The organism is Herminiimonas sp. GW821-FHT09C12 (assembly GCF_059416385.1).
On sequence record NZ_JBWKPC010000002.1, the window covers coordinates 747,387 to 805,057 of the forward strand.

46 protein-coding genes and 1 pseudogene (2 of these 47 cut by a window edge) are annotated in these 57,671 nt (G+C 52.1%); 23 read left to right on the plus strand and 24 right to left on the minus strand.

Features of this window, described 5'->3' with window-relative positions; translation table 11 throughout:
- Window positions 1-368 carry the 3' portion of a TonB-dependent receptor domain-containing protein gene (locus AC07N2_RS13465; RefSeq protein ID WP_494778692.1) on the plus strand. Its footprint begins 1,666 nt before the window's first position, so 368 of the gene's 2,034 nt are visible here — the last part of the coding sequence; the start codon falls outside the window, past its left edge; its stop codon occupies window positions 366-368.
- 83 nt (window positions 369-451) lie between these two features.
- On the opposite strand, the gene AC07N2_RS13470 is transcribed toward AC07N2_RS13465, so the two are convergent.
- Window positions 452-1,117: a GntR family transcriptional regulator gene (locus AC07N2_RS13470; protein ID WP_494778693.1), complete on the minus strand. Its 666-nt coding sequence runs from the start codon at window positions 1,115-1,117 to the stop codon at window positions 452-454.
- Window positions 1,118-1,277: 160 nt separating this feature from the next.
- On the opposite strand from AC07N2_RS13470, the gene pcaC reads away from it, so the two are divergent.
- The 6 genes and pseudogenes from pcaC (at window position 1,278) to AC07N2_RS13500 (ending at window position 7,407) form a co-directional block, all read left to right on the plus strand.
- Window positions 1,278-1,676 carry a 4-carboxymuconolactone decarboxylase gene (pcaC, locus tag AC07N2_RS13475; protein ID WP_494778694.1) on the plus strand — a complete coding sequence of 133 codons (399 nt, stop codon included), beginning with the start codon at window positions 1,278-1,280 and terminating at the stop codon, window positions 1,674-1,676.
- A gap of 11 nt (window positions 1,677-1,687) precedes the next feature.
- Window positions 1,688-2,563, plus strand: a pseudogene (locus AC07N2_RS13480) (NAD(P)-dependent oxidoreductase); the annotation flags it as partial.
- Entirely contained in the window at window positions 2,554-4,020 is a 1,467-nt protein-coding gene (locus AC07N2_RS13485; protein ID WP_494778695.1) for an NAD-dependent succinate-semialdehyde dehydrogenase, read from the plus strand. The pseudogene AC07N2_RS13480 and the gene AC07N2_RS13485, both read left to right, overlap by 10 nt.
- Before the next feature lie 42 nt (window positions 4,021-4,062).
- Window positions 4,063-5,028 (plus strand): tripartite tricarboxylate transporter substrate-binding protein, encoded by a 966-nt coding sequence (locus tag AC07N2_RS13490; protein ID WP_494778696.1) that lies wholly within the window; start codon window positions 4,063-4,065, stop codon window positions 5,026-5,028.
- 200 nt (window positions 5,029-5,228) lie between these two features.
- Window positions 5,229-5,663, plus strand: coding sequence for a MarR family winged helix-turn-helix transcriptional regulator (locus tag AC07N2_RS13495; RefSeq protein ID WP_494778697.1), 435 nt, complete (start codon window positions 5,229-5,231; stop codon window positions 5,661-5,663).
- A 4-nt stretch (window positions 5,664-5,667) separates the two neighbouring features.
- Entirely contained in the window at window positions 5,668-7,407 is a 1,740-nt protein-coding gene (locus tag AC07N2_RS13500; protein WP_494778698.1) for a chloride channel protein, read from the plus strand.
- Window positions 7,408-7,485: 78 nt separating this feature from the next.
- Here AC07N2_RS13500 and AC07N2_RS13505 read toward each other — a convergent pair whose 3' ends face one another.
- Together AC07N2_RS13505 and AC07N2_RS13510 are read right to left on the minus strand one after the other, a co-directional pair.
- Complete coding sequence (locus AC07N2_RS13505; protein WP_494778699.1) at window positions 7,486-7,956, minus strand: PAS domain-containing protein; 471 nt, start codon at window positions 7,954-7,956, stop codon at window positions 7,486-7,488.
- A gap of 28 nt (window positions 7,957-7,984) precedes the next feature.
- Complete coding sequence (locus tag AC07N2_RS13510) at window positions 7,985-9,166, minus strand: HPP family protein (protein ID WP_494778700.1); 1,182 nt, start codon at window positions 9,164-9,166, stop codon at window positions 7,985-7,987.
- Between the two features lie 373 nt (window positions 9,167-9,539).
- On the opposite strand from AC07N2_RS13510, the gene AC07N2_RS13515 reads away from it, so the two are divergent.
- The gene (locus AC07N2_RS13515) at window positions 9,540-10,685 is read left to right on the plus strand and encodes an alpha-hydroxy acid oxidase (protein WP_494778701.1); all 1,146 of its coding nucleotides are present in this window, start codon (window positions 9,540-9,542) and stop codon (window positions 10,683-10,685) included.
- Between the two features lie 55 nt (window positions 10,686-10,740).
- Here the strand turns inward: AC07N2_RS13515 and AC07N2_RS13520 are convergent, their stop codons facing one another.
- Window positions 10,741-12,165, minus strand: coding sequence for an MFS transporter (locus tag AC07N2_RS13520; protein WP_494778702.1), 1,425 nt, complete (start codon window positions 12,163-12,165; stop codon window positions 10,741-10,743).
- Window positions 12,166-12,233: 68 nt separating this feature from the next.
- On the opposite strand from AC07N2_RS13520, the gene AC07N2_RS13525 reads away from it, so the two are divergent.
- Both AC07N2_RS13525 and AC07N2_RS13530 read left to right on the plus strand, forming a co-directional pair.
- Window positions 12,234-12,890 carry a helix-turn-helix transcriptional regulator gene (locus tag AC07N2_RS13525; RefSeq protein WP_494778703.1) on the plus strand — a complete coding sequence of 219 codons (657 nt, stop codon included), beginning with the start codon at window positions 12,234-12,236 and terminating at the stop codon, window positions 12,888-12,890.
- Between the two features lie 85 nt (window positions 12,891-12,975).
- Window positions 12,976-13,611 carry a 2OG-Fe(II) oxygenase gene (locus AC07N2_RS13530; RefSeq protein WP_494778704.1) on the plus strand — a complete coding sequence of 212 codons (636 nt, stop codon included), beginning with the start codon at window positions 12,976-12,978 and terminating at the stop codon, window positions 13,609-13,611.
- A 12-nt stretch (window positions 13,612-13,623) separates the two neighbouring features.
- Here AC07N2_RS13530 and AC07N2_RS13535 read toward each other — a convergent pair whose 3' ends face one another.
- The 10 genes from AC07N2_RS13535 to AC07N2_RS13580 all read right to left on the minus strand — a co-directional run bounded on the left by AC07N2_RS13535 (window position 13,624) and on the right by AC07N2_RS13580 (window position 22,683).
- A complete protein-coding gene (locus AC07N2_RS13535) occupies window positions 13,624-15,099 on the minus strand; it encodes an ArnT family glycosyltransferase (protein ID WP_494778705.1) in 1,476 nt (491 codons plus the stop codon).
- Complete coding sequence (locus tag AC07N2_RS13540) at window positions 15,077-16,474, minus strand: ATP-binding protein (protein WP_494778706.1); 1,398 nt, start codon at window positions 16,472-16,474, stop codon at window positions 15,077-15,079. Before AC07N2_RS13540 ends, AC07N2_RS13535 begins: the two co-directional genes overlap by 23 nt.
- A complete protein-coding gene (locus AC07N2_RS13545; RefSeq protein WP_494778707.1) occupies window positions 16,471-17,133 on the minus strand; it encodes a response regulator in 663 nt (220 codons plus the stop codon). Before AC07N2_RS13545 ends, AC07N2_RS13540 begins: the two co-directional genes overlap by 4 nt.
- Before the next feature lie 107 nt (window positions 17,134-17,240).
- Entirely contained in the window at window positions 17,241-17,951 is a 711-nt protein-coding gene (locus AC07N2_RS13550; protein WP_494778708.1) for a phosphatase PAP2 family protein, read from the minus strand.
- Window positions 17,952-18,075: 124 nt separating this feature from the next.
- A complete protein-coding gene (gene arsH / locus AC07N2_RS13555) occupies window positions 18,076-18,813 on the minus strand; it encodes an arsenical resistance protein ArsH (protein ID WP_494779254.1) in 738 nt (245 codons plus the stop codon).
- The gene (arsC, locus tag AC07N2_RS13560; RefSeq protein WP_494778709.1) at window positions 18,779-19,210 is read right to left on the minus strand and encodes an arsenate reductase (glutaredoxin); all 432 of its coding nucleotides are present in this window, start codon (window positions 19,208-19,210) and stop codon (window positions 18,779-18,781) included. The genes arsH and arsC overlap by 35 nt, the downstream gene beginning before the upstream one ends.
- Window positions 19,211-19,251: 41 nt before the next feature.
- Window positions 19,252-20,322 (minus strand): ACR3 family arsenite efflux transporter, encoded by a 1,071-nt coding sequence (gene arsB, locus AC07N2_RS13565; protein ID WP_494779255.1) that lies wholly within the window; start codon window positions 20,320-20,322, stop codon window positions 19,252-19,254.
- A gap of 62 nt (window positions 20,323-20,384) precedes the next feature.
- The gene (locus AC07N2_RS13570) at window positions 20,385-20,720 is read right to left on the minus strand and encodes an ArsR/SmtB family transcription factor (protein ID WP_494778710.1); all 336 of its coding nucleotides are present in this window, start codon (window positions 20,718-20,720) and stop codon (window positions 20,385-20,387) included.
- Window positions 20,721-20,864: 144 nt separating this feature from the next.
- Window positions 20,865-21,464 carry a glutathione S-transferase family protein gene (locus AC07N2_RS13575; protein WP_494778711.1) on the minus strand — a complete coding sequence of 200 codons (600 nt, stop codon included), beginning with the start codon at window positions 21,462-21,464 and terminating at the stop codon, window positions 20,865-20,867.
- Between the two features lies 1 nt (window position 21,465).
- Complete coding sequence (locus AC07N2_RS13580) at window positions 21,466-22,683, minus strand: YbfB/YjiJ family MFS transporter (RefSeq protein ID WP_494778712.1); 1,218 nt, start codon at window positions 22,681-22,683, stop codon at window positions 21,466-21,468.
- Between the two features lie 129 nt (window positions 22,684-22,812).
- Between AC07N2_RS13580 and AC07N2_RS13585 the strand changes: the two genes are divergently transcribed.
- A complete protein-coding gene (locus AC07N2_RS13585) occupies window positions 22,813-23,709 on the plus strand; it encodes a LysR substrate-binding domain-containing protein (protein WP_494778713.1) in 897 nt (298 codons plus the stop codon).
- 60 nt (window positions 23,710-23,769) lie between these two features.
- Window positions 23,770-24,981, plus strand: a complete 1,212-nt coding sequence (gene gltS, locus AC07N2_RS13590) for a sodium/glutamate symporter (RefSeq protein ID WP_494778714.1) — start codon at window positions 23,770-23,772, stop codon at window positions 24,979-24,981.
- Window positions 24,982-25,031: 50 nt separating this feature from the next.
- Here gltS and AC07N2_RS13595 read toward each other — a convergent pair whose 3' ends face one another.
- From AC07N2_RS13595 to dsdA, 5 genes are all read right to left on the minus strand, one after another.
- The gene (locus AC07N2_RS13595) at window positions 25,032-25,397 is read right to left on the minus strand and encodes a response regulator (RefSeq protein WP_494778715.1); all 366 of its coding nucleotides are present in this window, start codon (window positions 25,395-25,397) and stop codon (window positions 25,032-25,034) included.
- Between the two features lie 18 nt (window positions 25,398-25,415).
- Window positions 25,416-25,967 carry a hypothetical protein gene (locus AC07N2_RS13600; protein ID WP_494778716.1) on the minus strand — a complete coding sequence of 184 codons (552 nt, stop codon included), beginning with the start codon at window positions 25,965-25,967 and terminating at the stop codon, window positions 25,416-25,418.
- A 6-nt stretch (window positions 25,968-25,973) separates the two neighbouring features.
- Entirely contained in the window at window positions 25,974-26,696 is a 723-nt protein-coding gene (locus tag AC07N2_RS13605; protein WP_494778717.1) for a methyl-accepting chemotaxis protein, read from the minus strand.
- 78 nt (window positions 26,697-26,774) lie between these two features.
- The gene (locus AC07N2_RS13610) at window positions 26,775-29,201 is read right to left on the minus strand and encodes an ATP-binding protein (RefSeq protein WP_494778718.1); all 2,427 of its coding nucleotides are present in this window, start codon (window positions 29,199-29,201) and stop codon (window positions 26,775-26,777) included.
- Between the two features lie 354 nt (window positions 29,202-29,555).
- Entirely contained in the window at window positions 29,556-30,872 is a 1,317-nt protein-coding gene (gene dsdA / locus AC07N2_RS13615) for a D-serine ammonia-lyase (protein ID WP_494778719.1), read from the minus strand.
- A gap of 112 nt (window positions 30,873-30,984) precedes the next feature.
- Here dsdA and AC07N2_RS13620 point away from each other — a divergent pair, with 112 nt between their 5' ends.
- The 4 genes from AC07N2_RS13620 to AC07N2_RS13635 all read left to right on the plus strand — a co-directional run bounded on the left by AC07N2_RS13620 (window position 30,985) and on the right by AC07N2_RS13635 (window position 34,719).
- Complete coding sequence (locus tag AC07N2_RS13620) at window positions 30,985-31,920, plus strand: LysR substrate-binding domain-containing protein (protein ID WP_494778720.1); 936 nt, start codon at window positions 30,985-30,987, stop codon at window positions 31,918-31,920.
- Window positions 31,921-32,139: 219 nt separating this feature from the next.
- Window positions 32,140-32,436: an ArsR/SmtB family transcription factor gene (locus AC07N2_RS13625; protein ID WP_076591425.1), complete on the plus strand. Its 297-nt coding sequence runs from the start codon at window positions 32,140-32,142 to the stop codon at window positions 32,434-32,436.
- 24 nt (window positions 32,437-32,460) lie between these two features.
- Window positions 32,461-33,633, plus strand: coding sequence for an MFS transporter (locus AC07N2_RS13630; RefSeq protein WP_494778721.1), 1,173 nt, complete (start codon window positions 32,461-32,463; stop codon window positions 33,631-33,633).
- A 27-nt stretch (window positions 33,634-33,660) separates the two neighbouring features.
- The gene (locus AC07N2_RS13635) at window positions 33,661-34,719 is read left to right on the plus strand and encodes an alkene reductase (RefSeq protein WP_494778722.1); all 1,059 of its coding nucleotides are present in this window, start codon (window positions 33,661-33,663) and stop codon (window positions 34,717-34,719) included.
- Here AC07N2_RS13635 and AC07N2_RS13640 read toward each other — a convergent pair.
- The 3 genes from AC07N2_RS13640 to AC07N2_RS13650 form a co-directional block, all read right to left on the minus strand.
- Window positions 34,701-35,081 (minus strand): GNAT family N-acetyltransferase, encoded by a 381-nt coding sequence (locus AC07N2_RS13640; RefSeq protein ID WP_494778723.1) that lies wholly within the window; start codon window positions 35,079-35,081, stop codon window positions 34,701-34,703. The genes AC07N2_RS13635 and AC07N2_RS13640 overlap by 19 nt on opposite strands.
- Window positions 35,082-35,168: 87 nt before the next feature.
- Window positions 35,169-37,094 (minus strand): sensor histidine kinase, encoded by a 1,926-nt coding sequence (locus AC07N2_RS13645; RefSeq protein WP_494778724.1) that lies wholly within the window; start codon window positions 37,092-37,094, stop codon window positions 35,169-35,171.
- 64 nt (window positions 37,095-37,158) lie between these two features.
- Window positions 37,159-37,854: a response regulator transcription factor gene (locus AC07N2_RS13650; RefSeq protein WP_494778725.1), complete on the minus strand. Its 696-nt coding sequence runs from the start codon at window positions 37,852-37,854 to the stop codon at window positions 37,159-37,161.
- Between the two features lie 195 nt (window positions 37,855-38,049).
- Between AC07N2_RS13650 and AC07N2_RS13655 the strand changes: the two genes are divergently transcribed.
- From AC07N2_RS13655 to AC07N2_RS13685, 7 genes are all read left to right on the plus strand, one after another.
- Complete coding sequence (locus AC07N2_RS13655; protein ID WP_494778726.1) at window positions 38,050-44,892, plus strand: GLUG motif-containing protein; 6,843 nt, start codon at window positions 38,050-38,052, stop codon at window positions 44,890-44,892.
- Window positions 44,893-44,956: 64 nt separating this feature from the next.
- Complete coding sequence (locus tag AC07N2_RS13660) at window positions 44,957-46,648, plus strand: ShlB/FhaC/HecB family hemolysin secretion/activation protein (RefSeq protein WP_494778727.1); 1,692 nt, start codon at window positions 44,957-44,959, stop codon at window positions 46,646-46,648.
- 75 nt (window positions 46,649-46,723) lie between these two features.
- The gene (locus AC07N2_RS13665) at window positions 46,724-50,455 is read left to right on the plus strand and encodes an autotransporter domain-containing protein (protein ID WP_494778728.1); all 3,732 of its coding nucleotides are present in this window, start codon (window positions 46,724-46,726) and stop codon (window positions 50,453-50,455) included.
- Between the two features lie 24 nt (window positions 50,456-50,479).
- Window positions 50,480-53,290: an autotransporter family protein gene (locus AC07N2_RS13670; protein WP_494778729.1), complete on the plus strand. Its 2,811-nt coding sequence runs from the start codon at window positions 50,480-50,482 to the stop codon at window positions 53,288-53,290.
- Entirely contained in the window at window positions 53,290-55,398 is a 2,109-nt protein-coding gene (locus AC07N2_RS13675) for a tetratricopeptide repeat-containing sulfotransferase family protein (protein WP_494778730.1), read from the plus strand. The genes AC07N2_RS13670 and AC07N2_RS13675 overlap by 1 nt, the downstream gene beginning before the upstream one ends.
- Window positions 55,395-56,003: an adenylyl-sulfate kinase gene (gene cysC / locus AC07N2_RS13680; RefSeq protein WP_494778731.1), complete on the plus strand. Its 609-nt coding sequence runs from the start codon at window positions 55,395-55,397 to the stop codon at window positions 56,001-56,003. The genes AC07N2_RS13675 and cysC overlap by 4 nt, the downstream gene beginning before the upstream one ends.
- 80 nt (window positions 56,004-56,083) lie before the next feature.
- Entirely contained in the window at window positions 56,084-56,518 is a 435-nt protein-coding gene (locus tag AC07N2_RS13685; protein ID WP_494778732.1) for a YybH family protein, read from the plus strand.
- Window positions 56,519-56,546: 28 nt separating this feature from the next.
- Here AC07N2_RS13685 and AC07N2_RS13690 read toward each other — a convergent pair whose 3' ends face one another.
- Window positions 56,547-56,957: a lysozyme inhibitor LprI family protein gene (locus tag AC07N2_RS13690; RefSeq protein WP_494778733.1), complete on the minus strand. Its 411-nt coding sequence runs from the start codon at window positions 56,955-56,957 to the stop codon at window positions 56,547-56,549.
- A 114-nt stretch (window positions 56,958-57,071) separates the two neighbouring features.
- Window positions 57,072-57,671: the 3' portion of an ABC transporter permease gene (locus AC07N2_RS13695; RefSeq protein WP_494778734.1), read on the minus strand. 162 nt of this gene lie beyond the right edge of the window; only the last 600 of its 762 coding nucleotides appear in the window; its start codon lies beyond the right edge, outside the window; the stop codon is at window positions 57,072-57,074.

Consider the following 57,671-nt stretch of genomic DNA (forward strand, 5'->3'; position numbering starts at 1 on the left):
GAACAATCAGCGCAGGTTATACGTACTTGAGCGCGAAGAATTTAGTGAATGCAGAGTCGCGCACATTGCAGTATCTGCCGCGTCACCGCCTGACGCTGGATGCATGGCAGCCGCTGAGCGATAAACTTTCATGGTTCGGAAGTGTGCTCTACGTAAGTGATCAGACCTACTATTCACGTACTGGCACACTGCGCTCCGCCGAATTGCCATCGTATGTACTGGTCAATACAAAGCTGAGCTATGACCTCGACAAGAAGACGCAATTGTATGTAGGCATCGATAATCTGTTTGATCGTGACTACGCCACTGCCTACGGTTTTCCGCAACCGGGACGCTCGGCATACGCTGGCATGCGCGTGCGTTTCTGAGTCAACGATCTTGCATCGTGAATCTGCTTTTGGTCGAAAGCTGAACATCTACTTTCGGCCATAAGCAGGCGTCTTGTTGATAATTATGCCTGCATGCTACGCAGCACATTGTCCACGGCCTTTTGAACGTGTTCGGCGCACAGACGTGCTGCCGTATCGCCATCGCGATTTTCAATAGCAGTAACGATGGCGTCTAGCTCTTTAAGCGTGTTTGTGAAACGGCCAGGCTGCGACATGGAAATACGTCTTAGCACTGTCACACGATTATTGAGTTGCTGGAGCATTTGACCGGCTACGAGATTGCCGCAGCCTTCGATCAAAATATCGTAAAACTGGTTCTTCACAGTCAACATGGTTGACCTGTCTTCCGCAACATCCGGTTCCGCCAACTCCGTCAACTTTGCTCTTAATGCCTGGATCTGTTCAGGTGAAGCATTGTTTGCGAAGTTTCTGCCTGCAAGGCTTTCAAGATTGGCGCGGACCTCGTAAATATCGCGTACTTCCTCTGCGGAGATGGTGGTGACCTCTGGGCCACGGTGCGGGATGATGGTGATCAAGCCTTCGGCCTGAAGGTGTTGCAACGCCTCCCGTACGCACGAGCGACTGACATCCAAATCTTCACAAAGCTCCCGCTCGGAGAGCTTTTGCCCAGGCGCGAAGTGCCCATCAAGTATGGCCTTGCGTAGTGTTTGTGTGGCTCTTTCGCGCAGGGACGTCTCTTCACGCGGAACACGCAGCATCTGATTCATTAGGCAATCCCACTAGATTCTTACAGGGAAGCATTATCCCACAAACAGATTAACGTTTGATTAATTGTAGATAATATTATGTATTATTGTCAGACAATCTGATATATTCCAAAACGTAGCAGCGAACATTCATTCTCATATTTCAACCAAGGAGACATCCATGACACGTCCATACGCACCAAAGAACCAAGAGCTTTTCGATAAAGGTTTGGCTACCCGTCGCGAGGTTTTGGGTTCTGCGTACGTCGATACTTCGATCAAGAACGCCACCGATTTCAATATCGACATGCAAGAGCTGGTTACCCAGTACTGCTGGGGCGATGTGTGGAATCGTCCTGGTTTGGATCGCAAGACCCGTTCTTTCCTCAATCTCGCCATGATCACGGCGCTCAATCGTCCGCATGAACTCAAGCTGCATGTACGCGGTGCAATCAACAATGGTTTGACCAAGGACGAAGTGAAGGAAGTGTTCCTGCAAGCAGCCATCTATTGCGGTGTGCCAGCCGCCATCGATTCCTTCCGCGTCGCATCGGAAGTGTTTAAAGAGATGGACATTTAAGCGAGGAGCAGAAGATGAGTCGCATAGCAATTATTGGTCTGGGGATGATGGGCACGCCCATGGCCCATCTGCTGCACGTAGCAGGCCACCAACTCGTGGTGAAAGATGCAAACCACGATGTTGAAGTAAATTTCGCCGCTACACACACGGGCACTGCAGTCGCCACCAACGGCGCGTCGTTTGCGGATTGCGAGGTGGTCCTGACCATGCTGCCGAACTCCGACATTGTCGATGCAGTAGTGAGTGATCTGGCACCACATTTAAAAGCGGGCACCTGCATCATAGAGATGAGTTCTGCAGATCCGATCAAAACGAGGGTCTTGGCAGCTGCGTTGCAAGCGCGTGGTATTGCTCTGATCGACGCGCCCGTTTCCGGCGGCGTGAAGAAAGCGATCAATGGCACGCTCGCGATCATGGTTGGTGGCGATCCGGCCGTATTCGAACAGCAAAAACCGATACTCGAAGTGATGGGCAAAGCCATTACCTATGTTGGTCCAGTTGGTTCTGGTCATGCTCTGAAGGCACTTAACAATTACGTGTCTGCTGCAGCGTTGATTGCCACCGCTGAGGCGATCCACGTCGGCGCAGCATTCGGTATCGATGCGACCACGATTGTGGATGTGATCAATGCCTCGACCGGTAAGAACAACACGACCGAAAACAAGGCGCATCAGTTCATGCTGAATGACGCCTTCAACTCGGGGTTCTCGTTGGCCTTGCAATCCAAGGACGTCGGTATTGCTGCCGCACTAGGCAAGTCCATGCAACTGCCTATGGACTTGGCGCAGAAGGTCAATGCGATGACAGCTGATGCTTCGCAGACCTTGGGGCCGAAGGCAGATCACACCGAACTCTACAAGTTCGTTGGCAAGCCATCATGCGCTTGAATCTTGTTTCACTGTCCGAGAAATACGGGTGGGGTGTCATCAATGGTAGTCCCTTATCCCATAGCGACGGTCGGACCATAGCTGTGAACAATCCTGCCACGGGAGAGTTGGTGGCACGCGTACCTATGGCTTCCGCCACACACACTGTCGAAGCTATCGATGCTGCGCGTGTGGCATTGCCTTCCTGGAAAGCACGGACTGCAGCAGAACGCAGCAAGCTTCTGGAACGCTGGTTCGATCTGATCGAAACGCATGCGCAGGCCATCGCTCACACCATGGTGCTGGAACAGGGCAAACCTCTTGCCGAGGCATTGGGCGAGGTCGGCTACGCGGCCAGCTTCGTCAAGTTCTTCGCTGAAGAAGCCAAACGCATCTACGGCGAAACTATTCCTTCTACGTCGCAAGACAAGCGGAATATGGTGACGCGTGAGGCGGTAGGTGTGTGCGCTGCGATTACGCCGTGGAACTTCCCGGCGGCGATGGTCACGCGCAAGGCCGCACCTGCGCTGGCGGCAGGCTGCACGATGGTCATCAAGCCATCCGAACTGACGCCGCTAACCGCTCTCATGCTGGTGGAACTTGCTCACGAGGCAGGTATTCCAGCTGGTGTGCTGAATGTCGTAGTCGGGGACGCTGCCGAAATTGGTGGCGTGCTGACTGCGTCGCCGGTAGTACGCATGCTCAGCTTTACAGGCTCCACACGAGTCGGCCAATTGCTGATGGCTCAGTGTGCTCCGACGATCAAGAAGCTGGGACTCGAACTGGGTGGCAACGCTCCCTTCATCGTCTTTGATGACGCCGATCTCGATGCCGCCGTCGACGCTGCCATGACTTCCAAATTTCGCAATGCCGGGCAGACCTGCGTTTGTGCCAATCGCTTGTACGTACAAGCGGGCGTCTATGACGCGTTTGCCGCGAAGTTGGTTGAACGAGTGCAGGGCTTGAAGTCTGGCTACGGTCTCACGGAAGGCGTCACGCAAGGTCCGTTGATCAATGAGGCGGCTAGACACAAAGCCTTGTCGCACATCGTCGATGCGGTAGAGCAGGGAGCTCATGTGGCCATAGGCGGCAAGTCCATCGAAGGAGTTGGCTACTTCATGGAACCGACGGTGCTCCTGGACGTGACGCAGCAAATGTTGTGCATGCATGAGGAGACCTTTGGCCCCGTTGCACCGCTAGTCCGATTCGATACAGAGCAAGAAGTTATAGAACTTGCCAATTCGACGGAATTTGGACTGGCCAGTTACTTTTTCTCGCAAGACGTGACACGTTGCTTTCGCGTTGCAGAGGCGATCGAGTCGGGAATGGTAGGTGTGAATACCGGATTGATTTCCAGTGAAGTCGTGCCGTTTGGCGGCGTCAAGCAATCAGGTCTGGGGCGAGAGGGTTCGCATCATGGATTGGAGGAGTACACCGAACTGAAGTTTGTGTGCTTTGGCTCAATAAGGAGTGCATAGCAGAGCCTAAGCATTAGCGAATAAAACATATTGGAGACAACAATGCGCAATCTGAAAAAAATTATTCTTGCCGCGACGCTGGTGATCGCTTCGACGGCGATGGCATTTCCGACTAAACCTATCACCATCATAGTTCCCTACGCCGCAGGCGGATCCACCGATGCGCTGGCACGCATACTTGCAGCATCCATGGCGCATAGCCTCGGGCAGCCGGTGATCGTGGATAGTGCGGGAGGTGCGGGCGGCACCATCGGCACGGGCAAAGTGGTACGTGCGCCCAATGACGGTTATACCGTCCTGCTGCACAACATGGGGATCGCCACAGCTCCCGCCTTGTATAGCAAACTGCCTTTTGATGTGAACAAGGATCTTGAGCCGATTGCGCTGGTCGGTGATGTGCCCATGATTCTGGTGCGCAACAAGAGTTTTGCGCCTGCCACCGTGACTGATCTGATCAAGTACATGAAGAGCAAGCCGGGAGAGGTCAAGTTCTCACATGCGGGCATAGGTGCCACGTCTCATCTTTGCGCCATGCTGTTCAACCAAACCGCCAACACGACCGTAACGATGGTGCCTTATCGCGGCACTGGTCCCGCCTTGCAGGATTTGATCGCGGGTAACGTGGACCTGATCTGCGATCAGCCGATCGCCACGGGTTCCTATATCAAGTCGGGCATGTTGAAAGCCTACGCGATGGCGACGAAAGAGCGTATCTCGACCATGCCGGAAGTTCCTACATTTACAGAGTCAGGGTTGCCAGGTTTTGAGCTTGCGGTGTGGCATGGCGTCTATGCGCCCAAAGGTACACCGCCCGCCGTCGTTGAGCGTTTGAACAAGGCGATTCGCGACGCGCTCAGCGATCCCAATCTGGTTAAGCGCTTCACCGAAATGGGAATAGTCATTCCGCAGGGCGATAGACTAAAGCCTGAAGCTTTGCGTCTGCACACGGCAGCTGAAATCAAACGATGGGATCCAGTCATCAAGGCAGCAGGAGCGAAGGCAGAGTAAATTCAATGTTCATGCGAATATTTGCAAAGCAGCAAACAATAAAACCCGGCTCAACAGCCGGGTTTTTTACATTCCGATATCCATGCTGATGTTGGGTGGCTTTGTTGTGATGGGGATGAGAGCGTCTGGGGTCATTTTGGTAAATACATCATAATATGATATTATTTGTGTTTTCGATCTTTTGGTATTGGACGCATCTCATGTCAGATTCCGCATCTCTTGAGCAAGCTGATTACGAAGCTCTTTCTGAATTTCGTTATCAATTGCGCCGTTTTCTTAAATTCAGTGAAGATGCTGCGCAGAGCGCTGGCCTGACACCGCTGCATTACCTTGTGTTGCTGCACATTAAAGGTTTTCCCGGGCAAGACTGGGCGACGATAGGGCAGTTGGCAGAGCGCTTGCAGATTCAGCATCATGGTGCGGTGGCCTTGATATCGCGCTGCGAAAAAGCCGGGCTCGTGACACGTTCGCCGGGTGTGGAAGATAGGCGACAAGTGTGCGTGCGACTGACGGCCGTTGGTGAGAAGCAATTGCGTCATCTGGCTGAGTTGCATCGCAATGAATTGCGCTCCTTATCCAATGTGTTCAAGGTGGCGCGCATTTCTGCCTTTAACGACAGTGAAGGCGGGGCATAAGATCATGCGTGCTCATCAACGTGATTTTTCTCCGGATAAACGAGTTCTCCTGTTGTGCGCGATTGCGATCGTGATTGGTGCGATCAGTACGGTTGCCGCTTTTGTATTGCTTAACTCGATACACTTCTTCACCAATCTTTTCTTCTTCCAAACCTTCTCGTTCGAGGATCGTTCTCCTGCGACCAATACGCTGGGTTTGTGGGTGATTGCGCTGCCGGTGATCGGTGGTTTGATTGCAGGTTTGATCGCACGTTATGGCTCCGACAAAGTGCGTGGGCATGGCATCCCAGAGGCAATAGAAGCGATACTGTTTCGTAAAAGCCAGATGTCGCCCAAGGTGGCAGTGCTCAAACCTTTGACCTCAGGCATCGTGATCGGTAGTGGCGGTCCTTTCGGCGCGGAAGGTCCTATCATCATGACGGGCGGTGCTATCGGTTCGCTGATTGCACAAAACTTTTCCGTCAGTGCTGCTGAGCGCAAAACCTTGTTGGTAGCCGGTGCGACAGCTGGTATGACGGCTGTGTTCGGCACGCCGGTTGCAGCAGTTTTGCTGGCGGTGGAATTGCTTCTGTTCGAATGGCGACCACGTAGTTTGTTGCCGGTGATACTGGCCTGTGCCGTGGCTGCTTTCTGTCGTCCATTGTTACTGGATTCCGGACCTCTGTTCCCGATTCATACGGCACCTGTCGGCTTGGCTGCATTCGGGATTTGCATCGTGGCGGGTTTGTTGAGCGGCATGTTGTCCGCAACGATGTCGCTGGCTTTGTATCGCGTCGAAGACTTGTTCGGCAAGTTGCCGGTGCATTGGATGTGGTGGCCGGCGATAGGCGGATTAGTGGTCGGCATCGGCGGCTATTTTCAGCCACGTGCTCTGGGCGTTGGCTATGACGTGATCTCTGATCTGTTAAACAATCACATTGTGCTATCAGTCGCTTTGTCTCTGTTGCTGGTCAAGGCGATCATCTGGGTCGTGGCACTCGGTTCAGGTACTTCTGGTGGTGTGCTGGCACCTTTGCTGATGTTGGGCGCTGGCTTGGGCGCAGTGATTGCGAATCTGGTGCCGGGTAGCGATCCAACTTTGTGGCCGCTGGTGTGCATGGCGGCGGTGTTGGCCGGTGTATTGGGTGCACCGCTGACTGCGGCGATCTTTGCCTTGGGTTTGACTGGCGACTTCAATGCCTTGCTGCCCTTGTTGTTGGCAACTGGCGTGTCATACGGTTTTACGGTGTTGGTGATGCGGCGTTCGATCATGACGGAGAAAATCGCGCGCAGAGGTTTGCATATCTATCGCGAATACAGTGTTGATCCGCAAGAACGTGCTTTTGTCAGTGAAGTGATGTCTGCTGAAGTGATCAGCATTAGCGCGAACCTCACACTGCGTGAAGTCGCACAACAATACTTTGACCTGGATCAGAAGCATCGCAGCTTCCCGGTTGTGAATGCACAAGGCGCATTGCTGGGTATGCTCGACAGGGAATTACTACTGTCGCACGTTGCTGCGCACAGCAAGGAGTTATCACTAGCTGTCTTGTTTGAAAATGCATCGTTGAAATTTGCCTTGCCGACGGAAACTTGTCAGGTCGTAGGGCGGCGCATGGCGATTCAGCATGTCGAGAGATTGCCGGTGGTAGCAGACAAGGAGTCGAAACGTTTGGTAGGGATTATCAGCCGTAGCGATTTGCTCAAGCCGTCGCATACAGCCTTCCATGAAGAACATGTGAGGGAACGTTTGTTCAAAGCGTGAGGCATCTCGCTGAATAACAAAAAACGGCAACAAGGTTGATAGCCTGGTTGCCGTTTTTTTTTGTAGTGACGTTAAAACTTACTTGCTGTCTGTTCCTGATTTTTCCTGCAGTGCTTTTTCCAATTCAGCGATGCGCAGGCGTTGTGCTCTGTCATTCGCCTGACGTTCGGTGATATCTCGGGCGACAGCGAGTGCACCTAAAACTGTTCCTGCTTCATCGCGTACAAAACCGAAGCTCATGTCGACATAAATGCGGGTGCCGTCTTTGTGCATGGAGCGCGTAGTCAGTACCTTGTCCGCATACTTCATCAGGCCGGAAGACATCGCGTGGTTAAAGCCATTGTGATGACCTTGCTGCAGTTGTTCCGGGATGATGATATCTAGCGGGCCGCCCATGACGTCTGCTGCCTTGTGGCCAAAGATTCTTTCTGCACCGCTATTCCAGATCATGATCTTGCCGCTAGGATCGGCAAAGATGATGGCATCCGGGGCTTGATCTACGATGGCTTTGGATAAGGCCAGATTGATGGCGTCATTAGTGGTTTGCATTTTTGCTCCTGGTTACGGCTGAATCAAATCAGCGGTTTACGTATTCACTGGCAAGGCTGTGCTCGTACAGCGCAGCGATCATGTCGGTTTGCGAGATCATGCCGACCAGACGACCACGCTCATCGATCACCGGTAATTGATGTAATTCAGCATCGGACATTAGAGGTACCAAATCAAGAATGGATTGATCTGCATTGGCGGTATAGACCTCTGTGGTCATGATTTGGCCAACGACTTCATGCTTCTCGGTATGCGTCAGTTGCGAAGGACGAATCAGATGCGTCAATCTCTCGGCTAGACCTTCATGCGGTTCGATCTCTGCGTGTTTCAGGAAGTCGGCTTTGGTGACGATGCCGATGACATGTCTGCCTCTATCGACAACAGGGAGTGCGGTCAGATCATGTTCCTTGAGGCGCGTCCATGCTTCTCCAAGTTCAGTGCCGAATTCAACCGTCACCACATCTTTCGACATGACGCTGGAACACAGCGTTTCACCCAGTCGTCGACGGTACGCCTGCATTTCTGTTTGCAGCATGATGGCTTCAAGATCGTCACGACTGATATCAAGCACTTGGTTGTAACGCGTCAACACCGCATCCAGATCTTGCGGCGCGATGCCTATGCGTTCGGTTGGCGCGATATCCGATGTTTTGTGTTTATTACTATTGTCGGGCAAGGGTCGATGCGGATAGCGACGACCGGTTGCATTGTTGTAGAACAAGGCAGTCAACAGGAGTAGCAGGGAATTGAGCATGACCGGCATCAGGATAAAGTTGTATCCCATCGCATGCACAGCGGGCCCGCCCAATACAGCCGTCAGGGCAACCGCACCACTAGGCGGATGTATGCAGCGGAAGGCAAACATGGCGGCGATTGCAAGCGAAGCGGCGAGGCCGGCGGCCAATATTGGTTCGTCTATTAGTTTGGCGCAGGTGACACCAATCAACGCGGCGAAAAAATTGCCGCCCATGATGGACCATGGTTGCGCCAAAGGGCTGGCAGGAACGGCGAACAGCAATACCGATGATGCGCCCATGGGTGCGATCAGCCAGGCTGCGTGTATGTCCTTGCCCAATATGAGATAAGTGCAAAGACCGGTCAGAACGATGCCGAACAGTGCGCCAGCGCAGGCGCGCATTTTTTCAAAGCGATCGACTGCGCCGGGAGCAGGGAATAAACGAAGTAGCGACTTCCATGCCGATTGAACCATACTGCTCCTAGCGAAATACTTGATCCGGCATTACATCACAGGACGCTTGGCTGGCGCTGTTTTATAAAGCCGCGGTGAATTGATGCTGCATGCCTATTTAATACCAAACATGCTTTTCAAGGGGAGAAGTTTAAATATGCTGCATATTAAATGCAATATATATTTAACGACACTCTCAAGATTTCCATCGGTGTTCTCAAGGGTGAAAATCAGCATCGGAAGGCCGAATGAGCCAAATGTGGTCGCATAGATTAAAAACATTCAACTCAAAGCTGGCGTAGAGGAAATAGAATGCCATGTAGAAAAATCAAGAATCTGATGCATACATCCAGCGTATCAATCTGAATTGATCGTTTAAAAAGGAGACTTATTCATGGCGGTCATCACCAATATCGAAGATTTGCGCGTACTGGCGCAGAAGCGCGTTCCCCGGATGTTCTACGATTACGCCGATTCCGGTTCGTGGACGGAATCGACGTATCGCGCCAATAGCAGCGATTTTGCGAAGATGAAGTTCCGCCAGCGCGTCGCCGTGAATATGGAAAATCGCACGCTCAAAACCACGATGGTCGGACAAGAGGTCCGCATGCCGGTTGCGATTGCGCCTACAGGTTTGACCGGCATGCAGCATGCCGATGGTGAGATTCTTGCAGCCAAAGCCGCTGAAAAATTCGGTGTCCCATTTACTTTATCGACGATGAGTATTTGCTCTATCGAAGATATCGCTGCGCATACCAGCAAGCCGTTTTGGTTTCAGCTGTATGTGATGAAGGACCGTGCATTCATCGAGCGCTTGATCGATAGAGCGAAAGCAGCCAACTGCGCCGCGCTGGTTTTGACGCTGGATTTACAGATACTGGGCCAACGCCACAAGGATTTGAAAAACGGTTTGTCTGCACCACCGAAGCTGACCATTGCCAACATCTTGAACATGATGACCAAGCCGCGCTGGTGCATGGGTATGCTGGGTACCAAGCGTCGCAGCTTCGGCAATATCGTTGGTCATGCCAGTGATGTATCAGATATGTCGTCATTGTCTGCCTGGACATCGCAGCAATTCGATCTGGCGCTGTCATGGAAAGATGTGGAATGGATCAAGCAGCGCTGGGGTGGCAAGCTGATCATCAAAGGCATCATGGATGCAGAAGATGCGCGACTCGCGGTGGAAAGTGGTGCGGATGCGTTGATCGTTTCCAATCACGGTGGTCGTCAATTGGATGGTGCTTTGTCCAGCATTGCTGCACTGCCTAGTATTGTTGATGCTGTCGGTAATCAAATCGAAGTGCAGATGGATGGCGGCATACGTTCCGGCCAAGACGTGATCAAGGCGATTGCCTTGGGTGCGAAAGGCGTCTACATCGGTCGTTCGTTTTTGTACGGTCTGGGTGCGATGGGTGAAGAGGGCGTCACCAGATGCCTGGAAATCATAGAAAACGAACTGGATTTGACGATGGCGTTTTGTGGCCTGACAGACGTGAAGCGAGTCGACAAAAATATCCTGATCCCAGGCACTTACTGATCCTTGTTTGCAGCGTATTTGAAGCGGTGTTGCCTGCCAAGGCAACACCGCTTTATTAATTGTGCGTAGTGATACGGCGTGCCAGTAATGCCGCCAAAGCTGGTGCAAATGCAAAGCTGGCAAACAACCATACAGCCGCCGATTGTGCACCGACGACACCGCCCGGCGAACCTATGCCGGCAGCATTCACCACCAACCCGGCAATCGCCGCACCGACCGCCATACCGTAAAGCTGCACCGTGGTTACAGCCGCGGAAGCAGTGGACTCTTCGCCATGCGGCGCCAGCGTCAACACGCGTGTCACCAGATGCGGCCAACCTATGCCGACGCCGGCACCAACACCAGCCAGTGCGATTGCGCACAACGTTGTACGCAGATGCACATGCAAGCCCAGATCAAATGGAATCAGGATTGCCAGCGCTATCAGGCTGATCGTGCATAAGGTAGGTCCAGCCCGTAACATGCGTGCCGCGCCTGCATTGTTATGTCCTGAAGACAACAGCGAACCTACGCTCCAGCCGGCAGCCATCGCTGCCGTCAGGTAACCAGCGGTCAGTGGCGCATGACCATGCAAAGTTTGCAGGAAGTAGGGTACGAAAATTTCCGTCATGATCCCTATCAGCAGCAAGGCGATACTGGCATACACCGCGCCGAGCGGCGTGCTGAGTTCGGTGCCGCGCGTCGGCAACATGTGCACGCTGGCCCGGCGTTCGCAGAATATCGTCGCCGCACCAAGTAGCAAGCCAATACCTACTCCCACGGTTTGCCATAACAGCACAGGCGACAGACTGCCTGCAGCGATTGCCAATACTGATACGGTGAGTAAAGCAATTTGTTGTAGCGGTACGGGCGGTGCAGTTTTAGCTCGTGGCACCGTTGCCAGATTTTCTGGACGTAACTGTACTGCGACAAGCGAAGCCTGGGCGAGTGCAATCGGCAGCAAGGTCCAGAACGCCCAGCGCCAGTGGCCTGCTTCAGCGAACAAACCGCCGACTGCCGGTCCACATAAAGTGGAGATGCCCCACATGCCGGATACCAATGCAATCGCACGCGGCCACAGCGGTGGTTCAAACACGACACGTATCAAGCCATAACTGAGCGCTGCCAAAAAGCCGCCACCCAAACCTTGGATGCTGCGTCCAGCCAGCATCATGGGCATCGAGCTGGCCATGGCGCAGACGGCGGAGCCAACTGTAAATATCAGCAAGGCAGACAGATAAGACGAACGTGGTCCGAGCGCCGCCAGCAAGCGCACCGAAAAAGCAGCACCTATGATGGAAGCCACCATAAACAAAGTGGTGTTCCATGCATACCAATCCAGTCCACCGATTTCGCGGACGACGGAAGGTAAAACGGTCGTGACGATATGTACATTGATGGCATGCAGTGCAACACCGCCTGTCAGTGCCAGTGCGCGCAAGCCGTTTTTCCCGCGCAACAGAGCGCCCCAAGTGGCAGGCGGTATATGGTTGTTGCTCATTATTTCCTCGACACGATGGCCATGACAGCCTATTATCCAATCATTGTCTTGGATAATAGGCTGGTGCAATGAATTACGCAAGTAATTACTTGGAAAATATGGATTCCACACAAACTGCAGATCGCATCCTCTTCTTTATCAAAACGAAGGGGCCGACTTCGACTGCAGATCTGGCTCGCGCACTGGACATGACCGCTGAAGCTGCGCGGCAGCAGGTGCAGAAGCTGATGACAGCCGGTTTGATTGCCGGTCGTCAGGAGGCTGCGTCTGGAGTGGGGCGGCCGCGCCAGAGTTGGGTGTTGACCGATGCCGGCAATGCACGCTTCCCCGATGCGCATGCGCAGTTGACGGTGCAATTGATCGGCAGCGTCCGACAACTGTTTGGTGAAGAAGGATTGGAACGCTTGATTACCCAGCGTGAGTCAGAAACCCGCACGGTGTACACACAAAGCTGTACTGGCAAAACAGTGCAAGAGCGATTGAAGCGGTTAGCAGCCGTGCGCACGGAAGAAGGCTATATGGCGCGTGTTGAACGTGACGGCAAGGATTGGCTGCTGATCGAGGATCATTGTCCTATTTGCGCCGCGGCGCGGACTTGCCAGGGCTTTTGCCGCTCCGAGCTGAAATTGTTTCAAGAGGTCGTGGGAAAGGATGCTACCGTGACACGCGAACAGCATGTGCTGGCCGATGCAGGGCGATGCGTTTATCGGATCGTTGCCAGCTGAGAGTAATTCTTTGCGATTGCTGCGTCATGGGTATGACTAGCGGTGATGTAATTAAAAGCACGTTTTTTAGAAAAGACTCAAAACGATGCTTACAGCAATCCCCGCTCATCCCGAATATTTCAGCGATGCACAGCGACTGAATATTGGTGACGATTTAAGCGAACAAGGTTGGTCGCAGCAGAATCTCTTTTTATCGGAAGAGTTGACCTTGGCATTGGCTGCCGAATGTCAGGCATTGATGGGCAGCGGCGCGTTGAAACTGGCTGGCGTAGGCCGCGGTGACGTACAGGCCGTACGACCAGAGATACGTGGCGATCAAATTGTCTGGCTCAAAGCGGGGCAGTCGATTGCGTGTGATCGTTATTTGCAGATCATGGAAGAGTTGCGTATCGCCTTGAATCGCACGCTCTATCTGGGACTGGAAGAGTACGAAAGTCATTTCGCCTTTTACTCACCCGGCGCTTCTTACTTAAAGCATCTGGATCGTTTTCGCGATGATGACTGTCGCACAGTCTCAGTTGTGATTTATCTCAACCATGAGTGGCTGCTCGAAGAAGGCGGCGCACTGCGTCTGCATCCGGAAGGAAAATCTACCGAAGATATTTCACCTTCAGGCAGCCGCCTTGTATTGTTTCTATCGGCCGATATGCTGCATGAAGTATTGCCTGCAACGCGAGATCGCTTATCGCTTGCAGGATGGTTTCGACGCAGGCCTGGATAGAGCGTTACGTGTTTATTCGGGGCGTATCAACGCGTGAGACTTCCCGACATACAAAACATGATCGGCCTTGATGGTGTCTTTTTTGATGTCGGCGCTATCAATCACGACCAATTCTTTCTCTGGATTATTTGCCAGTGCGGCATTTGGATCGTATTCCAAATTGCCTTTTGAATAGTAGTCGGATGAATATGCCGGATGCATGCGATAGGCTAGTTCTGTGCCAGGTTCGGCGATGCGATTAAAGGCGGCTATGAGGTCGCGATCTGAATTGGCGCTGACTTTTTCTTGTATGTATGGTCCGCTTAAAATGTAAAGACAAGCAATGGCCATGACACCCATACTGGTGCGTCTCTGCATCGTGGCTGAAGCTTTTTCCAACCAGCGCGCAGCGAGTACGCTAAACGGCAATGCTGCAGTCAGCCCATACGTCCAGATGATATTGCGGCTGAATGTAAAGAAAATCAGCGGTGCCAAGGTAGCGCACCACAAGAAGCGCTCTATCGGTTTTGTTTGTTTTCGCTGCTTGGAAAAAAAGCGTAGCAGTTCCATGACAAACACGCCTATCCACGGCAACATCCCGAGCGCCCAAAATATCCAGATGGCACCGATAGGTTGATGTTGTGCGATGCCGTAGTGATCACCTTTCCAACCCGGGACCAAAAAGCGTGAGAAGTGCTCGCCGATAATGAAGTAATTCAAAAAGCCGGGATTGGTATATTCAGCCGCGATATACCAAGGCAAGAAAATGCATGCGGCAATCGCAACGCCGCCCCAATCGAAGACTTGCTTGAACATTTGCAGAGGGCGTCGTTCTGTGACGGCATAAGCAATCAAGGGCAGCCCGATCAAGGCCCATGTCGCGAGACCTTTGCACAGCGCACCCAGACCTATCATGACCCAGAATGCGATGCGCCAGCGGCGTTCAGGATGACCTTTGTCGGCAGCATCCAATGCACGCCATGCAAAATACAGCGCAGCGACAATCAAGACCATATCCAGCGCATCCGTCATGACAGCGCCAGCGCATAGAAAGAATAGCGGTGATGTCGCAAGTACCGGCGCGACCAGCCAGCGCTGACGTATTTCCAATTCTTTGGCGAATGACATCGCGACCCACAGCGCGATCAGCGATGCCAGCAATGCGGGCAAGCGCGCGGCAAATTCATTGACGCCGAAAAGTATCATCGAGACGGCACTGGCCCATGTCGATAGCGGTGGCTTGGCAAAGAAGGGCGTGTTCGGATCGATGTGTGGCATCAGCCAAAAACCGTTGGCAACAGCTTGTCTGGCAATTTCGCCATAGCGCGCTTCGGTAGTGTCGGCCAAAGGCAGCAGCGCCATGAGCCCTATGCGATAGACCAGTAACAGGATGGCTGCGCCGAGCAACCACCACAGATAACGATGCGGTGTACGAATGATGGCATGTCGCGTGGTGTTGCCGACGGATGCTGCAAACGGTTTTAATTCAGGAAATGCTAGGCGACTCATTGGTGTCTCGAAGAAGAGTGGAAGCAGAAGCGCTTGCACGAGATGGAGAATTGCTTGTTGGCGCAGGTTGGAAGCTGACAGTAACGAGCAGGCCACCTATGCTCTGTGCGGTGCTTAGTTTGATCGTGGCATGGTGTTGGGCGGCGATGGTTTTTACGATAAACAGGCCGAGTCCGCTACCTGATTCGCCGGTTCCTTCGCGACGATAGAAGCGATCAAATACGCGGCCGTGGTCTTCTACGGGAATGCCGGTGCCATTGTCTGCAACCCGCAGTAATGCGGTATCGCCAGTCATGGATGCACTAACATCAACGCGACCGTTGGCAGGTGTGTAGCGCACTGCATTGTCTACAAGATTGCCGAGCAGTATGCGCAAGTTGTCTTCATCGCCCATGATAGTGATGGGGCTTCCATTGTCGTCGTCCTGTGTGACTACGCCGAGATCAACGCCTTTGTGTTCAGCTTGCGGCATGTGATCAGATACAACGCGAGCAACCAATTCGCGCAAATCGATATGCTTGTAAGTGCGTTCTGGCATCTGACGTTCGTGTCTGGCCAGTGTCAATAACTGTTGTACCAAGTGCGTAGCCCGGTTGATGCGCTCATGTAATTTGGCGAAACCTGGTTCCAATTTACGATCGGTGTTTTCACGTTCGACCAATTGCAATTGCAGTTTCAATGCTGCCAAAGGTGTACGCAGCTCATGTGCAGCATCCGAGACAAACGCGCGTTGTGCCGAACGAGCCTGATCTACTCTTGTTAATAGACCGTTCAATGCGATGAACATCGGACGCAGTTCAGGTGGATAGAGTTCATCCGGTAATGGGTCGAGTGCATCTGGTGAACGCTGACTGATGGATTTTGCCAAGCGCTGCATAGGGGCAAGACCGCGTCCAACCACTACCCAGATAAGAAGTGCCAGTATAGGAATCAGAATCACGAATGGTATGAGCGAGCGCAATGCCATCGCTACCGCGATACGATTGCGGATGGCTACAGGTTGCGAAATCTGAATTGTGCGGCCTTGGTCAAGCTCGCTGTATATACGCCATTTTTTGTCCTTGAAGGACGTGTAGTTAAAGCCAAAACCATTGACCTTTTGTAGCTGTATCGTCGGTGCGGATGTGAATACGAGTTGACCATCACCATCCCATATCTGCATCACGATTTCATCTTCCAAATCGCTTTCAGCTGGTAATTCGTGACCGTTCGATAATTCAGCTGGCAGTGCAATCGCAATTTGCTTGATTTGGTAATCGAACATCTCGCCCATCTCGGATCGCACCTGAATGTAGGTAGCAAAACCTGCCAACAGCGTGGCTGAGATCATGCCGCCAAACAGATAGATGAGAAGCTGACGGCGTATCGTCATCATGCCGCTATACCGACCTTGTATCCTATGCCACGCACGTTTTGGATAAAGTCAGGTCCCAGTTTTTTGCGCAGTCCGTGCACATAGACTTCAACCGCATTACTACCGATTTCCTCGTTCCAGCCATACAGTCGTTCTTCCAACTGCGCTCTGGACATGATGCGGCCGGGTTGATCTAGTAAAGCGAGAAGCACGGTGAATTCGCGCGAAGACAAATGCAGTGGCAAACCCTTGAAAGTAATTTCACGCGTGGCAGGATTGACGGTTAATTCACCATAAGCCATTTCAGGATTACTGCGTCCGGAACGGCGACGCAGAAGGGCGCGCATACGGGCAAATAATTCATCCAGATCGAATGGCTTGATCAGATAGTCGTCGGCCCCGGCATCAAGTCCTTGTATGCGCGCAGCTGTTGCATCACGCGCGGAGATAATGAGTACTGCTGCATCACCTTTTCTGCGGCGATATTCATCCAGCACGGTAATGCCATCTTTTTTTGGCAAGCCAAGATCGAGCAAAATAATGTCATATTCATGACTGCGTAATGCAAGGTCGGCTGTATTGCCATCCCGCGCCCAATCCACTGCATAACGTTCTTTACGCAAGCCTTCTTCCAGGCTCTCACCGATCATTGAATCATCTTCAATCAGCAATACGCGCATACCGCACTCCCTTTCGTCCACACCTGATCCTGCACATGACGTGCCTTCATTTGTGGAGGGTACTAACGGCCCCGTTAAGAGCGGGTTAAGTTTCATGGCGGCAAGGTTTAGCGCTTGGGTAAACCTGGAGATGAACTGTAATAATTCTCACTCAAAAACATGGCAAGAGTGCTTACCCATGTTATTGACAGCAGGCAACTGGCGACTATATCCGTAGGGTAGTGCAAGCCTAGATACATACGGCATAAACCAACGAGCACGACAAATCCGCTGGCTGCAATGACAATGCCGCGAATATGACGGCTGGCGCGCAGCAAAAGAATGAGCGTGAGCGCAATAGTCATTGCCTGCATCGTATGGCCACTGGGGAAGCTGAATGAGCTTTCCGGTGCCACCAGTGTCCACAGAGCAGGTCTGACGCGTTCAAAAATGTGTTTGGCAAGTGAATTCAAAATGGCAGAGCCACCGACAGCCAGCAGCCAGAAAAAGGCTATGCGCCATTGACGACGGAATGCGAAAAAAGCCAGCACAAGCAAGCTGAACAAGGTGACAAACGCTGATATTTTGAGTGCCAGAAGATCCAGCAAGGGCGTCGCATAGGAATGCAGCGTCAATAAGAAAGAAGTATCAAACGCGTAAGCGACGCCATGCTTGATATCGATTGCCAGAGCAATAAAAAGGAAAAGCGGGAAGGCTATGCCAAACAGGATCGTAACGTTTTTGGCTAGATAGGTTTTGCCGAAAAATGTTAGCTGACGTTGGGGAGAGCGAAGTTCTGTATAAGGTTCTAATGCTGCAATGTCATCTGTTTGGTTCACGCGTACGCCCCATAGATTGATGTTCTATGAGATGCATAGTAGAGGATGAAACTTAAGAATGTCTTAAAAGAAATTAATAATATTGAAAATATATGTAGGCGTGCGATCGAGGATTTACCACTTTTTAAATTGCTTTTTGATTCACCCGTTTACTTAATTCTTCGGCACTTTCTTTACGTTCACTGTAGCGATCGACCAGATATGATGAGGCATCGCGCGTTAGCAGTGTAAATTTGTAAAGTTCTTCCATGACATCGACAACGCGTTCGTAATAAGCCGATGGCTTCATGCGACCGTTATCATCGAATTCAAGAAATGCCTTGGCGACGGAAGATTGGTTAGGGATGGTAATCATGCGCATCCAGCGACCAAGTATGCGCATCTGATTCAGTGCATTGAATGATTGTGAGCCGCCGGACACTTCCATCAGGGCCAGCGTTTTTCCTTGTGTTGGCCGTACCGCTCCAATCGACAATGGAATCCAGTCTATCTGAGCCTTCATGATGCCGGTCATAGCACCATGCCGTTCAGGTGAAGACCACACCATGCCTTCCGCCCATTGCACTAAATCTCTTAACTCTTGCACTTTAGGATGTGTCTCTGGCGCGCTGTCCGGCAGAGGTAAGTTGCGCGGATCAAAGATTTTTACTTCACCTCCCATCGCTTCAAGCAGGCGAGCAGCTTCCATTGTTAGAAATCGGCTATAGGATTTCTCGCGCACTGAACCGTATAGCAGCAGAAATCTTGGTGCGTGAGATAACTTTGCTGTAACCGCGAAATTTTCCTGCATTGGTTTTCGAAAATGTTCAGGATCGATATTGGGTAAATCAGTTAACTGGTGTGACACGCTGTCCCTCTTCATTAAGAATAAGTTCGCCATCTTCTTTGGTGAATGATTTTTTGGGTGATGGTGGCAGGATATCGAGCACCAATTCAGAAGGTCGACACAATCTTGTGCCTGTTGATGTCACGACAAATGGTCGATTAATCAAAATCGGATGAGTGATCATTGCTTCCAGCAACTGTGTGTCGCTGATCGAAGGATCATCGAGACCAAGTTCCAGATAAGGCGTACCTTTTTGGCGTATGGCTGCGCGTACTGTCATGCCTGCATCTGCGATCAATGCCATCAGTGTTTGAAGAGTGGGTGGATGCTTCAAATATTCAATGACGACAGGTTCGATCCCGACATGGCGTATGAGTGCCAAGGTATTGCGCGAGGTACCGCAATCAGGGTTGTGATAAATCGTGGCATTCATATAGAAAACTCCGTGATATTTTTAAAATGAACAATGCTTGTTCAGTTTTTAGCTTCGTACCAACTCTTGCTGCGATTCACGATACTGACGATCAGCAACATGACCGGAACTTCAATCAACACACCGACGACAGTTGCAAGCGCCGCACCTGATTTAAAGCCGAACAGACTGATCGCTGCCGCGACGGCCAGTTCAAAAAAGTTGGATGCACCTATCAATGCAGACGGACAAGCAATGGAATGCTTTTCGCCGACAATCTTGTTCAGCCAATAGGCTAATGCCGAATTAAAAAATACCTGTATGAGTATCGGCACTGCCAGTAATGCGATCACGAATGGTTGTTCGATGATCGTGTTGCCCTGGAAGGAAAACAGTAAAACCAAGGTAAGCAGCAAGGCAGAAATAGACCACGGCTGTATGCGTTCCATCATCTGATCGAAGCTGGCCTGGCCGCGTTTCAATAAAACCTTGCGCCAGATTTGCGCGATCAGCACGGGCACAACGATGTAGAGCAGCACGGATGTGGCGAGCGTTGCCCACGGAACGGTGATGCTGGATACGCCTAGCAACAAGGCAACCAATGGCGCAAATGCAAACACCATGATGAGATCGTTCATCGCAACTTGCGATAGCGTGAAGTAAGGATCGCCACCCGTCAGGCGGCTCCATACAAAAACCATCGCGGTGCATGGTGCGGCAGCCAGCAGAATGAGGCCGGCCACATACGAGTCCAATTGATCAGCAGGTAGATACGGCGCGAACCAGTGGCGGATGAATAGCCATGCAAGAAAAGCCATCGAGAATGGTTTGACTGCCCAATTGATGAACAGAGTTACGCCTATACCGCGCACATGTCCCTTGATCTGATTCCATGCAGCGAAATCAATCTTGATCAGCATCGGGATGATCATTACCCAGATCAGCAAGCCGACAGGTAGATTGACCTTGGCAATTTCCAGTGAACCGATGGTTTGTATCGCAACTGGAAATATCTGACCAAGCACGATACCAACAATGATGCACAAGCCCACCCAGAGTGTGAGGTAACGTTCAAAAACACTCATGGATGCATTTGCAGCATGCTTGCCGGTGGCTTCACATTGAACAGACATAGTCATTGCACCTTGTGCTGCGTAAGCATTGTTGAGCTTTGCCGAGAAAAATTGGGGCTAAATTAAGAGCGAGTGTTTTCAGGCGGACAGCAAGTGATAACGGGCGAACAAACATTGCCACCGCAGCAGTTCTCAGTCAGAAAGCCGATCAACGCATTCATTGTGCTGAAGTTGGCTGAGTAAATGACAAAGCGACCTTCATGTCGTGCTGCAATCAGATTTGCATGCACCAGTTCCTTAAGGTGAAAGGACATGGAAGAAGGTGCAATACCCAATTGCTCGCCAATTTTGGTGGCGGCCATGCCTTCCGGGCCAAGCTGAACCAGCAAGCGAAATACGGCGAGACGTGATTCCTGAGCGAGTGCGGCGAGGGCTGCAATAGTGTCTTTGGTATCCATGTGGCTCCTTAATTCGACATTTCAATAATAATTGAAATATAAGACGGAAGCAAATCAGCCCCCAATTAGATGACTGTTTGGCTAGATATTTGGAGGGCGGCGGAGTAGAGGAAATCTTTGCTGCCAGTGTTCGATCAAATGGGCTTATGCGAATATTGTTTGCGAAAAACTTTCACGCTTTTTCATGCGTTCATGCAGAGCAAGCAATGCAGCATACTTTTGCTGCCATTCAACTTGCGGCAAGCGGAAGGCGACGTAATCTAGCGCGACTGCTACAACGATTTCCGCCAGTGTCAATCGATCAGCAGGCAATGTACTGTAGGTTTCGTTCAGCGACAGTAGCGTGCGCTCGATAGCGCGCTGGCGACGTTGGCCAAGAATGCCTGCATCTATCTCATTGCCGTGATGCTTGCGCATGATCATGGTCGAGAAAGACGCATCCATCAAACCTTGGCCGAGTCCGACGATGTGTAGTGTTCGGGCCAAATCATTTTCTGGAATCAGATTGTTGATGTCTGACGCTTGGTCCAGATACAAGGCAATCAGCAATGACTCGGCAATATTCTGACCATCATCAGTGACTAAAATCGGGACGCGGCCGACAGGATTGCGTTGCAGTAGAGCTGGCTCATCTGCCCACGGATCACTCCATAGCAATAACAAGTTTGATTCCAGTCCTTTTTCCAAGGCGACGATACGTGCGACGCGGGCGTATGGTGAAGTGCGATTGAGGAAGAGTTGCATATCAATTTCCTTTTTTGCATAAAGCCAGCGCGGCTATCGCGGGAGAAGTTTGCGCTTTCGGTGTGAGCATAATCAGCAGGCAGCCACTTGCGAGCAGCATGCTGCCGATGGCGAAGAGTGGTACGTAGCTGCCCAAGATGCCATACAGCGCAGACATGCCGTAACCAGATAAAGCCTGCGCACTGGAAAAGGACACTGCGCCGATTCCCCATACGCGCTTGTATCCTGCAGGCCCGACCAACTCCATTACTCTGCCGGATGTGAGAGCAACCAATCCGGTCACCATGACGCCGACGATCAAGGAAGAGGCAGAGCGCCAGAAGAATGAGATCGACAGCAAGGGAATGGCAATCGCGAGTGCCTTGATAAAAAATCCCAAGGCCAAACTGCGATGCCAGCCCAAACGATTGCCAAGAAAACCGGCAACCAGCGGGCCGATAATTGCACCTATCCCGAACAGCAGCCATTGGAATGAAGCTGCGCTCGTACCCAGCGATTTTTCTCTATCAAGAAAGTCGACCCAGAAAGCGGTGTGCGGTATGAAGCCCGCCGCATCAAAGCCGTAAGCGATGACGACAAGTAATGCAGCCAGGCTCAATGCTGGAACTGCGGATGAATCAGTAGACGTTTGATGCTTTACAGTCGTTGCCTGAGTTACGACCAACTTACGCAAGCCCCAATCGCAGAGTAGACCGGCAAGCAATGTGATGACGCCAAGGATGAGCCAGGCACCAGTCAGGCTGAAGCGGAGCAGCATGGGTATCAAGGTCGCAGAGAGTATCGCGCCCATGCCTATGCCGGTGAAGACGAAAGAGGCAACCGCTGTTTTTCTCTCAGGTGGCGTATCCGTTAGCGCAACCGAAGGACCGACCACCATCAGAATGCCGCCAGTAAAGCCGGATACAAGGCGCCAGAAGAAAAACCAGCTAAATGCTCCCGGTAGAGAGCACAACACAAAACTCAGTACGATGCCAAGGAAGGAGGCTCCCAACAGTCTGCGTGCATCAAACCGTTCAGAAAGTCGATACGCCATCAGTGCGCCCAGCAAATATCCCAAGAGGTTGGCGGCACCAAGATAAACCGCTTGCGAGCTTAGAAACCAGCCGTGATGAATGACGGCTGGCAATAATGGTGTGTACGCGAGTCGCGCCAAACCAACCGCAGCAAGGGTCGCAGTCGTGCCAACGGCGATGGCGGGAAGATCGATACGTGAAGCCATGTGTGGTTCCATCCATTGAAGGCTTTTGCCCTGTATAGAGAGAATAATAGTGATACATGGCGAACACTACAAACGATTAGTAATGATAAGCTGTATCACATTTAGAGATGCTGGTATCAAGGTGATCTTATGGATTTGAAATCATTACGCCTGTTCATAGCCGTTGCAGAAACTGGCAGCTTTGTCGCAGCGGCCGAGCGGCATCACACGGTGCAATCGAATGTGACTGCGCATATCAAAAAAATGGAAGATGAAGTCGGCGTGCAGTTGATCGATCGCGGCGGACGCGTGCGTCTGACTTCTGCCGGCTTTACGATGATGACGTATGCCGAGCGAATTATTCAGGCGCATGACGAAGCGATTGCCTTGTTCAAAGGTGGGCATATCAGCGGCAGCTTGCGTGTGGGCGCGATGGAAACCACAACGGCGCTCAGACTTCCGCCATTGCTCACGTATTTTCACTCCGCTTTTCCTGAAGTCGATTTGAAGCTCACTACTGGCCCAACGGCAGATCTGGTTGCTGGTTTAAACGAAGGGCGCTTCGATTGTGTATTCATTGCGGGCAAGCTGGAGAATCCTCGCCTCTATCAATTCAAGGCTTATAAGGAAGAGCTGGTGCTGGTTTCAGCTGCACCGCTGACGGCCATGCCATCAGCCGAAGAATTGGCATCATCAACTTTCCTCGTCTTCGGTCAGGGCTGCAGTTATCGCCAGAGGGTTGATGTGTTGTTGTCAGATAGCGGCGTGTACTCGTCGCGCATGGTTGACTTTGGTTCGCTGGATGCGATTCTTGGTTGCGTTGGTGCCGGCATGGGTTATGCGCTTATACCGAAGGTGGTCTTTGATGCGCATCAGCATCGCTTCCCGATTTACAGCCTGGCATTGCCGGCCAGGTTGGGTGAGGTGAATACCTATTTTGTCGCAGCGGAAACGAATACCTGGACGCCGGCGCTGACTTCGTTTTCTGAAGCGCTGCGTCATTCGGTGACACCGAAGCAGCTTGAAGGAAAAATTGCGGTGTTGTAATGTGAGCATAGGGATGCTCGTGTGTTCTTATAACGGATTAAAAAAAACGAAAGGGAGCGCATGATTAGTTTCGACGTTCTGGAAACGCTGGTGGCAGCATCGCTGGTGTTGTTATTGGGACGCAAGTTGGTCTCGTCTTCTTCCTTCCTCAAAACCTATAGTATTCCCGAGCCGGTAGTCGGCGGCCTGCTGGTCGCCTTGCTGCTATTTGCGCTACGCGGTTTCTCAAATGTACAAGTGCAGTTCGACGGTGGCTTGCAAGGGCCGCTTATGCTGGCTTTCTTTGCCACCATAGGTTTGAATGCCAATCTCGCCAGCTTGAAAGCCGGTGGTCGCACGCTAGCCTTGTTCCTGGCGGTGGTGCTGGGCTTGCTGGTCGCGCAAAATATCATCGGCATTAGCATGGCGAAAATCATGGGACTTGATCCCCTGATCGGTCTGCTCGGCGCATCCATTTCTCTTTCTGGCGGTCACGGTACCGGCGCCGCTTGGGGCAAGGTATTTGCGGAGCGACATGGCTTGGCAGCAGCGACCGAAATCGCCATCGCTTGCGCTACTTTTGGTTTGGTGTTGGGCGGCTTGGTTGGTGGGCCGGTGGCAGGCTTCCTCGTAAAACGCTTCAAGTTGCAAGCAACTGCAGATGCACAAGCAAGCGATGACGAGGTGCAGCAGAGCTTTGAACAACCGAAAGCGGTGCAACTGATTACGCCACAGGCCTTCATAGAAGCACTTGCCTTGATTGCGGTGAGTCTTTCTGCTGGTAGCACGATTGCGAATTACTTGAACGGCACGGCTTTTGAGCTGCCGACTTTTGTTTGCGTACTGTTTGTTGGCGTCTTGCTGAGCAATGGTTTGTCGCTGCTGGTCGGTTACAAAATTTTCGAACGTGCGATTCAAGTGCTGGGTAATGTCAGTTTGTCGCTGTTCCTGGCAATGGCGCTGATGAGCTTGCGTTTGTGGGATTTGGCGTCGCTGGCTTTACCGGTGTTGTTGATCCTGACAGTGCAGGCAGTGGCGATGGCCGCTTATGCAGCTTTTGTGACGTTCCGCGTGATGGGTTCAAATTACGATGCTGCCGTGCTGGCAGCCGGGCATTGCGGTTTTGGTTTGGGTGCGACGCCGACGGCGATTGCCAACATGCAGGCGGTGACAGGGCGCTTCGGACCGTCACATGTGGCTTTTCTGGTGGTACCTATGGTTAGCGCATTCTTTATCGACATCGCGAATGCGCTCGTCATCAAACTATTCCTGGCACTGCCGATTTATAACTGACGATGCTGCGGAATCACGCTGGGGTAGCGCCCCAGTGTGGTGATGAAAAATTAAGCGACCAGCTTCTTGAAAGTAGCGAGCACGGCATCGCCCTTGAACGGTTTGACGATCCAACCCTTGATGCCGGCAGCCTTGCCGCGTTCCTTCATCAGTGGTGAATTTTCGGTAGTCAGCATGATGATGTTGACACTCGCATTGCCGAGTTCGCTGCGGATTTTTTCCGCCATCGTCAGGCCATCCATATTCGGCATATTCACGTCGGAGATTACGAGCTTGATGCTGCTATCACTCTTTAATTTGGCCAAGCCATCGCGACCGTCCACGGCGAGGATGACGTCCAGATCATTCTTCTTCAAAAAATCGCCCACTTCATTGCGTACGGTGGCGGAATCGTCGACTACCAGTATTTGTGCCATGTTTTTCTTTTCGTTTAATTAAAATAATTCAAGTTCGCCGGTATTGGCGTTTTCTTCATCTTCTGTCACTTCAAAATCCAGATCGGCATACGCACTGACGCACAAGCTGACGTGAAAGAGCGGGGCGCCATCGACACCAACTGCAAAATGTTGAACGTGGCTGCAATTGAGCATCTGTATGTAACTCATGCACTGCCCATCGATGAAGTTGGGCGTGGACATGCCTATATGCGGGAAGAAGACGCCCAGCTCACGATTCAGAATGCCGCAGCAAAGATTGCCGTATTCCGCAAGCGCATCGTGGAAGGATTGCTGATTCATTTCTTCTACTTGCATGCCATTCATGCGTGCCATGTATTCCATGGTGGTGGCATCAGCCTTGAAATGGATCATCACCATCAAGCGGAACAGATAGGAAGAAACGGTGAGGACGACGGATTCCTGTCCTTCGATTCCCGTTACGTCGCTGGTGATGCCGATGTCGCAGTTTTCTATCGAGCCGGGCAGGCTGGCTTTTAGCGAGCGTATGAGTAAGTGGTCAAAACCGTCTTGTGCTTGTGTGCTGATCATGATGCTTTACGTGGTGAGGGCTTCTTTGGTTTTGTCGTTGGCCAGATTCAGCCCGATGACGGCACTGATGATCATCTTGCCGCCAGCCTGCAAATCCTGAAATGTCGTGGTGGTGATCAGATCGTTTTCATGCAGATTGCTGCGGTAGCTCTTGGATAATTTTTCTGCACGCTGTGCCAGTGAACGTACTTCGGAAGCAACCACGGCAAAGCCGCGACCGTGTTCACCGGCACGCGCTGCTTCAATGGAAGCGTTGAGGGCGACGATGATGACCTGATTAACGATCAGCGCGAACTCATCGTTCTTCACACGCATTTCACGGTTGTGCTTGATCAACATGCCCATATCGTCATGCCAGCGCTCAAAGGTTTTGATCAAGCCCATCAGACGCGTGATGGTATCGGCGGCGCGTTCGCAATTTTCTACGGCGACTGCATTGCTGTCGGCATTGCGATCCGACAAGCTCTTGATCAGTTGCTCATGTTCTTCCTGCAGTTGTGAGAGCTGATCCTGATTCAACAGTTTTTCCTGCTCCAGCAAATCCTGATGCTGCTCCATCTTTTGCTGCATATCCTGCATCACGTTTTGCAAATCCTGCTCGAGCGCCTGCGCTTGTGCAATATCAACCATGCCGGACAGACGCTGTCTCAGTTTTTTGATGCGCCATTGCTGGACGATGCCGCAACACAGCAGACCGAGTGCGAAAAAAATAATGGAGTTAATGAGCATGATGAAAATCGATTCTCTGTTCAGTTGTTCAAATGCAGTGATTCAAATGCACTAAGTCTTTATTGAATGCCGGCATGTTCAAGCAACCTGACTATCGTGATCGTCGGAAGAAGGCGCTACGTCGCTGTGTTCCGATAATGGTTTCTGCAAGAGCTCTTGCAGCAGATCGTCGTCGGCTGCATCAGCTTTGACAGCAAATGCTGCCGGCAGTGAAACGATGATGCTGAACTGGCGGAAATCTGCACCCACGGCATTGTCATCAAAGCGGATATCAATGTTGCCATTTTCGCGAGTCACAAAAGCCAGTACTGCATCCATACCGACACCACGTCCGGACACATCCGTGATCTTGTCAGCGGTGGAGAAACCGGCTTGCAGGATCAGACGCGCTGCTTCCAGATCGTCTAATTGTTCCGGTGCATCGCTGAGACCTTTTTCAGCGGCTATCTTGCGGATACGATTCAGTGCCAGACCGCGACCGTCATCACGCAATGAAATCTGCAGCATTTGATCGACCTGACGCATGTGCAGGCTGATCTTGCCGGCTTCCGGCTTGCCTTGTGCTACACGTACTTCTGGTGTTTCCAGACCATGATCCATGGAGTTGCGTATCAGGTGCATGAAGACATTTTTCAGCAAGCCGCTAATCTGGTTATGGATGACGTAGCCGCCATCCTTGATGCTGATCGTCGGTGCTTTCTTGCCCAGTTCTTGTGCCAGTGCCGGCATCGATTCGATGACGCCTGCCAGTGTTTCATCGATGCGTTCGGTACCTAGCAGACGCAAGGTGCGACGCACTGCATTGCGAACTGCGACCAGTTCATGCAGGTTGGCGGTATTCACGGTTTCGAGTCTGTGCAGGCTTTCCTGAATATGCTTCTTGTCTATCATCAAGTGGCTATCGACCTTGCCACCGCGGCCTGGACCTTGACGGCTCAGGCTGACTTCATTGATGCGTGCATAACGTTCGACCGCAGCGCGCACGCCAGCCAGTTCATCCAGCAGCAGGGCTTGATCCCACGCACGGCCGCTGTTCGGATCGCGTAATTCTTCGTAATGCTGTTCGGCTTCATGCACTATATCGGCCAGATGCAACAAGCCGTAGGTGCGGCCATTGCCCTTGATGGTGTGCATATTGCGGAACAGTTTGGCAACGGCAAAGGCACTGACTTCGCTGTTGTGACGTATCACGTGTTCATTTTCATCGATGAACTTGAGTGAGCTGGTGATGAATTCGTGGAATTTATCCTGGCTGACGGCGAGGATTTCGCCAATGATTTCCAGTTCACGTTTTTGCTCATTCGCTTCTGCTGCCAGCTGGCGCAGTTCGGTCACATCGCGCACGCACAGCATCAGGCGCACGATCATGTCGTTTTCATCGACAATCGGCGACCAGCTGAGGTCGAGGATTTTGACGCGGCCATCGGCCATGCGTTTTTCGATTTCGCCCACCATCAAATGCTGGTTGAACTCGAAGTTCATCAAGTCTTCGCCTATGCACGCGCCGCCGATTGCTTCCATTTGCGCCAATGTATCTGCGCCCAAATTGGTATCGGCAAAGACGAAATCCATGATGTCGCGACCAACGATGTCTTTGCTTTCAAAGACGGTTTCCAGATATGCCGAATATTCCGGATGAATCTTGTTGCCATCGACGATGGTCAAGATACCTTGCGGGATGTTTTGCAGCATGGTCTGGATGTCTGCTGTTTTTTGACGAACCAGTGCAGACGCTTCCTGAATTTTTTCCAGCATGCCGTTAAAGGCTTTGATCGAATGGCCGACTTCATCCATGCGCGCGATAGGCACGCGGCGTGTAAAGTCCTGGCTCGCTGCGATCTCGCTCATCATTTTTTGCATGTGGCTGATCGGGCCGGTGATCTGGCGATACAGCAGGAAGCCGATGGCGGCGAGGAAGAAGACGGCGAAGATGGTAACGACTGTAATCGCGGTCGTGGTAGTCGCCAGATTTTCATTCAATGCTGCAATCGCGACGTCTTTGCTACGGTTTTTTTCGATCCTGAGCGTATCGATGATCTGTTCCAGTTCCTGCTGGAACTGCACTACATTGCCGAACAGGGAAGCTTTAGCGATTTCGTCTTTACCAGCGAGCTTGAGCTTCATCGTGCTGTCGATGGCATCGAAGTAATTGACCAGACTTTCCTTCGCCTGTTCGACCAGCCCGCGCTGCGTTGGGCTATCGACCTGCGCTAATTGCAGATCGAGTGCTTTTTCCAGTATGGCTTTCTTGCCGGTCAATTTCTCGTTGTTCTGTATCGCGATTTGTTCGTCCGGTTCCGACACGATGGCCATAGCCGATAACTGCACTTCTTTAAGTTGCGCAACCAGATCGGATGACGCGAGCGTGCTGGGTACGACGCCTTCGGTCACCGTCCTTACTTCCACCGCGCTACCGCGCGATTGGAATACGGCATAGCCACCAATCAGCGAAATGGCAATGAAGGTGAAGATGACGAGGAGGGTGATACGTAGGCGAATAGTCATGGCAGGAATTCCCATTAGATGTAAAGAGCAAGAGCCTCAGGTAGCACGCTCAGGTAATGGCGACCTCGACAGGCGATGCGGACTTTCAGTTGCTGGACGGAATTGTTGCACTGGAGCATGACAAGTTCATGACAACAAGTCGTCTAGTAATGCTTTACATGCAATTGCCTGGCTTTGAGAAATGAAGATGTGCCGTAGGCGCGATCTAATTTTTAGAGGGACGTAGGATGGGAACTGATAGCTAAGTGGCTACTTTTTCAGATGCTAGATCTGAGAAGATGTTTTGTCAGATGTTGGGCGTTCGCTTCATCCGAACGCTCAACATCTGACTGAGGGCAGTGAGCAGTATTGTTGTCAATACTGAGTTGCGATGGATAGGAAGCGACGGTGTTCTTCCGGAGGAACCAGCGAACCACCTGTCGTCCAGATGACATGTGTTGCATCGTTCAGGTGATGCTCCAAGCCATGTTGGCGCAAATAGGCGCGGCCAGCATCGCTATTTATTAGCCAGTCAGGTCCACACACACTAGCTGCAGCAGAAGGTTCAAGCGCGATATCCTCTGTACGCAACACTTGCAGCAACTGCGTGTACAACTGCTTGTCACTTACTGTGAATACGCCAGATAACTGTGCCGCCATTAAAGGACTAACAAGAGGCGATGCCTGACCGACAGCCAAGCCATCGGCCTCGGTAATATTGTCTAGACCTATGTCGTAAACCGAAAGCGGAGTGTTTTGTTGCGACGCCAATTGCACCAGCATGCAAGGTGATGCGACTGGTTCGGCGAAGAAGCAGTGCACATGCTCACCGAACAAGGCTTTAAGTCCGAAGGTAATGCCGCCGGGCGCGCCGCCAACACCGCAGGGTATATAGACGAAGAGTGGATGAGTGGCGTCGACAGTACGTTCCGCAGCATTTAGTTGTGCAGCGAAGTGTCGCGCGGCGGCGGCATAGCCAAGAAACAGCATGAGCGAATGTTCATCATCAACAAAGTAGCCATACGGATCGGCTTGCGATTGTGCTCGTCCTGCGGCCACGGCTGCTGCGTAATCTCCATCGTGTTCGACAACCTGAACGCCTCGCAGACGCAGACGATCTTTTTTCCAGGCTTTGGCATCGGTAGACATGTGGACGACAGCTTTGAAACCCAATGCAGCTGCCATCACGCCTATGCTCAATCCCAGATTGCCAGTGCTGCCAACCGTGACGGTATGGCGAGCGAACAAAGTGCGTGCCGCTTCGGACGCGAGTTGCAGACGACCACCATCAGGAAGAAGCAAGCCATGCTCGATGGCAATCGATTCTGCCAGCGCGAGGATTTCATGGAATCCGCCACGCGCCTTGATGGAGCCGGCGATGGGTAAAGCATGATCAGCTTTGATGAACCAGTTGCCAGTGCGTTCGGGATCGTCGCTTATCGTTTGCTGTAATTGAGGTGTGGCGATTAATTCAGATTCAATCCGACCAGCACTGGCTTTCAACTCAGGAAAAAGGACTGCCATTAGTCCCGCGCAGCGTGCGAGTCGTGCCTCGGCTTCGGCCACATCGGCAATGCTGAGAGCATCTTTGGGGAGCGAACTGTCCAAGCCAGGATTAAGCCACAGCAAGGGTGTACGTGACTGTAGCTGTGCTAATAGGTCGGGTGGAAAATTTTTCAGTATAGAATTCATGGAGGGTAATCGTGTAGCGATAATTTATCTGTATCAGGCAGCAATCCTAAGGCTATAAGCCTATTCTGAAAAACGATATTTACTACTTCTGTCATTAGCTATACTAATTCGAATGCAACTTAACCCATCTATACTCACCAGCCTGCGCTGCTTTGAAGTGGCAGCGCGTCTGCTTAATTTCACCAAGGCCGCACAAGCGCTTAATCTTACTCAGAGCGCCGTCAGCCAGCAGATTCGGCATCTTGAGGAAAATCTCGGTTATCCGCTATTCGTACGTCGGCATCGAAGTCTGATTCTGACCGATAAGGGACAGGTGTTGTTTGAATGTGCGAGCAGAACTTTTCTTGATATAGAACAAACGCTCAGACGCCTGGAACCATCGGATGCGCCCTTGCAAGTCAATTGCCTGCCATCCTTTGCGCTGCAATGGTTGATGCCTCGTCTGAGTGATTTCCAGCACCTGCACCCAGCAATTGCAGTGCGACTCAAAGCAGAGTTCCAGACCCTGGATTTGCATGCGATGCAGACCGATGATATTGACGTGGCGATACGCTTCGATCCGGGGCAATACGGCAATCTGAAAGCAGAGCGGATACTTGATGAATATTTGATGCCGGTAGCGACACCGAAGTATCTCTCAGAACATTCAGCATTTGCCGCAGGGCAGTCGCTTCAAGGCGTGACCTTGTTGCATGATGCAACGCCATGGGGTGGGGCGCCGGAGTTTGTTGAGTGGCGCACATGGATGGAAACGGAGCGTCCGGATTGGGTAACTGAATTAGGCGGAATACAGTTCAATCTGGCGAGTTTGGCCATAGGCGCTGCACTCAATCACCAAGGCGTCGCCATGGCACGTACTGCGTTGGTACTCGACGAAATCAAAAGCGGTCGGCTGGTGAATGTATTCGGCCGTTTGGCACCGTCCCCGGCGCACTATATGTTGTTGACGCAGCGCGCAGATGATCGTCGTACGGCGGTGTTTTCTCTATGGTTAAGAGAGGAATGTCATCGCTTCAACAATGAGCGTCGACAGCTGTTATCGATATAAATGCTTGATTGATATCGAAATTAAGCAATTAACTGCAATTTTGTATTTCGAATTACCCAGTGCCAACCGGCGTATCTCTTCAATTTCCCCTCTGTAAGTACCGTGAAATGGCGTGTCCTGCACGTTAAATTTATATATCGTATAATGACGATATTAAATTTCAAGAAAGGCGATATTTGTTTCGCCTTTTAACGAAAAGCAAACAAAAGGACAACCACCATGGACATAGATGCTATCCACAAGGCGCTGGCCAATCCGGTACGCAGGCAGATATTGAACTGGCTGAAGTCGCCTGGAGAGTATTTTGCCGAGCAGGAGCACCCGCTGGATTTCGGCGTGTGCTGCGGCATGATCGACAAGCGCAGTGGTTTGTCGCAATCGACTATTTCCGCCCATCTGGCAACTTTGCAGGCGGCGGAACTCATCGTGCCTAGACGCATCGGTCAATGGGTTTTCTTCAAACGTAATGAAGCCACGATTCAAGCCTTTCTCGATTCGATACACGGCGATCTGTAAAACCCTTATTCAAAGAAAGACTGTATGCCCTTAGCTTTACTTATATTGGCGCTGAGCGCTTTTGCCATAGGCACCACCGAATTCGTGATCATGGGCTTGCTACCTGATGTGGCGCGCAGTTTGTCAGTATCGATTCCTAGCGCTGGTTGGCTGATCAGCGGTTATGCATTGGGCGTTGCCATCGGTGCGCCGATCATGGCGGTGGCGACGGCTTCCTTGCCGCGCAAACGTGCCTTGTTGTTATTGATGGGAATTTTCATCGTCGGCAACGTCCTGTGTGCAGTGGCGACTGATTACAACTTCTTGATGGTGGCGCGCATTATCACAGCGCTGTGTCATGGCGCATTCTTTGGTATCGGTTCTGTGGTGGCTGCGAGTCTAGTGCCGGAGAATAAAAAAGCATCAGCAGTTGCACTGATGTTCACCGGTTTGACCTTGGCGAATGTACTCGGCGTGCCGCTGGGTACCGCACTCGGTCAAGTCGCTGGTTGGCAGATGCCATTCTGGGTAGTTGCTGTTCTCGGCGTGTTGTCGCTGATCGGTTTGTGGCGTGTGATGCCGAGCGGGCACGATGAAGAAAAAACAGATCTGCGTGCAGAAATCGGTCAGTTGCGTAATGCCGGTTTGTGGGCTGCATTGTCAACCACGATGTTGTTCTCTGCCGCGACCTTCGCTCTGTTTACTTACGTTGCTCCTTTGCTGGAAGACGTGACACATCTGTCGCCACAAGGCATTACCTGGACCTTGTTTTTGATCGGCCTTGGTTTGACGGTTGGCAATTACATCGGTGGTCGTTTGGCTGACTGGAGCTTGGGTACTGCGTTGACGGGAATTTTCATCGTATTGGCAATCGTCAGTTCCATCGTGCGTTGGACCAGTCCGAGTTTGATTCCAGTAGAGATCAACCTTTTCCTGTGGGCGATGGTGTCCTTCGCTGCGGTTCCAGGTTTGCAGGTCAACGTGATGATATTTGGCAAAGCTGCTCCTAACCTGGCAGCGACATTGAATATCGGTGCATTTAATTTAGGTAATGCACTTGGTGCATGGGTCGGCGGTTCTGTCATCAGTGCCGGCCTTGGATTGCAAGCAGTACCGTTGGCAGCAGGTGCACTCGCGCTGACGGCAGTTTTGGCAATGCGCGTATCACTGCGCCTTGCTCGCGATGAAGTACCGGCGGGTGCCGCTGCTGTCGCTTGAATTAAAAATTTTTCTGGAAAGAACATCATGACGAATCATTTATTTACCCCAATTAAAGTTGGCGACATTACTCTTCCTAACCGCGTGATCATGGCGCCTTTGACGCGTTCGCGTGCAGTTGGTGTTGGTCGCGTACCGAATGACCTGATGGTCGAATACTATGTGCAGCGCGCATCTGCAGGTTTGATCCTGACTGAAGCGACTGCAGTCACGCCACAAGGTGTTGGTTATGCCGATACGCCAGGTATCTGGTCGGACGAGCAAGTCGCAGGCTGGAAAAAAGTAACGGATGCAGTGCATAAGGCGGGTGGTCTCATTTCTCTGCAACTATGGCATGTGGGTCGCATTTCGCATCCTATGTTTCTGAATGGCGATTTGCCGGTTGCACCAAGTGCGATCAAACCTGCCGGGCACGTCAGCATCGTGCGTCCGCAAGTGGAATATGTGACGCCACGCGCGTTGGAGCTGGATGAGATTCCAGGCATCGTCGCTGCGTATCGCAAGGGTGCAGAAAACGCCAAGCTGGCCGGTTTCGACGGTGTAGAAGTACACGGTGCCAATGGCTACCTGCTGGATCAGTTCCTGCAAAGCAGCACCAATCAGCGTACCGATATTTACGGCGGTTCGATAGAAAATCGCGCGCGTCTGATGCTGGAAGTAGTCGATACATGTATCGAAGTGTGGGGCGCTGGACGTGTAGGTTTACATCTGGCACCGCGCGGTGACTCGCACGATTTGAGTGATGCTACTCCGGCAGAAACTTTCGGCTACGTTGCTGCCGAAATGGGTAAACGCGGTATCGCTTTCATTTGCGCACGTGAATCGCTGGGTGAAAATCGCCTAGGCCCGCAATTGAAAAAAGCTTTCGGCGGCGTCTATATCGCCAATGAAAAAATGACGAAAGAGATTGCCGAGAATGTGATCGCGACTGGTGAAGCGGATGCGGTTGCCTTCGGCAAACTGTTCATCTCGAATCCTGATTTGCCACGCCGCTTGAAAGACGATGCACCGTTGAATCCGACGCGTCCAGAAACTTTCTATAGCGGCAACGCAGAAGGCTATACGGATTATCCAGCTCTAGCCTGATCGTTTATGTACGCATCCGACTCGTCATGAGCGGATGCGTCATCTCCCTGCAAGCCGATGCCGAAAATGCGTCGGCTTTCTTTTGTCACCAACGCGTGATGTTGCGGATGCTTGCGTAAGTAATGCACAAGGAAGCCGCAGACAGGCACGATGCGTTTGTTCTGACTCCGCACATATTCCATAGCCTGATTCGCCAACAGCAAGCCAAATCCCTGACCGGCAAGCGCGGGCACTACTTCCGTGTGCATGATCATGCAGATCTGATCAAATACGTAATAGTCGATGAAGCCGATCAGACGGCCATCGTCTATCCATTCGTAGCGCTGGAGGACAGCTTCTTCAGATTCGGGGAGATGTTTCATGGCGTCAGAATAAATCAATTGCGTGGATCGTGTCTCCTCATACTACAGGTGAGGGGCAGTGATTGATGCTGCTGTGAGCGCTATTGTTTATGCTGCACGTTCCAGCGGGAGCCATAGAATAAATCGTGTTCCGCCCGATCCAGATTGCCAAGAAACTATACCGTCAACTGCACTCGCGCGTCGCTGTTGGTTATGCAAACCGCGTCCTGCTGCACTGCTCATTGCTTTATCAATATCAAAACCTTGACCATTGTCTTCTATGCTGACCGTTACGCCGTTGGCATCTATTGCTGTGCCAACCCGAATTTGATTGGCGCTGGTATGACGCAAAATGTTGGCTATGCTTTCTTGCACGATACGGAGAATGTGCAGCGCGCTGGTAGGGTCAAGCCATGTCAATGTCGGTAGTTCTCGTACTTCCCACTGCAATGTAATGCCGGTATTTTCCAGACGAGGCTCCAGTCGGAAGCGTAGCGTCGCCAGCAGGAGCAGCAAGTCAGCTTCGACCGGTTCCATTGAGTCTATGGTCAGTTTCAAATCATCCAGACAATCCTTGAGAATTTGCGAGATATTCAAATCACTGACATCACCTTGTTCAACTGAACGGATCGCACTGATCAGTGATGAACCTAAACCATCGTGCATATCCTGCATCAGGCGTTGACGTTCGTCACTGATCGTCCGTCGGAACTCTGCTTCACGCAAGCGCTGATGACTAAGCTCCAGTTCGGCTTCACGTGCTTGCAAACGTTGCGCCAGATTGGCGTTGGCCTGTTCTACTTCGCCAATCGCATTAATGTAGCGCCGATACATCAATATGCCGAACACGCTGAAGCAGATCGCATTGGTATAGGCACCCAGATACCAGCCTTCCGGACTGATGAAATTGTTTTGCAGCAGCCAGTCATCCACGCCGAACAAGGTGCAAACGAGAATGCCAATCGCCACCAATCGTCCTTCAGTTGAAACGCGCCAGGCGTTGATGCCGCCTACCAGGCCAGCGGCAGCTCCCATCACAGCTGCGACAAGGTAAATCAAAGGCGTGACCTTGGGCGTGTTAGGCAAGACGGCCAGCACTGGTAGCGTGAGTACGCCTATCAGTATGGTTGCAGTGACGAGCGCACGCGTCAGCCAGATGAGCGGACGCCCGTGTAGCTGGCGCAGGAAGAAATGTACTGCAGTGACCAGCCAGAACAGGGCGTTGACCGTCAACCAGGCGAACCAGTCGTTGGCGATTGGCAGGTCCGTATAAAAATGCAGGCCGCGTAAAAAGGCTGTGGCGGCGAGGTTGAAGAACAGCAGATAACTGATTTCATGACGTCGCCGCATCCAGACAAATAGCGCGAACACGCCAACGGCCATGAATGCTGTACTGAGCATCGCCGGCAATTCCTGTTGCAACCATAAGCGCAAGTGGTAACGCGCATAGAGAGATTCGGACGGACCGACCCACAGTGACGATAGGGCGACCTGGGTATGCGCCGTATGTTCTAGTCGGATCAGAATTTCGCGAAGAGGGGCGCTGTCGTCAGATCGGTTCAGCTCCACCCACAGCGGTGTGCGGCTGCTATTCCACAAAGGACCATTCTGCTGCGCTCTATGTACTAGATGACCATTTACATACACGGCGATGGTGCCGTCGGTTCGCACGCGGCTGGCATATAAGGCCAAGGTTTGTTGATTGGTTGCGATATTTGGAAGCTGCAATCTGAACCAAGTCGTTCGACTACCGACTGATGCGCGGGCACCATCAGCTTGTTTCAACAGAGCGACTGGCAGTGCGAAAGGCAACGTAACCGTTTGCCAGTTTGATGGCAGAGTCTGGCTATCGATATCGGCAGGAGTGGATGGGCTAAAACCGTTTGCATCGATGACTTGCCACTGTACTTGTTGCAGCTTGAGGTCGGCATCCGATTTGCCGTAGCCACCCATCGAAAATGCGCCGACCAGAGCAAGCAAGATCACAGAAAATATCAGCAGAAGCGCTGACAGCAATGCCGAGAGTCTGTTCATTGTTCAGGCTGTCCGACAGCTAATAGCAGAAGCAATGATGTGCGCGACATGATGGGAGATTCTGTTAGTTGGACAGCAGGCCCTGTGTCCTGGCCTCATAGAGTGCTTCAGCCTTGGATGTGACCTTGAGCTTGCTGTAAATGCGCCGCACGAAGGTACGGACGGTGAAGTGAGATAGCTGCATCAGCTTGGCTATCTCCTGCGCGGTAAAGCCTTTGCTGATGAAATCCAGGACTTCTTTTTCGCGAGCGGACAGCAAGGTGGAAAGATCCTCGGCCTGTGGTGGGACGCCTGCGCTACTCGCACTATTGGGGCGAAAGCGCGCCAGAATCTGACGCGCAATGATAGGACTGATCGGGCTGCCGCCATTTGCGATGCTACGAATCTCGTCGATCATTTTGGCTTGTGAACTATCTTTTAGCAGATAGCCTGCGGCACCGGATTCAATCGAACGCATCACGTGTGTCTCATCGCCGAAATTGGTGCTGACCATGATGCTGCAACTCGGCCACTGCACAACAGCTGCCTGAATCACATCTATCCCCGAGCCATCCGGCAAACCTAAATCGACCAGCAATACATCTGCAGGCGGACCTTGCAACAAAGCCAATCCTTCTGCTCGGGTACCTGCCATACCAACCAGTTGCATATCAGGTGCGGACAGCACAACTTTGCATAGCGCTTCACGAAAGCTGGGGTCGTCCTCGACGATGACGACGTGGATGGGGAGTGGGTCCGGAGTAGTGGTAGGGGAATTCATGGGTCAGCCATTGTACGCCCGACTGTAAACGTTCCGTGTAGCACATTTGTTCTACATACAAGAACGGTCGCTCTACATATAGTCATGGCACTTAAAAATACCATAAAAGCGCACGTGGCTTGGCTAGGAAGGGCGGCGTACCGCTTTGGATTTTGTTGCCGAAGCATGCGTCGGCTGTTGACAGGGAAAAGCAAAATGAACCATATCTACCGACTAGTCTGGAGCCAGTTAGCCAATGCCTGGATTGCCGTTGCAGAAAATGCAAAAGCGCACGGCAAGGCAATCGGTGCACGCAAGTTAAGTGTCACTGCGCTGGTATTGTCAGGTGGAGCATTGTTCACGCCATTTGCCTATGCTGCCAGCGCTGCCGATGCAACGGTGACTCTCGGTAACGGCAACGTCAATACGGTGGGCAATACCACCACCATCAATCAGCATACGCAGAATATTGCGATCGACTGGGTCGGTTTATCGACGGCAGCGAATGAGGCATTGATTTTCAATCAACCGAACTCTTCTGCGATTGCACTAAACCGCATCACCGGTTCCAGTCCCAGTACTTTGCTAGGCAGTTTGACGGCAAATGGCCAAGTCTTCATCCTGAATCCGAATGGCGTCTTGTTCGGTGCCGGTGCGCAAGTGAATGTTGGCGGCCTCGTTGCATCGACGCTGGGCATGAGCAATGCCGATCTGGCTGCAGGGCGCATGGTTTTTGCGCTGGATGGTAATGCCAATGGCAGCGTGGTGAATAAAGGAACGATCAATGCCGTGGATGGTGGTTATGTCGCGCTGATCGCCGGTACGGTGCGCAATGAGGGCAATATCAACGCACGTTTGGGAACAGCCTTGCTGGCGGCCGGTAATAAAGTCACGCTCAATATCAACAACGGCAGTTTGCTTGGTTACAGCATAGATCAGGGTGCATTGAATGCACTGGCCGAGAACAAGCAACTGATACAGGCGAATGGTGGACAAGTCTTGATGTCGGCCATGGCGCTGAACAATCTGACGACTGCCGTTGTGAATAACACCGGCATCATCGAAGCGAAGACGGTAGAGAATCGTAACGGCCGCATCATGCTGATGGGCGATATGGAAGTCGGCACTGTTAACGTCGGCGGCACGCTGGATGCCTCTGCAGCAACCGGTGGTGACGGCGGCTTTGTCGAAACATCGGCGGCTCACGTCAAAGTTGCGGCAGGCACCAAGGTCACGACCAAGGCCGCCAATGGCAAGACCGGCAAATGGCTGATCGATCCCAACGACTTCACGATTGCGGCTAGCGGTGGCGATATGACGGGCGCCGATGTGTCTGCTACGTTGAATAACACCGACTTCGAAATTCAAACTGCGGCGATGGGTACGGCGGGCGGCAACGGCGACATCAACGTCAACGATGCCGTGACGTGGAATGCGGCAACGACACTGACGCTCAACGCCGAACGCAACATCAATATCAATCAAAGCATTACCGCACAGGATGCCAACGGCAAGCTGGCGCTGGCTTATGGGCAAGGCGCGGCCAATGCTGGAAATACGGCCACTTACAACGTCAAGGCGGCAGTCAATCTGAAGGCCGGCGATAACTTCAGCACCAGACTTGGCAACGACGGCGCAACGATAGAGTACAAGGTCATTACCGATTTGGGCGACCCGAGTAGCTTTACAGGTACCGATCTGCAGGGCATCAGAGCCAACCTGTCCGGCAATTACGTACTCGGCAGCGATATCGATGCGACGGCTACCGCGGGCTGGCTCAGCGGCTCGGGCTTTACGCCGTTAGGCGATAACTTCACTAGTTTTTCCGGCCGCTTCGATGGTCTGGGACATGTAGTCAAGAATCTGACGATCAATCGTTCGGGGACTGATTATGTCGGCTTGTTCGGCAGGGCGACGTCGAATAGTGTGATTCGTAATGTCGGCCTGATCGGCGGCAGCGTGACCGGACGGGATTACGTGGGCGCACTGGTTGGTCTTCTCGATGGTAACTCCAGTGTTACCAACGTCTTTGCCGATACCGATGTAACCGGTGCAGGTGCGACCGGTGGGCTGATCGGCTGGATCATCAGTGGCAGCCTCAGCAATGCCTACGCAAGCGGTGACGTGAAGGGTGGAAATCAGCAGACAGGCGGTCTGGTTGGATACAACAACGGTCTTATCACCGACTCCTATGCCAGCGGCAATGTGACTGACGATTTGCTCAATGGCGCCATCGGCGGATTGGTCGGACTAAATAATCAGGGCGGGACTATCGTCAGAGCCTACGCGACGGGTAATGTGACCGGCAGGGGTGCCATCGGCGGATTAGTCGGTCAAAACGGCGCTGGCGGTTCGATCAGCGATGCTTACGCAACCGGCAAGGTCACCGTTACGGGGCCCGCTTTTGCCGGTGGGCTGGTTGGCTATAACGGCGGCACGATTGCCAATGGTTATTGGGATGACGTTGCGACTGGCCAGGCAAATGGGCTTGGAATTGAATTGGGAACGAGCAGTATCACTGCGGTCTCCGGCAATGCTGCCTATAACCATTCCAGCTACGGCGGGCTGGGAACGTGGACGCTGGATATGGTCAACGGTGTGTGGATCGCCAGCGACAGCAGCGGCAACACCTGGGCCATGATGATCGATGGTTGGTCGCGCCCATTCCTTTACAGTGAATATTCAACGACGGTACGGAACGCGCATCAACTGCAGTTGATGACGATGAATCTGAAGGGCACCTACACGCTCGCGAACGATATCGATGCCATTGCTACCAGTGCGAGCAATAGCAGCAATGCAAGCAGCATGTGGAGTACGCAAGGCTTCGTTCCTATCGGCACCAATTATGGTTGGGAATTTACCGGCTCCTTCGATGGGCAGAATCACGTCATCAGCAATCTGAGCATCAATATGCCGACGCTGGATTACGTTGGCTTATTCGGCAAAGCCATAGGCAGCACGATCAGCAATGTCAGTCTGCTTGGCGGCAGTATCGTTGGGCAGAATTATGTTGGTGGCTTGGTCGGTGGTCTGAGTGGCGGCAAAGTTGATAATGCGCATGCGGGTGCCAGCGTGGTCGGTAGCTACGATGTTGGTGGATTGATCGGGATTAACAATGGCGGCGATCTTAACAATGTTTCTGCCTCCGGTGATGTTCTGGGGGCAAGCCACGATGTGGGCGGTCTCGTTGGCGAAAACTGGGGCAACATCAGCAACGCCTATGCAACGGGCAATGTCATGGGCACCGATACCGTTTACCAGCAGCGTGTCGGCGGCCTGGTCGGTTACAACGGTGCTGCAATTGAAAATGCTTATGCAACTGGCAATGTTAACGCCGATTTTGGCGTGGGCAAAGCAGGCGGTTTGGCTGGGGGCAACGACGGTACGCTCACCAATGTCTACGCAGAAGGACAGGCTAACGGTTATTACGCAGGTGGCCTGGTCGGAGAAAACTGGGGCGAGATCAGCAATGCTTCTGCCAAAGGTAACGTTGCAGGCGCTTACGCCGGCGGCCTGATCGGCGACAACAACGCCAACGTTACAGATTCGCATGCAAGTGGCAACGTAACCGGATTGCAGGATGTGTATGGCGGTTACGTCGGCGGCCTGATCGGTTTGAATGGCGGCGATATCACAAGATCGTACGCAACTGGCGAAGTGCATGGACAGGCTTCGCAATATGCCGGTGGTTTGATCGGTGATAACTCAGGTCTCATCACCGATTCATACGCCCAAGGTAAGGTCACCGGTGGCGATGATATTTATGACTATGCAGGCGGTTTGGTAGGCCGTAACAATTGGCGTATCACCGGTTCGTATGCGACCGGCATTGTGACCGGTTACTACGCTGGCGGTTTGGTCGGAAGCAGTTCCAATCGCATTACCGATTCCTATGCGACCGGTGCCGTGACTGGCTATTACGCCGGCGGCTTGGTGGGCTACAGCACCAATAGAATTACCGGCTCTTATGCGACTGGTGCAGTGACAGGCACTACGACTGGTAATCAGGACGGTTACACCGGTGGACTGGTTGGTCAAAGTGATGGAAATATCATTAACTCCTACGCCACCGGCGCGGTGGTTGGTCAGCGTGAAGGTTTTGCTGGTGGCCTGGTGGGACAGAGTTCTTCAGCCATTACTGGTTCCCATGCCGAAGGCGCCGTCACGGGATACTACACAGGTGGATTGGTCGGCAAAAGCTTTTCATCGATCAATACTTCCCATGCAAGCGGTGATGTCACCGGCTACATCGTTGGCGGATTGGTCGGCGAAGCCGGAGGGAGCATCTCTGCTTCGTATGCCACGGGCAAGGTAAGTGGCAACGTCGCCAATATTAATAATGGATTGCAAGACGGTTATGCGGGTGGTTTGGTCGGCAATAACTACGACTCTATCAACGATGCCTATGCAACGGGTGACGTGACCGCTCCACTGGATGGTACTGCCGGCGGTTTGATTGGTTACAACTATGTTGCAAGCGTTAGCAATGCCAATGCGAGTGGCAACGTTACCGGCCGTGTTGCAGGCGGCTTGATCGGAGAGAACGTCTTTGGTGACCTTAGTTCCGTCTATGCGAAGGGCGTCGTTACCGGTGATACCAACGCTGGCGGTCTTGTAGGAACAAACAGCGGCAATATCCGCGATGCCTATGCAATAGGTAATGTGACTGGTTACGATGCGGGTGGTTTGATTGGCTACAACACGCAGGGTACGATCGAGCGTGTTTACGCAACCGGGGCCGTCACAGGGCAACAAGGTGGTAATGCCGGCGGATTGATCGGCGATCACAATAGTTTGGGCACGGTCAGCAATGCCTATGCCACAGGAAATGTAATCGGTGGGCAAAACGGTAATGCCGGTGGCCTGATCGGCAGTATCAGCGATTACGGTACCGTTACCGATGCCTATGCTACCGGCGACGTTACGGCACAGCAAAACGGTTACGCCGGTGGGATCGTTGGTTACAACGATGCAGGTACGATCAGTAATGTATACGCCACTGGCAAAGTGCGTGGGATTACTGGAATTATTGGCGGGGTGGCTGGTTATAACGGTTGGAGTATTTACAACGCACTGTGGAACACACAAATATCCGGTAACGGGATAGCAGTTGGTAGCTTCGGTGGCGGAAGTAGCGGGGCCAACGGCATCACCGGCATTAACAATGCTCAAGCTGGCCTGCAAGCGACCTTTGCAAATACAGGTTGGGATATAGACGCAAGTGGTGGCACCAGCACGATCTGGCGCATCTATGAAGGACAGAGCGGACCATTGCTGCGCTCCTTCCTCACGGCTGTCACCGTCACCGCTGATGCCAGTGGCAAGACCTACGACGGTACAAACCAAACGGCAAGCGGCTATACCAGCAATGTGAATGGCGCAGTACTGGATGGCAATCTTGTCTATACCAGTACTTCCAAAAACGTCGGCACTTACAGCACGGCGAACAGCACACTGACACAGTCAGGACTGTATTCCGGCCAGCAAGGTTACGACATCAGTTATGCCGACGCCAGCTTGGCAATCAGCAAAGCAGACTTGACTGTCACCGCACAGCAAACAAGCAAAACCTATGATGGCACGACGAACGCAGGCAATGCCGTCGTTGGTGCATTGGCAGGGGCTGCAGCTGGCGAATCGATTCTAGCGGGAGGTAGCCAATCCTTTCTCGACAAGAATGCTGGCGACAACAAAACCGTTCAAGTCGCAACCGTCACGATCAAGGATTCCGGTGGCACGAACGTCAGCGCCAACTACAACATCACCTATGTCGATGATGTCGCCAGCACGATCAGCAAAGCCGACCTGACAGTTACCGCACAGCAGACGAGCAAAACCTATGACGGCACCTTGAGTGCATCAGGCAATGGCATCGCCGGCACACTGGCTGGTCTGGGCGATACAGTCGCCTCGACTGGCAATCAGACTTTCCTCGACAAGAACGCTGGCGGCAATAAAACAGTACGTGCCAACGGCGTAACGATAGAAGATGCCGGTGGCGCTGACATGACTGGCAACTACAACATCAGCTATGTCGATAACACCAGCAGCACGATCAACAAAGCTGACCTGATCGTCACCGCGCAACAGGTAATCAAGACCTACGACGGTACGCTGAATGCAATCGGTAGCGGCATAGCCGATACGTTGGCCGGAGTCGGTGACTCGGTGAATGCTAGCGGCAGTCAGGTTTTCCTCGACAAGAATGCCGGCAGTAATAAAACGGTGCGTGCGAGTGGCGTAACGATAGAAGATGCCGGCGGTGCTGACATGACTGGCAACTACAACATCAGCTATGTCGATAACACCAGCAGCACGATCAACAAAGCCGATCTGAACGTCACGGCTAATGGCATCGACAAGATTTATAACGGCCTGACCAACGCTTCGGTCACGTACAACGATGACCGTATTGCCGGTGATGCATTGAACTTCACCGGTAGCGCGAGTTTCAACGACAAGAACGTTGGTAATAACAAGGCTGTCGATGTTAGCAACATCATGTTGAGTGGCACCGATGCGGGCAACTACAACCTGATCTCCAATACGGCGAACACCACGGCAAATATCACGCCGGCATCGCTGACTGTTACGGCCAATTCCACCAGCAAGTTCTATGACGGTATTGCTTATGGCGGTGGTAACGGCAGCACGATTGCCGGCTTCGTCAACGGTGAAACGATAGCCGACCTGTTTGGCTCCCTTGCTTATGGCGGCACAGCACAGGGTGCAACCGGTATCGGCAATTACACGATCACGGCAAATGGATTGAATAGCAGCAATTACACGCTGACTTTCGTTAATGGTGCACTCGTCATCAATCCTGTCAGTCAGAGTAGCTCAGCGCTAGGTGGCTCCACACTGGAATCCGCTTATAACGCGGCGATGAATGCTGCCAGTAGCGGTTTCGACAAGTCAGACAAGAGCAAAGAGATGCAGCTTGCGCTGATGGCTGCGCAGGAAAAAGGTAAGCAAGCCGTTGATGCATCGCAAATTACGCCACGTCTGAACCTTAGTGGCTGCGGCATGCAAATGCCGAGCGGCGCTGGCTGTTAGCCGGCGCAGATTGCCAAGGAATTTTTCTTGTTCATTTATTTCATTTTTCAGTTAGTCCCACCTTATGACGCTCTCTGCTCGTTGCAATAAATCACCGCTCTTGTGCGCACTGACATTAACGCTGCTGCATAGCGTCACCAGTTCTGCGCAAACGCCACCGAATGCCGGGCAGATCCTTCGCGAATTGCAGCAACAGCCAGAACTGACTGCTCCCAAAACAGGTCCCTCGGTAGAGGTGGAAGAACGTGCATTGAGTACAGCAGTCGGGGATGAAACAAACTTTGACGTAAAGACAATTCTGATCAGTGGCAACACAGCGATTCCGACTGCAACGCTGCAGTCGCTGGTGGCTGATCTGGAAGGTCGCTCACGGACCTTGAAAGACCTGAACGCTGCCACAGCGCGTATCACGACGTACTACCGCGAACAGGGTTATCCCGTTGCACGTGCTTATTTACCCGCGCAGGAAATCAAGGACGGCACCGTCACGATAGCCATCGTTGAAGGTCGCATCTCTGCGCATCAACTGAAAAATCAGTCACGGCTTTCGAATGAACGCGCAAGCGCTTATCTGGATCAAGTGCGCGATGGCGAAACGATACGTTCTGATCGTATCGATAGAGGTTTGCTGCTATTGAACGACACGCCTGGCGTCAGCAATGCACGCGCAACATTGCAGCCTGGTGCCAGTGTCGGCACATCGGATCTGGTGGTGCAGTTGGAGCAGGGTGCGGCATACAACGGTAGTGTTGATTTCGATAACTATGGCAATCGCTACGTCGGTGAATATCGTCTGAGCGGCACACTCAACGTCAACAGCCCGCTCAAGCTTGGCGACGTATTAACCGCCAATGTACTGACCAGTGGCGATGGATTGAACTACGGCCGTGTGGCTTATCAGTTGCCGGTTGGCAGCGACGGCTTGCGCATGGGCGTGGCGTATTTTGAAACGCGTTATGAGTTAGGTAAAGAATTCAAATCGTTGAATGCACACGGTACCGCCAGCAGCGCGAGTGTATTCGCAGCCTATCCATTCATTCGTAGCCAACTCGCGAATCTGAACGGTACCTTGAGTTGGGAACAGAAGAAGCTGAGCGATAGCGTGGATGCGACGCTGACGACAACCGACAAAAGTGCAAAGTTGATGACGGCAGGACTCTACGGCACGCGACAAGATGCCTTCGCCGGTGGCGGCATCAACAGCATGAGTCTGTCAGCAGTATTCGGTGAACTGGATATCAAGTCACCATCAGCATTGATCATCGATAAGGCATCGGCAAAAACCAATGGCAGTTATGCGCGCGTGTCTTACAACCTTGCACGACTGCAGCGACTGAACGATAGCAATACCTTGTATGTCACGGTGTACGGCCAGGAAGCCAGCAAGAATCTCGATTCATCCGAAAAATTTGCATTGGGTGGCGCTACCGGCGTACGTGCTTATCCGCAAGGCGAGGGCATAGGCGATGAAGGCGTGCTGGCTACTGTAGAGCTGCGTCATAACTTCAATACAGCCTTGCAAGGCACATTGTTCTACGACACCGGCTCGGTAAAAATAAATCACACACCTTTTGGACCGGCAGCACCGAACACGCGCGCATTGGCTGGCGCTGGCATCGGTTTGAATGCGCTGTTTTCAAATGTCCAGATCAAGGCGTCTCTCGCCTGGCGCACGAGTAATGAAGATCCGATTTCCATACCGCAGTCGGCTGTGCATACGCCGACATTGTGGGTACAGGCCAGCATCGGATTTTAAGAAAAATATAAAAACTATTTGACGTCGGCATTGAGAGAGACGACGCGTACCACTCACAAAATCAGGGATAAGAAAATGAAAATGAATCAACCGCAACGGACAGTAATCAGCCTGGCAATTGCTACAGCACTGACGGCAATGGCGCCGACTGTGACGCTGGGACAGACTGTTATTTCGACCAATACAACGGAAACGCAGCGCTGGAATGATGGCGACTTTACGGTCAATAGCGGCATTTCACTTTTTTCCGATGCAGGTGATGGTGCTGTATATGGCGATGGTGGCGGCGTACTGGGAATACTGACCAATAACGGGACGATCAATGGTGCTGATGGCGGTATTGTGAATGGCGCTGACATAGACCAATTGCATAACAACGGCAATATTCTAGGCGGTACTTATTATGGTGTTGCCAATCTTGGTAGTGCCACGATCAATGTATTCAGCAATAGCGGCGCTATCAGTGGCACTGCGGGTGGCATATTTAACGGTGGTGCTATCGGGAGCTTCCACAATGAAGTGGGGGGCACGATCAGCGTGTTGGAAAACGCAAGCAATGGCACGATCACGGATTTCATCAACGACGGCACGATCAGCAAGCTGGAGAACAGCGGTGCGATCCATAGTTCCGCACCTTATGGACTTGCACTGATTAATGGCGGCACGATTACCGTACTGGATAACAAAGCCAGCGGCACGATAGATAGTGTCTTTAATGGCGGCACGATCAATACCTTGAACAATCAAGGCACTATCAGCGGCTTGATAGGCATGATGAATGGAGGTTCATTTGGTTCCGGTACAAGCATGGTCAGTGGCAGCGGGCACATTGGCACTTTGATCAACAGCGGCACGATTGCCGGCGACGGTGGTACTGGTATTGGCAACTATGACGGCACCATCAGTACTCTGACCAACAGCGGCACCATCAGCAGTCAGTTCAGTGCTGCCATCTACAACAATACTGGTGCCGAAATCACAACGCTGAACAATACGACAGGCGGCGTCATTGGTAGTACATGGTCGGATGGCATCTTTAATGCTGGTCTGATTGGAGTCGTGAGCAATGGTGGTGATATCCACGGCGCTACAGGCATCAGCAATGGCGGCACGGTAGGAACCGGTACCACGGCGACCACATACACAGGAACGATAGGGACCTTAACTAATAGCGGCACGATCAGAGGTACGAGTAGTACTGGTAACGTGGCAGGGATCAATAACGCCATCAACAGCAGTATCGGCACGCTCAACAACAGCGGCACGATCAGCAGTGATATCGCTGCCATTGTCAATACCGGCACCATCACTACACTCAACAACAGCAGCAGTGGCACCTTGGAAGGTGCGGTAGGGATAGCGAATATAGGCACGATCACGACACTGACAAACGACGGCAGAATTTCTGCATCAGGTACGCCGCCTGTGATGTTCAGTGCGGGTATCTTCAATGGTGGCTTGATCACCACCCTGACCAATAATCAAAGCGGCGTCATTGCAGATGGGCAAGTCGGCATTGCCAATTTGATGGGTGGAGCCATTACCACCTTGATCAATAAAGGCATTGTCCGAGGCAGCGATATCGGCATTTACAATCTTGATGCCGATATCGAGACCTTGACCAACAATGGCACGATAGAAGGAGGAATGGCTGGTGTTTTCAATATGGGCACTCAAGCCATCCACACACTCAATAACAATGGCCTGATTCACGGCGTTGCAAACGGCATCTTGAATACGTCCGACGGGACGATAGACGTATTGAACAATAGCGGTACCATCATCGGCGACAATCAAGCTGGTATCAGCAATAGTAGTTTGATCTCTGCACTGAATAATAAAACCGGCGGCGTCATACAAAATGGCATCTCCAATAATTCTAGCGGTTCCATCACCAGCCTGGACAACAAAGGTACGATCGCCGGCTCCAGCACCAGTACAACTGCCTATGCTTTATATAACGAAGGAAGCATAGGGACGCTGAACAACAGTGGCTTGATTACATCGCCGGTCGATGCAATTTATCTCGATACCACCAGCACACTGGGCATCATCACCAATAGCGGCACCATTGCCGGCACCATCAGTAACTTCTCTGCGCAAGACCTTTATATCAATGGTGGCAGTGGTGCTGTCTTCGGCTTGCTGACCGGCTCCAGCGGTGGGAAAGGTGTGGCAGATATCGGTCTGATTAACAATCAGAATGGGAATGTCGTATTCGGATCCGGCAATCAACTGCTCAACGACAACATCGATGCGGGCGGCAATGTCGTCGCCAATATAGGCGGTGTGCTGCAGGTCAATAATCAAATTCACATCACCGGCGATTATCGTCAGGATGCTGCTGCAACACTGAACATAGGTGTGGCAAGTGGAGCCGTGACTAACGGCAATAGCAGTGACCTTGGTTATGGCCGTCTGATTGTCTCCGGCAATGCCATCATCGATGCCGGCTCCAGCGTCATGCTGAAAAAAGTTGCCAGCTATGGCTTCGCCAACGGTCAACGTTATTTAGTCGTGCAGGCAGATAGCGCTGGTACCAACTACAACGAAAGCACCTTGCGCTATGGCGCGACCGGCTTCAATGGCACAGTGAGCGGCAGCAGCGTAGTGGACGGCAGCAATCTGGATCTGGTGTTGACACTGGATGGCGGGACTGTCAATCAAGCGACTAACAGCAATGCGCAATCGACGCTCAATGGTCTCTTTAACTACACCGGCACTGATGCCGGTTTGATGAATCTGTTCAATGCCGTTGCTGCTGTCGGCTCAAGTGATGAAGGCAATCGTGCTGGTTCGCAACTGAGTCCAACTTCCGGAAAATCTGGCGTCGCTGGTGCATCTACGGCAGTCTCGCAACAAGTCAACAGCATCGCATTCAATCGTTTGGACAGTGGCTCGTCCGCACCGCAACAAGGTGGTAGCGGTTTATCCGGTGGCGATGGCATGAGCAATAACGCTTTCTGGGGGCAAGCCTTCGGTGGTCGTGCATCAGCGGATGCGCGTGATGGCGTTTCCGGCTACCACGCCAGTTACAGCGGTTTGCTGCTGGGTGCAGATACGGAGCTGAATAATCAATGGCGCGCCGGTGGTTTGTTCAACTATGCCAGCACATCAGTATCCAGCGATGGTGATAACGCGGGTAGTTACGCGCGCGTCAATTCGTATGGCGTGACCGCGTATGCCGGTTACACGGGTGAGCCGTGGTACGTCAATATGTCGGTCGGCGCGATGCGTAGCGATGTCAATTCACACCGTGTAGTGAACTTTGGCGGTTTCAATGGTATTGCCAACGGCAGCTATAACGGCATGCAATATATCGCCGCAGCACAAGCCGGTTATCCGCTCAACTTTGATCATGTATTGCCTGGCCTGGTGCTGACACCATTGGCTGGCTTGACCTATAGCACACTGAAGCAAAACGGCTATACCGAAACCGGTGGCAACGGTGCCGCTTTGCAGGTTGGCAGCTCCGATACGCATTCAGTGAAAAGCGATCTGGGCGTCAAGCTGGAACGTAATTACAAAACCTCGTATGGCTTGTTGAAGCCGACAGCGCAAGTGTTGTGGCGTCATGAATACAGCGACACGCGCATGCAATCAGTTGCCAACTTCGCCGCAGACACATCCGGTGCGACGACCTTCGTGACTGCAGGAGCCAAGCCGGTCGCCAATACCGGCGTGCTGTCTCTGGGCCTGACATTGCTGCGTAATGAAAACCTGACGCTGTCGACTAACTACACGCTGGAATCTGGTGGTGGCTATACCTCTCAGACCGGTAGTTTGATGGCGCGTTGGCGCTTCTAAGACGCGAGTTCAACGAGGTTATATATGAGCCAGATTGTTCGCCGCGATTGCACCAGTCAATTTTTGCCAGAGAAGAAACGTGCAAGACATCGTACGTTTGCAGGTGTATGGAAACTGAAGCCATTAAGTCTTGCCGTCACGGCCGCCTTGTCCATGATGGCAACGCAGCCAGCGCAAGCGGATGCACCGATTACGGGGTCGATTCCGGGAGCCTACACATGGTCTGGCGGTGATCTGGCCATCAATCCCGGCGTTGCCATCAGTGGAGGAAGCACAGGTGTGATTGCTGGAGGTTCATCGTTGGGAACCTTGAGCAATAGCGGGCAGCTCAGCGGAAGCTGGTTCGGTATCTATGTCGATGGAAATACGATAGAAGGAATAAACAATACCAGCAGTGGTTCCATTAACGGGAGCACGCATGGTATCGGCATTTATTCCAGTTCCAGCTTGGTCAAAACGCTGACGAACAGTGGAACGATAGGCACCATCGTGAATGGCTTCAATGGCATCTACAACGAAGGAACCATCAACACCCTGATTAACAACAGCGGCGCAGCCATTTCAGGCGGGAGCATGAATGCAGCCATCTATAACTCACGGACTATAGGAACGATAAGCAATAGCGGTCTTATCAATGGCGGGACGAGTAGTCTAGGTGCGACCAGTTACTACAGCAATGGTGTCGATAATCGCAGAACAATTAATGTTCTCAATAACAATAGCGGCGGCACCATTTATGGCCAATTCAGCGGCGTTTACAACTATCGTGGATCGGGCACTGCCGTCATCACAGAATTGAACAATAGCGGTTTGATCGATGGTGGTGTTGCCGGTGTGTATAACGATGATAGGGGGCAGATCACGACGCTGAATAATCGTGTCGATGGCACGATCAACGGTGGCTTGATCAACCGGAACATCATCACCACACTGAACAATGCCGGCACCATCACGGATCTAAGCACTGCTGTCACCAGTGTGAATGGTGGCTCCTATACGGACGGCATTACTGCCATCCATAATGAAAAGGGAACGATAGGGACCTTGAATAACAGTGGCATGATCAGTGCGATCAATGCCATTGTTATCGACAGCAATGCAACCATCACGACGCTCATCAATTCTGGAACGATAGCCGGCAACATCATCAACAATTCAACGCGAGCGCAAACCATCTCCGGCGGAACTGGTTCGGTTTTCGGCACATTGACTGGCCTCAATGGCAGCATCGGCTTGATTACCAATGCCAGTTCCAACTGGATATTTGGCGGCGGTAATCTGCTATTGAATGACAACATCAATGTCGGTACCAATAAGGTCATCAATTCGGCTGGTGTGTTGCAACTCAATAATCAGATCAACATTAGCGGCAACTACCAGCAAAGCGCGGCAGCAACATTGAATATCGGCGTGGGCAGCAATGCGATTGCCAACGGTGACATCAGCGACAGCGGTTACGGTCGGTTGATTGTTTCCGGTTCTGCCGTCATCGATGCCGGCTCAAGCGTAGATTTGAAAAAGAACGGCAGTTACCGCTTCGCCAACGGTCAGCGTTACCTGGTCATACAGGCTGCAACTGCCGGTAGCAATTACAACGAAAGTACATTGCAATATCAAGCCGATGGTTACAGAGGTGGCATCACCGGCAGCACTATCATTGATGGCAGTAATCTTGGCTTATTGCTGACGCTGGATGGCGAAATCATCAATCCGGCAAACAATGCAAACGCACGATCATCACTAGAAGGTTTGTTCAAGTACACAGGAACTGATGCAGCCTTGATGAATTTGTTTAATGCTGGTGCGGCGCTTGGTACACCAGAAGAGGCAAATCGTGCAGGTTCGCAATTGGATCCGTCGGCGATGGCTTCCGGCATCGCAGGTTCATCTGCAACTGTCTCTCGCCAAGTCAGCGCTATCGCATTCGATCATCTGAACAACACTGCGCCGACACAAGGTACGAGTGGCTTATCCAGCGGTGATGGCATGAGCGATAGCGCGGCTTGGGGGCAAGCTTTTGGTGGTCGCGCATCGGACAAAGGTCGCGACGGTGTATCGGGTTATCACGCCAGCTACAACGTCTTGCTGCTCGGTGCGGATACAGCACTAAACGATCAGTGGCGCCTTGGTGGCCTGCTTAGTTATGCCACCACATCGGTATCCAACGATGGCAATAACACTGGCAGTTATGCAAAGGTCGATTCCTATGGTTTGACCGCTTATGCTGGTTACACCGGCCAGCCGTGGTATGTGAACATGTCTGTCGGTGCGATGCGCAGCGATGTAAATGCACATCGTGTTATCAACTTTGCTGGTTTCAATGGAATTGCCAACAGCAGCTATAACGGCATGCAGTACATCGCTGCGGTACAGGCCGGTTATCCGCTCAATGTGAACGATACGATTGTTACGCCGCTTGCTGGTCTCACATACAGTAGCTTGCGCATGGATAGCTACACGGAGACTGGTGGCAACGGCGCGGCTTTGCGTGTCGATGGCACCGATACTCATTCGTTGAAGAGTGATCTGGGTGTCAAGCTGGAGCGCACATACAAAACTTCATACGGCTTGCTGAAGCCGACGGTACAACTAGGCTGGCGCCATGAATATAGCGACACGCGTCTGCAATCAGTTGCGAACTTCGCGGTCGATACTTCAGGTGCGACGACCTTCGTGACCACAGGACCCAAACCAGTCGCTGATACTGGTGTGCTGTCCCTGGGCCTGACATTGCTGCGCAATGAAAACCTGACGCTATCGACTAACTACACGCTGGAATCGGGTGGCGGCTATACCTCTCAGACGGGTGGTTTGACGGCGCGCTGGAGATTTTAATGCCTACCCTGACTGGCACTGAAAGCAATTTTCCTCATACTTCACAGCTGAGTATCCCGGAAGCCTTGAATCGTGCCTATGCATATTGGAATGCCGGTCAAGCTGCTGATGCAGAAAAATTATGCCAATACGTGTTGTTGGCGTGGCCGTATCAGACCGATGCCATGCACTTGCTGGGCCTGATAGCACATGCCTACGGTCATCTGGATATGGCCGTTATCCATCTGCGTCAGGCGTGTACGGCACCGCAGGTGCCGGCAGTTTATCTAAGTAACTTTGCAGAAATATGCCGTCAAAAAGGTCTGCTGGCAGAAGCAGAACAGGCTGGACAGCAGGCGATCAAACTCAATCCCGATCTGGTCGATGCATGGAACAATCTGGGCATCATCCTGCAAGAAAGCGGCAAGCTTGATGCCAGCCTCGAATGCTTGCAGCGCGTGGTCAATCTAAAACCGGACGAAGCCAGCGCGCATAACAATCTGGCGAATACCTATCGACGGTTGAATCGTCTGGAACGTGCCGAAGATCACTATAAAAAGGCATTGGAACTCAAGCCCAACTATGCTGAAGCGCATAGCAATATGGCTTTTTTATTGAATAGTCAGGGACAGTTCGATCAAGCTGCAGCAGCTGCACGCCAAGCGATAGAGATTAACCCGCAACTGATTGATGCCTATCTGAATCTGGCCGATATAGAAACCACACGCTTGCGTCACGCCGAGGCATTTCGCTGGCTGAATGCCTTGATTGCATTCGCACCGCAGCACGTCGCAGCATTAACGGCACGCGCACTGCTCTTGAAAAAAATGGAACGCAATGAAGAAGCGCTGATCTGTGCGCGGCAGGCATTGGCGGTCGCTCCCGATAACGCCAATGCGCACAACACATTGGGACTGGTATTGCAGGCATTGGGGCTACATGACGAAGCACTGGCAGCTTTCGATCAGGCGGCGATGCTACCGGGTTCGGTTAAGGAAGAGGCATTGGTTAGTCGTGCTTCACTCTTCATGGAAAGCGGTCGTGTGGAAGATGCGATCGCTGCTTTCGATCAAACCTTGCTCGCGTTTCCCAGATCGATACGCGTCATGACCAGTCGCAACGATGCCAAAACATATCAATCCGACGACCCGGACATTGCGGCGATGGAAGCTGCGTTGATACAAGCCGACAGTCTGTCTTTGATGGATCGTATGGCGGTGCATTTTGCTCTCGGCAAGGCATATCTGGACACGCGTAATTCGGCACGAGCGTTTTATCATCTGGATGCGGGCAATCGTTTGAAACGATCCACATTTAGCTATGACGCGGCTGTTACGCAACGGTGGATGAAAGGCATTGTTGCCACATTTGATACAGATGTTATGGCGCAACACACTGAAGCAGCGTCGTCGTCGGAATTGCCGGTTTTTATTATTGGCATGCCACGCTCAGGCACGACCTTGGTCGAACAAATCCTGGCTTCTCATCCGCAAATACATGGTGCAGGTGAGTTGAGTGCATTGCGTCTTGCGGTCGATAGAACAGGTGCTTTTCCGGAAAGGACCGCCCATCTGTCATCGGATGAGTTGGCACAGATCGGCCACGATTACTTGGCGCGCATAGCGCCGCTGGCAAACGGCAAGAGTCGTCTGGTCGACAAGATGCCATCCAATTTCTTTTATGCCGGTTTGATTCCATTGATTCTGCCGGGTGCGCGCATCATTCATTGTCGGCGCGATCCGGTTGATACTTGTCTGTCGTGCTACAGCAAACACTTCGCTGGTGAGCAATTGTTCAGTTACGACCTGACGGAGTTGGGGCAATTCCATCTTGCTTATCAGGCGCTAATGGATCATTGGCGCAAGGTGCTGCCAGCCGACAGATTCATAGAAGTGGATTACGAAGCGGTGGTGGAAGACCTCGAAGGTGAGGCCAAGCGCTTGATCGATTTTGTCGGCATGCCGTGGGACGATGCTTGCCTGAGTTTTCATAAAACGCGTCGCGTCGTTCGTACTGCCAGTGTTAATCAGGTGCGCCGACCTATTTATAAAACATCCAAAGGTCGTTGGGAAAGACATGTGGCTCACCTAGGCCCATTGCTGACAGCACTGAAAATCAATGAGTCGTGAATAAGCTCACTGCCGTCGCACATACACTTACTGCGACAGACCGTCAGACACATTACGGTCATGCTGGCGCGGTGTTGTGGCTGACAGGTTTGTCCGGCGCAGGCAAGTCCAGTCTGGCTATGCATCTTGAACACGCGCTGACCAAGCTGGGTTATTCCTGCTATGTGCTTGATGGTGACAATGTACGTCGAGGTTTGAATGCCAATCTGGGGTTCAGTCACGAAGGCAGAACGGAAAACATCCGTCGCGTGGGCGAAGTTGCATCCTTGTTCGCCGATGCAGGTCTGATTTGCATCGCCGCTTTCATCTCACCATATCGCGCTGATCGTGCGCGTGCCCGTGAGTGTTGCCGTCAGACTTTCCATGAAATTCATGTTGCCGCCGATCTTGCTACTTGTGAAGCGCGTGATCCGAAAGGTCTCTACAAGGAAGCTCGAGCAGGGAAGGTACGAGAATTTACTGGCATTAGTGCACCGTATGAAGCACCGGAACAGGCGGAATACATCGTTGATAGTGCCAATGAGTCTTTGACTACAAGCGTGGAAAAACTGACCGCTTATGTGCTTGCGAGTCTGCCGCTGGTGCGCGTCACTTCATCCAAATAACGTCTATCGCCATCATTCGTGGCAAAATCGTCTCGTATAGACATTCAGTCTTGCTTTAGATAATTATTCCGAGAGCGATCATGCCAAGTAAAGACATCGAGATCCAACTGAGCGAGCGTGCACGTCAGCCGGACGATTGCAGTCGTATTCTGGTTACAGCACTGGAATCCGGCGATATAGAGACATCGGTCGCACTTTATGAACCGACAGCAGTGTTGTTCTCGAAATCAGGCAGAACGATGACAGGGCTGGAGGCTATCCGTCAAAACAATGCATCACTGATAGCTTTGAAGCCCACATTCGCCATCGACTTCATCAAGTCCACGATCAGTGGCGACGGTACACTCGCGACCAATAGAATGAAGGCGAATTTGTCGTGGAAAGATGCGGAAGGGAAGTTGGTACAAGCCAGCGTGGACACACTAGAGGTATTGCGGAAGCAAGAAGATGGATCGTGGCGTTACATCATCGACGATCCGTATGGCAGCATGCGTGCGAATTTGAACGAACGTTAATTCGTTCAAATTCGTACTTAGGCGGTGTTTATGATTTGGCTTTGCTTCTACGGCTGAGGAAGCGTTCCAGATCGGAAATGCGCTGTTCCGTATGCAAACGCATGCAGCTGAAGAACTCGATGTCCTTCATGATGCTGCCTTTGTTATAGACGCTGATGGTCTTGCAATCCTGCTCGACAAATCCAGCCCATTCCTTTTGCGCCACACGTAATTGCTTTTTAGTCGCTACGTAAGGAATGCCTTCCTGATCCTGATTAGGGATTTGTTTCAGCAAGGCTTTGTAGGTGACGTCCAGCTTGTCATGCGCTTTTTTGTATTCTTCTTTTGCGCAGCTATTCATTTCCTGCGGCGACCCTTTGGACAGACAGGGATCAACCTGTTGTGCAAAAGCGCTGATCGGAAGCAAGGTCAAAAAAGCCAGTGTGATTTTATTCATCATATCCCTGTCGAAAAAATTAATAAGCACATGCGTCTTCAGCAAGACTAGCAGCATACGGCAGCAGCTTGCTTCATATTTTGATTGACGTCAATAAACTGTCTGGTAGATGTCAATCTAGGTTTTCAGTCGATAGCCAGTCTTGAAGATGTACCAGACGGCGACCAGACATGCGCTCAGGAAGACCAAGGTCATGACTATGCTGACGGCGACGCTGACATCCGAAACGCCATAAAAGCTCCAGCGGAAGCCACTAATCAGATAAACCACCGGGTTCACGAGCGCGATCTTTTGCCATACTGCAGGCAACATATTGATTGAATAGAAGCTGCCGCCAAGGAAAGCTAATGGCGTCACGATCAGCATAGGAATGATTTGCAGCTTCTCAAAACCAGTCGCCCAGATACCGATGATGAAGCCAAACAGGCTGAAGGTAACGGCGGTCAGAATCAGAAAAGTCAGCATCCACAGTGGATGTGCAATTTCAAAAGTGACAAACAATCGTGCCGTTGCCAGTATCAAGATGCCGAGTATGATGGATTTGGTTGCGGCTGCACCTACATAGCCGATGACAATTTCCACATAAGACACTGGCGCGGAGAGTATCTCGTAGATCGTGCCAGCGTATTTCGGCATGAAGATACCGAAGGACGCGTTCGAAATACTCTCTGTCATCAATGCCATCATGATCAAGCCCGGCACGATGAAGGCGCCATA

What these genes read in the sequence shown, in the direction of transcription:
- AC07N2_RS13470 (WP_494778693.1), bottom strand. Translation starts at nt 1,117, where the DNA reads ATGAATCAGATGCTGCGTGTTCCGCGTGAAGAGACGTCCCTGCGCGAA.
- pcaC (WP_494778694.1), top strand. Translation starts at nt 1,278, where the DNA reads ATGACACGTCCATACGCACCAAAGAACCAAGAGCTTTTCGATAAAGGT.
- AC07N2_RS13485 (WP_494778695.1), top strand. Translation starts at nt 2,554, where the DNA reads ATGCGCTTGAATCTTGTTTCACTGTCCGAGAAATACGGGTGGGGTGTC.
- AC07N2_RS13490 (WP_494778696.1), top strand. Translation starts at nt 4,063, where the DNA reads ATGCGCAATCTGAAAAAAATTATTCTTGCCGCGACGCTGGTGATCGCT.
- AC07N2_RS13495 (WP_494778697.1), top strand. Translation starts at nt 5,229, where the DNA reads ATGTCAGATTCCGCATCTCTTGAGCAAGCTGATTACGAAGCTCTTTCT.
- AC07N2_RS13500 (WP_494778698.1), top strand. Translation starts at nt 5,668, where the DNA reads ATGCGTGCTCATCAACGTGATTTTTCTCCGGATAAACGAGTTCTCCTG.
- AC07N2_RS13505 (WP_494778699.1), bottom strand. Translation starts at nt 7,956, where the DNA reads ATGCAAACCACTAATGACGCCATCAATCTGGCCTTATCCAAAGCCATC.
- AC07N2_RS13510 (WP_494778700.1), bottom strand. Translation starts at nt 9,166, where the DNA reads ATGGTTCAATCGGCATGGAAGTCGCTACTTCGTTTATTCCCTGCTCCC.
- AC07N2_RS13515 (WP_494778701.1), top strand. Translation starts at nt 9,540, where the DNA reads ATGGCGGTCATCACCAATATCGAAGATTTGCGCGTACTGGCGCAGAAG.
- AC07N2_RS13520 (WP_494778702.1), bottom strand. Translation starts at nt 12,165, where the DNA reads ATGAGCAACAACCATATACCGCCTGCCACTTGGGGCGCTCTGTTGCGC.
- AC07N2_RS13525 (WP_494778703.1), top strand. Translation starts at nt 12,234, where the DNA reads ATGAATTACGCAAGTAATTACTTGGAAAATATGGATTCCACACAAACT.
- AC07N2_RS13530 (WP_494778704.1), top strand. Translation starts at nt 12,976, where the DNA reads ATGCTTACAGCAATCCCCGCTCATCCCGAATATTTCAGCGATGCACAG.
- AC07N2_RS13535 (WP_494778705.1), bottom strand. Translation starts at nt 15,099, where the DNA reads ATGAGTCGCCTAGCATTTCCTGAATTAAAACCGTTTGCAGCATCCGTC.
- AC07N2_RS13540 (WP_494778706.1), bottom strand. Translation starts at nt 16,474, where the DNA reads ATGATGACGATACGCCGTCAGCTTCTCATCTATCTGTTTGGCGGCATG.
- AC07N2_RS13545 (WP_494778707.1), bottom strand. Translation starts at nt 17,133, where the DNA reads ATGCGCGTATTGCTGATTGAAGATGATTCAATGATCGGTGAGAGCCTG.
- arsH (WP_494779254.1), bottom strand. Translation starts at nt 18,813, where the DNA reads ATGAAGAGGGACAGCGTGTCACACCAGTTAACTGATTTACCCAATATC.
- arsC (WP_494778709.1), bottom strand. Translation starts at nt 19,210, where the DNA reads ATGAATGCCACGATTTATCACAACCCTGATTGCGGTACCTCGCGCAAT.
- arsB (WP_494779255.1), bottom strand. Translation starts at nt 20,322, where the DNA reads ATGTCTGTTCAATGTGAAGCCACCGGCAAGCATGCTGCAAATGCATCC.
- AC07N2_RS13570 (WP_494778710.1), bottom strand. Translation starts at nt 20,720, where the DNA reads ATGGATACCAAAGACACTATTGCAGCCCTCGCCGCACTCGCTCAGGAA.
- AC07N2_RS13575 (WP_494778711.1), bottom strand. Translation starts at nt 21,464, where the DNA reads ATGCAACTCTTCCTCAATCGCACTTCACCATACGCCCGCGTCGCACGT.
- AC07N2_RS13580 (WP_494778712.1), bottom strand. Translation starts at nt 22,683, where the DNA reads ATGGCTTCACGTATCGATCTTCCCGCCATCGCCGTTGGCACGACTGCG.
- AC07N2_RS13585 (WP_494778713.1), top strand. Translation starts at nt 22,813, where the DNA reads ATGGATTTGAAATCATTACGCCTGTTCATAGCCGTTGCAGAAACTGGC.
- gltS (WP_494778714.1), top strand. Translation starts at nt 23,770, where the DNA reads ATGATTAGTTTCGACGTTCTGGAAACGCTGGTGGCAGCATCGCTGGTG.
- AC07N2_RS13595 (WP_494778715.1), bottom strand. Translation starts at nt 25,397, where the DNA reads ATGGCACAAATACTGGTAGTCGACGATTCCGCCACCGTACGCAATGAA.
- AC07N2_RS13600 (WP_494778716.1), bottom strand. Translation starts at nt 25,967, where the DNA reads ATGATCAGCACACAAGCACAAGACGGTTTTGACCACTTACTCATACGC.
- AC07N2_RS13605 (WP_494778717.1), bottom strand. Translation starts at nt 26,696, where the DNA reads ATGCTCATTAACTCCATTATTTTTTTCGCACTCGGTCTGCTGTGTTGC.
- AC07N2_RS13610 (WP_494778718.1), bottom strand. Translation starts at nt 29,201, where the DNA reads ATGACTATTCGCCTACGTATCACCCTCCTCGTCATCTTCACCTTCATT.
- dsdA (WP_494778719.1), bottom strand. Translation starts at nt 30,872, where the DNA reads ATGAATTCTATACTGAAAAATTTTCCACCCGACCTATTAGCACAGCTA.
- AC07N2_RS13620 (WP_494778720.1), top strand. Translation starts at nt 30,985, where the DNA reads ATGCAACTTAACCCATCTATACTCACCAGCCTGCGCTGCTTTGAAGTG.
- AC07N2_RS13625 (WP_076591425.1), top strand. Translation starts at nt 32,140, where the DNA reads ATGGACATAGATGCTATCCACAAGGCGCTGGCCAATCCGGTACGCAGG.
- AC07N2_RS13630 (WP_494778721.1), top strand. Translation starts at nt 32,461, where the DNA reads ATGCCCTTAGCTTTACTTATATTGGCGCTGAGCGCTTTTGCCATAGGC.
- AC07N2_RS13635 (WP_494778722.1), top strand. Translation starts at nt 33,661, where the DNA reads ATGACGAATCATTTATTTACCCCAATTAAAGTTGGCGACATTACTCTT.
- AC07N2_RS13640 (WP_494778723.1), bottom strand. Translation starts at nt 35,081, where the DNA reads ATGAAACATCTCCCCGAATCTGAAGAAGCTGTCCTCCAGCGCTACGAA.
- AC07N2_RS13645 (WP_494778724.1), bottom strand. Translation starts at nt 37,094, where the DNA reads ATGAACAGACTCTCGGCATTGCTGTCAGCGCTTCTGCTGATATTTTCT.
- AC07N2_RS13650 (WP_494778725.1), bottom strand. Translation starts at nt 37,854, where the DNA reads ATGAATTCCCCTACCACTACTCCGGACCCACTCCCCATCCACGTCGTC.
- AC07N2_RS13655 (WP_494778726.1), top strand. Translation starts at nt 38,050, where the DNA reads ATGAACCATATCTACCGACTAGTCTGGAGCCAGTTAGCCAATGCCTGG.
- AC07N2_RS13660 (WP_494778727.1), top strand. Translation starts at nt 44,957, where the DNA reads ATGACGCTCTCTGCTCGTTGCAATAAATCACCGCTCTTGTGCGCACTG.
- AC07N2_RS13665 (WP_494778728.1), top strand. Translation starts at nt 46,724, where the DNA reads ATGAAAATGAATCAACCGCAACGGACAGTAATCAGCCTGGCAATTGCT.
- AC07N2_RS13670 (WP_494778729.1), top strand. Translation starts at nt 50,480, where the DNA reads ATGAGCCAGATTGTTCGCCGCGATTGCACCAGTCAATTTTTGCCAGAG.
- AC07N2_RS13675 (WP_494778730.1), top strand. Translation starts at nt 53,290, where the DNA reads ATGCCTACCCTGACTGGCACTGAAAGCAATTTTCCTCATACTTCACAG.
- AC07N2_RS13685 (WP_494778732.1), top strand. Translation starts at nt 56,084, where the DNA reads ATGCCAAGTAAAGACATCGAGATCCAACTGAGCGAGCGTGCACGTCAG.
- AC07N2_RS13690 (WP_494778733.1), bottom strand. Translation starts at nt 56,957, where the DNA reads ATGATGAATAAAATCACACTGGCTTTTTTGACCTTGCTTCCGATCAGC.